The 57,671-nt window shown below is 36.8% G+C and carries 56 protein-coding genes and 1 pseudogene (1 of these 57 running past the window's edge); 13 read left to right on the top strand and 44 right to left on the bottom strand.

Annotated elements, in window-relative coordinates; translation table 11 throughout:
• Positions 1–5: the start of a deoxynucleoside kinase gene (locus ACQV2Q_RS02290; RefSeq protein WP_428873385.1), read on the bottom strand. 673 nt of this gene lie to the left of the window's left edge; the window shows 5 of its 678 coding nt (coding positions 1–5); its start codon is at positions 3–5; its stop codon lies off the left edge, out of view.
• Positions 6–180: 175 nt separating this feature from the next.
• Between ACQV2Q_RS02290 and nth the strand changes: the two genes are divergently transcribed.
• On the top strand, positions 181–813 hold the full coding sequence (gene nth / locus ACQV2Q_RS02285; protein ID WP_428875221.1) for an endonuclease III: 633 nt from the start codon (positions 181–183) through the stop codon (positions 811–813).
• On the opposite strand, the gene ACQV2Q_RS02280 is transcribed toward nth, so the two are convergent.
• The 5 genes and pseudogenes from ACQV2Q_RS02280 to lspA all read right to left on the bottom strand — a co-directional run bounded on the left by ACQV2Q_RS02280 (position 791) and on the right by lspA (position 3,811).
• On the bottom strand, positions 791–1,141 hold the full coding sequence (locus tag ACQV2Q_RS02280; RefSeq protein WP_428875187.1) for a pyruvate kinase: 351 nt from the start codon (positions 1,139–1,141) through the stop codon (positions 791–793). The genes nth and ACQV2Q_RS02280 overlap by 23 nt on opposite strands.
• A pseudogene (locus ACQV2Q_RS02275) lies at positions 1,141–1,353 on the bottom strand (hypothetical protein); the annotation flags it as partial. The gene ACQV2Q_RS02280 and the pseudogene ACQV2Q_RS02275, both read right to left, overlap by 1 nt.
• 313 nt (positions 1,354–1,666) lie before the next feature.
• A complete protein-coding gene (locus tag ACQV2Q_RS02270) occupies positions 1,667–2,395 on the bottom strand; it encodes a DUF2786 domain-containing protein (RefSeq protein ID WP_428873387.1) in 729 nt (242 codons plus the stop codon).
• A 22-nt stretch (positions 2,396–2,417) separates the two neighbouring features.
• Positions 2,418–3,356: an RluA family pseudouridine synthase gene (locus ACQV2Q_RS02265; RefSeq protein ID WP_428875189.1), complete on the bottom strand. Its 939-nt coding sequence runs from the start codon at positions 3,354–3,356 to the stop codon at positions 2,418–2,420.
• Positions 3,353–3,811: a signal peptidase II gene (lspA, locus tag ACQV2Q_RS02260; RefSeq protein ID WP_428881779.1), complete on the bottom strand. Its 459-nt coding sequence runs from the start codon at positions 3,809–3,811 to the stop codon at positions 3,353–3,355. The genes ACQV2Q_RS02265 and lspA overlap by 4 nt, the downstream gene beginning before the upstream one ends.
• Positions 3,812–3,939: 128 nt before the next feature.
• Here lspA and ACQV2Q_RS02255 point away from each other — a divergent pair, with 128 nt between their 5' ends.
• Complete coding sequence (locus ACQV2Q_RS02255) at positions 3,940–4,572, top strand: YkyA family protein (RefSeq protein WP_428873392.1); 633 nt, start codon at positions 3,940–3,942, stop codon at positions 4,570–4,572.
• Between the two features lie 19 nt (positions 4,573–4,591).
• Entirely contained in the window at positions 4,592–5,947 is a 1,356-nt protein-coding gene (locus tag ACQV2Q_RS02250; protein WP_428873393.1) for a putative glycoside hydrolase, read from the top strand.
• Positions 5,948–5,990: 43 nt separating this feature from the next.
• Here the strand turns inward: ACQV2Q_RS02250 and ACQV2Q_RS02245 are convergent, their stop codons facing one another.
• A complete protein-coding gene (locus tag ACQV2Q_RS02245) occupies positions 5,991–6,440 on the bottom strand; it encodes a hypothetical protein (RefSeq protein ID WP_428873394.1) in 450 nt (149 codons plus the stop codon).
• A gap of 210 nt (positions 6,441–6,650) precedes the next feature.
• On the opposite strand from ACQV2Q_RS02245, the gene ACQV2Q_RS02240 reads away from it, so the two are divergent.
• Complete coding sequence (locus tag ACQV2Q_RS02240) at positions 6,651–6,956, top strand: N-acetyltransferase family protein (RefSeq protein ID WP_428881778.1); 306 nt, start codon at positions 6,651–6,653, stop codon at positions 6,954–6,956.
• Between the two features lie 143 nt (positions 6,957–7,099).
• Here the strand turns inward: ACQV2Q_RS02240 and ACQV2Q_RS02235 are convergent, their stop codons facing one another.
• The 4 genes from ACQV2Q_RS02235 to ACQV2Q_RS02220 all read right to left on the bottom strand — a co-directional run bounded on the left by ACQV2Q_RS02235 (position 7,100) and on the right by ACQV2Q_RS02220 (position 11,053).
• Positions 7,100–7,726: a hypothetical protein gene (locus ACQV2Q_RS02235; RefSeq protein WP_428881777.1), complete on the bottom strand. Its 627-nt coding sequence runs from the start codon at positions 7,724–7,726 to the stop codon at positions 7,100–7,102.
• Positions 7,727–7,750: 24 nt separating this feature from the next.
• Complete coding sequence (locus ACQV2Q_RS02230) at positions 7,751–8,107, bottom strand: thiol reductase thioredoxin (protein ID WP_428873397.1); 357 nt, start codon at positions 8,105–8,107, stop codon at positions 7,751–7,753.
• 55 nt (positions 8,108–8,162) lie between these two features.
• The gene (locus ACQV2Q_RS02225) at positions 8,163–9,827 is read right to left on the bottom strand and encodes an LPXTG cell wall anchor domain-containing protein (protein ID WP_428881776.1); all 1,665 of its coding nucleotides are present in this window, start codon (positions 9,825–9,827) and stop codon (positions 8,163–8,165) included.
• Positions 9,828–9,907: 80 nt separating this feature from the next.
• The gene (locus ACQV2Q_RS02220; protein ID WP_428881775.1) at positions 9,908–11,053 is read right to left on the bottom strand and encodes a CapA family protein; all 1,146 of its coding nucleotides are present in this window, start codon (positions 11,051–11,053) and stop codon (positions 9,908–9,910) included.
• Positions 11,054–11,253: 200 nt separating this feature from the next.
• On the opposite strand from ACQV2Q_RS02220, the gene ACQV2Q_RS02215 reads away from it, so the two are divergent.
• Together ACQV2Q_RS02215 and ACQV2Q_RS02210 are read left to right on the top strand one after the other, a co-directional pair.
• The gene (locus ACQV2Q_RS02215; protein ID WP_428873400.1) at positions 11,254–12,423 is read left to right on the top strand and encodes a helix-turn-helix domain-containing protein; all 1,170 of its coding nucleotides are present in this window, start codon (positions 11,254–11,256) and stop codon (positions 12,421–12,423) included.
• 99 nt (positions 12,424–12,522) lie between these two features.
• Positions 12,523–14,235, top strand: a complete 1,713-nt coding sequence (locus tag ACQV2Q_RS02210; RefSeq protein WP_428873401.1) for an Rqc2 family fibronectin-binding protein — start codon at positions 12,523–12,525, stop codon at positions 14,233–14,235.
• 49 nt (positions 14,236–14,284) lie between these two features.
• Here ACQV2Q_RS02210 and ACQV2Q_RS02205 read toward each other — a convergent pair whose 3' ends face one another.
• Positions 14,285–15,214, bottom strand: a complete 930-nt coding sequence (locus ACQV2Q_RS02205) for a manganese-dependent inorganic pyrophosphatase (RefSeq protein ID WP_428873403.1) — start codon at positions 15,212–15,214, stop codon at positions 14,285–14,287.
• Positions 15,215–15,990: 776 nt separating this feature from the next.
• On the opposite strand from ACQV2Q_RS02205, the gene ACQV2Q_RS02200 reads away from it, so the two are divergent.
• Positions 15,991–16,116 (top strand): hypothetical protein, encoded by a 126-nt coding sequence (locus ACQV2Q_RS02200; protein ID WP_428881774.1) that lies wholly within the window; start codon positions 15,991–15,993, stop codon positions 16,114–16,116.
• Between the two features lie 253 nt (positions 16,117–16,369).
• Positions 16,370–16,615, top strand: coding sequence for a DUF819 family protein (locus ACQV2Q_RS02195; RefSeq protein ID WP_428881773.1), 246 nt, complete (start codon positions 16,370–16,372; stop codon positions 16,613–16,615).
• Positions 16,616–16,698: 83 nt separating this feature from the next.
• On the opposite strand, the gene pflA is transcribed toward ACQV2Q_RS02195, so the two are convergent.
• From pflA to parE, 4 genes are all read right to left on the bottom strand, one after another.
• Positions 16,699–17,469: a pyruvate formate-lyase-activating protein gene (pflA, locus tag ACQV2Q_RS02190; RefSeq protein ID WP_428873406.1), complete on the bottom strand. Its 771-nt coding sequence runs from the start codon at positions 17,467–17,469 to the stop codon at positions 16,699–16,701.
• Between the two features lie 87 nt (positions 17,470–17,556).
• Positions 17,557–19,812, bottom strand: coding sequence for a formate C-acetyltransferase (gene pflB, locus ACQV2Q_RS02185; RefSeq protein ID WP_428873407.1), 2,256 nt, complete (start codon positions 19,810–19,812; stop codon positions 17,557–17,559).
• Positions 19,813–20,096: 284 nt separating this feature from the next.
• On the bottom strand, positions 20,097–22,571 hold the full coding sequence (gene parC, locus ACQV2Q_RS02180) for a DNA topoisomerase IV subunit A (RefSeq protein WP_428876251.1): 2,475 nt from the start codon (positions 22,569–22,571) through the stop codon (positions 20,097–20,099).
• Complete coding sequence (gene parE, locus ACQV2Q_RS02175) at positions 22,571–24,724, bottom strand: DNA topoisomerase IV subunit B (RefSeq protein ID WP_428881772.1); 2,154 nt, start codon at positions 24,722–24,724, stop codon at positions 22,571–22,573. Before parE ends, parC begins: the two co-directional genes overlap by 1 nt.
• Before the next feature lie 267 nt (positions 24,725–24,991).
• Here parE and plsY point away from each other — a divergent pair, with 267 nt between their 5' ends.
• Complete coding sequence (gene plsY, locus ACQV2Q_RS02170; RefSeq protein WP_428873410.1) at positions 24,992–25,600, top strand: glycerol-3-phosphate 1-O-acyltransferase PlsY; 609 nt, start codon at positions 24,992–24,994, stop codon at positions 25,598–25,600.
• A 48-nt stretch (positions 25,601–25,648) separates the two neighbouring features.
• On the opposite strand, the gene ACQV2Q_RS02165 is transcribed toward plsY, so the two are convergent.
• The 12 genes from ACQV2Q_RS02165 to ACQV2Q_RS02110 all read right to left on the bottom strand — a co-directional run bounded on the left by ACQV2Q_RS02165 (position 25,649) and on the right by ACQV2Q_RS02110 (position 37,501).
• Positions 25,649–26,542, bottom strand: a complete 894-nt coding sequence (locus ACQV2Q_RS02165; protein ID WP_428873411.1) for an aldose 1-epimerase family protein — start codon at positions 26,540–26,542, stop codon at positions 25,649–25,651.
• Between the two features lie 17 nt (positions 26,543–26,559).
• On the bottom strand, positions 26,560–27,966 hold the full coding sequence (hslU, locus tag ACQV2Q_RS02160) for an ATP-dependent protease ATPase subunit HslU (RefSeq protein ID WP_428876253.1): 1,407 nt from the start codon (positions 27,964–27,966) through the stop codon (positions 26,560–26,562).
• 20 nt (positions 27,967–27,986) lie between these two features.
• The gene (gene hslV, locus ACQV2Q_RS02155) at positions 27,987–28,517 is read right to left on the bottom strand and encodes an ATP-dependent protease subunit HslV (protein ID WP_428873413.1); all 531 of its coding nucleotides are present in this window, start codon (positions 28,515–28,517) and stop codon (positions 27,987–27,989) included.
• Complete coding sequence (gene xerC / locus ACQV2Q_RS02150; RefSeq protein ID WP_428873414.1) at positions 28,518–29,450, bottom strand: tyrosine recombinase XerC; 933 nt, start codon at positions 29,448–29,450, stop codon at positions 28,518–28,520.
• Between the two features lie 209 nt (positions 29,451–29,659).
• The gene (topA, locus tag ACQV2Q_RS02145) at positions 29,660–31,720 is read right to left on the bottom strand and encodes a type I DNA topoisomerase (RefSeq protein WP_428873415.1); all 2,061 of its coding nucleotides are present in this window, start codon (positions 31,718–31,720) and stop codon (positions 29,660–29,662) included.
• Between the two features lie 90 nt (positions 31,721–31,810).
• Positions 31,811–32,677: a DNA-processing protein DprA gene (gene dprA / locus ACQV2Q_RS02140; protein WP_428876254.1), complete on the bottom strand. Its 867-nt coding sequence runs from the start codon at positions 32,675–32,677 to the stop codon at positions 31,811–31,813.
• Positions 32,678–32,815: 138 nt separating this feature from the next.
• Positions 32,816–33,601 (bottom strand): ribonuclease HII, encoded by a 786-nt coding sequence (locus tag ACQV2Q_RS02135; protein ID WP_428873417.1) that lies wholly within the window; start codon positions 33,599–33,601, stop codon positions 32,816–32,818.
• Positions 33,585–34,451 carry a ribosome biogenesis GTPase YlqF gene (ylqF, locus tag ACQV2Q_RS02130; protein ID WP_428873418.1) on the bottom strand — a complete coding sequence of 289 codons (867 nt, stop codon included), beginning with the start codon at positions 34,449–34,451 and terminating at the stop codon, positions 33,585–33,587. Before ylqF ends, ACQV2Q_RS02135 begins: the two co-directional genes overlap by 17 nt.
• A 26-nt stretch (positions 34,452–34,477) precedes the next feature.
• The gene (gene lepB / locus ACQV2Q_RS02125) at positions 34,478–35,050 is read right to left on the bottom strand and encodes a signal peptidase I (protein ID WP_428881771.1); all 573 of its coding nucleotides are present in this window, start codon (positions 35,048–35,050) and stop codon (positions 34,478–34,480) included.
• Between the two features lies 1 nt (position 35,051).
• Positions 35,052–36,425 (bottom strand): S41 family peptidase, encoded by a 1,374-nt coding sequence (locus ACQV2Q_RS02120; RefSeq protein WP_428881770.1) that lies wholly within the window; start codon positions 36,423–36,425, stop codon positions 35,052–35,054.
• Positions 36,426–36,556: 131 nt separating this feature from the next.
• The gene (gene deoD / locus ACQV2Q_RS02115) at positions 36,557–37,270 is read right to left on the bottom strand and encodes a purine-nucleoside phosphorylase (protein WP_428873422.1); all 714 of its coding nucleotides are present in this window, start codon (positions 37,268–37,270) and stop codon (positions 36,557–36,559) included.
• Between the two features lie 12 nt (positions 37,271–37,282).
• Positions 37,283–37,501: a YozE family protein gene (locus tag ACQV2Q_RS02110; protein ID WP_428873423.1), complete on the bottom strand. Its 219-nt coding sequence runs from the start codon at positions 37,499–37,501 to the stop codon at positions 37,283–37,285.
• Positions 37,502–37,688: 187 nt separating this feature from the next.
• Here ACQV2Q_RS02110 and trhA point away from each other — a divergent pair, with 187 nt between their 5' ends.
• Positions 37,689–38,360, top strand: a complete 672-nt coding sequence (gene trhA, locus ACQV2Q_RS02105; RefSeq protein WP_428875208.1) for a PAQR family membrane homeostasis protein TrhA — start codon at positions 37,689–37,691, stop codon at positions 38,358–38,360.
• Positions 38,361–38,417: 57 nt separating this feature from the next.
• Here the strand turns inward: trhA and proC are convergent, their stop codons facing one another.
• Genes proC through ACQV2Q_RS02085 form a run of 4 tightly spaced genes read right to left on the bottom strand, consistent with a single transcriptional unit; the run spans position 38,418 to position 42,580 of the window.
• Complete coding sequence (gene proC, locus ACQV2Q_RS02100; RefSeq protein ID WP_428881769.1) at positions 38,418–39,230, bottom strand: pyrroline-5-carboxylate reductase; 813 nt, start codon at positions 39,228–39,230, stop codon at positions 38,418–38,420.
• Positions 39,231–39,722, bottom strand: a complete 492-nt coding sequence (locus ACQV2Q_RS02095; RefSeq protein WP_428873427.1) for a dihydrofolate reductase — start codon at positions 39,720–39,722, stop codon at positions 39,231–39,233. It lies immediately after the preceding gene.
• A 15-nt stretch (positions 39,723–39,737) separates the two neighbouring features.
• On the bottom strand, positions 39,738–40,676 hold the full coding sequence (locus ACQV2Q_RS02090) for a thymidylate synthase (RefSeq protein WP_428875212.1): 939 nt from the start codon (positions 40,674–40,676) through the stop codon (positions 39,738–39,740).
• An 11-nt stretch (positions 40,677–40,687) separates the two neighbouring features.
• Entirely contained in the window at positions 40,688–42,580 is a 1,893-nt protein-coding gene (locus ACQV2Q_RS02085) for an ABC-F family ATP-binding cassette domain-containing protein (protein ID WP_428875213.1), read from the bottom strand.
• A 145-nt stretch (positions 42,581–42,725) separates the two neighbouring features.
• Between ACQV2Q_RS02085 and ACQV2Q_RS02080 the strand changes: the two genes are divergently transcribed.
• Complete coding sequence (locus tag ACQV2Q_RS02080; RefSeq protein WP_428873432.1) at positions 42,726–43,385, top strand: lysostaphin resistance A-like protein; 660 nt, start codon at positions 42,726–42,728, stop codon at positions 43,383–43,385.
• A 12-nt stretch (positions 43,386–43,397) separates the two neighbouring features.
• Here the strand turns inward: ACQV2Q_RS02080 and ACQV2Q_RS02075 are convergent, their stop codons facing one another.
• Positions 43,398–44,075, bottom strand: a complete 678-nt coding sequence (locus tag ACQV2Q_RS02075; RefSeq protein ID WP_428881768.1) for a uracil-DNA glycosylase — start codon at positions 44,073–44,075, stop codon at positions 43,398–43,400.
• Between the two features lie 120 nt (positions 44,076–44,195).
• Between ACQV2Q_RS02075 and ACQV2Q_RS02070 the strand changes: the two genes are divergently transcribed.
• Together ACQV2Q_RS02070 and ACQV2Q_RS02065 are read left to right on the top strand one after the other, a co-directional pair.
• Positions 44,196–44,759, top strand: a complete 564-nt coding sequence (locus ACQV2Q_RS02070; protein ID WP_428881767.1) for a 5-formyltetrahydrofolate cyclo-ligase — start codon at positions 44,196–44,198, stop codon at positions 44,757–44,759.
• A 69-nt stretch (positions 44,760–44,828) separates the two neighbouring features.
• The gene (locus ACQV2Q_RS02065; protein WP_428873435.1) at positions 44,829–45,722 is read left to right on the top strand and encodes a fructose bisphosphate aldolase; all 894 of its coding nucleotides are present in this window, start codon (positions 44,829–44,831) and stop codon (positions 45,720–45,722) included.
• A gap of 62 nt (positions 45,723–45,784) precedes the next feature.
• Here ACQV2Q_RS02065 and ACQV2Q_RS02060 read toward each other — a convergent pair whose 3' ends face one another.
• The 11 genes from ACQV2Q_RS02060 to purE all read right to left on the bottom strand — a co-directional run bounded on the left by ACQV2Q_RS02060 (position 45,785) and on the right by purE (position 57,485).
• Positions 45,785–46,678 carry a mechanosensitive ion channel family protein gene (locus ACQV2Q_RS02060; RefSeq protein ID WP_428873436.1) on the bottom strand — a complete coding sequence of 298 codons (894 nt, stop codon included), beginning with the start codon at positions 46,676–46,678 and terminating at the stop codon, positions 45,785–45,787.
• A gap of 71 nt (positions 46,679–46,749) precedes the next feature.
• Entirely contained in the window at positions 46,750–48,003 is a 1,254-nt protein-coding gene (gene purD / locus ACQV2Q_RS02055; protein ID WP_428873437.1) for a phosphoribosylamine--glycine ligase, read from the bottom strand.
• Between the two features lie 15 nt (positions 48,004–48,018).
• Positions 48,019–49,584, bottom strand: coding sequence for a bifunctional phosphoribosylaminoimidazolecarboxamide formyltransferase/IMP cyclohydrolase (purH, locus tag ACQV2Q_RS02050; protein WP_428881765.1), 1,566 nt, complete (start codon positions 49,582–49,584; stop codon positions 48,019–48,021).
• Position 49,585: 1 nt separating this feature from the next.
• Entirely contained in the window at positions 49,586–50,152 is a 567-nt protein-coding gene (purN, locus tag ACQV2Q_RS02045; RefSeq protein WP_428873440.1) for a phosphoribosylglycinamide formyltransferase, read from the bottom strand.
• 14 nt (positions 50,153–50,166) lie between these two features.
• Entirely contained in the window at positions 50,167–51,207 is a 1,041-nt protein-coding gene (purM, locus tag ACQV2Q_RS02040) for a phosphoribosylformylglycinamidine cyclo-ligase (RefSeq protein ID WP_428873441.1), read from the bottom strand.
• Positions 51,208–51,225: 18 nt separating this feature from the next.
• Entirely contained in the window at positions 51,226–52,716 is a 1,491-nt protein-coding gene (purF, locus tag ACQV2Q_RS02035; protein WP_428873442.1) for an amidophosphoribosyltransferase, read from the bottom strand.
• Entirely contained in the window at positions 52,695–54,920 is a 2,226-nt protein-coding gene (gene purL / locus ACQV2Q_RS02030; protein ID WP_428873443.1) for a phosphoribosylformylglycinamidine synthase subunit PurL, read from the bottom strand. Before purL ends, purF begins: the two co-directional genes overlap by 22 nt.
• Positions 54,913–55,599 (bottom strand): phosphoribosylformylglycinamidine synthase subunit PurQ, encoded by a 687-nt coding sequence (gene purQ, locus ACQV2Q_RS02025; RefSeq protein WP_428873445.1) that lies wholly within the window; start codon positions 55,597–55,599, stop codon positions 54,913–54,915. The genes purL and purQ overlap by 8 nt, the downstream gene beginning before the upstream one ends.
• Before the next feature lies 1 nt (position 55,600).
• Positions 55,601–55,849, bottom strand: coding sequence for a phosphoribosylformylglycinamidine synthase subunit PurS (gene purS / locus ACQV2Q_RS02020; protein ID WP_428873447.1), 249 nt, complete (start codon positions 55,847–55,849; stop codon positions 55,601–55,603).
• Positions 55,850–55,876: 27 nt separating this feature from the next.
• On the bottom strand, positions 55,877–57,007 hold the full coding sequence (gene purK, locus ACQV2Q_RS02015) for a 5-(carboxyamino)imidazole ribonucleotide synthase (protein WP_428881764.1): 1,131 nt from the start codon (positions 57,005–57,007) through the stop codon (positions 55,877–55,879).
• Positions 57,000–57,485 carry a 5-(carboxyamino)imidazole ribonucleotide mutase gene (gene purE, locus ACQV2Q_RS02010; protein WP_428881762.1) on the bottom strand — a complete coding sequence of 162 codons (486 nt, stop codon included), beginning with the start codon at positions 57,483–57,485 and terminating at the stop codon, positions 57,000–57,002. Before purE ends, purK begins: the two co-directional genes overlap by 8 nt.
• Between the last annotated feature and the right edge of the window lie 186 nt (positions 57,486–57,671).

The raw sequence follows: 57,671 nt of genomic DNA, 5'->3' as shown, positions 1-57,671 counted from the left end.
GCCATGGTTTCCTCCTAAATTAAAAAATAACACAAGATGTAGTGTCGTTTTTTTAATACTAACACAAAATCTTGTGGATGACTATCTTTTTATCTGTAAAAAGATATTTGAGAAATTGACAGAGATTACTTATGATAGTCATTAAAGACTGATAATTGATTAATTTTTAGAAAGGGTTTTATTATGCTAACTAACCACTGTGCACGTCATGTATTAGAAGAAATCATTGCTCTATTTCCAGATGCTAAAGCAGAATTAAATTTCTCAAACCGCTATCAATTATTAGTAGCTGTATTATTGAGTGCTCAAACAACCGATGTAGCGGTTAATAAAGTGACGCCTGCCTTATTTGCCGCCTACCCTAGTCCTAAAGAACTTGCAAAAGCGAGCCCGCAAGAGATAATGCCTTATTTAAAAACAATCGGCTTGTATCGCAACAAGGCAAAATATCTCCACAAATGTGCCAATCAATTAATGGAACGCCATCAAGGTGAAATTCCTGGTAATCGTAAAGATCTTGAAGCCCTGGCCGGAGTTGGTCGTAAAACAACCAACGTGGTCTTGAGTGTCGGCTTTGGAATTCCTGCCTTTGCAGTGGATACGCATATCCATCGTATCTGCCTCCATCATCAGATTGTTGATCCTGGTGCGAGTGTTCGTCAAGTTGAAAATCGTGTAATGGAGGTCTTGGATAAAGACCAATGGACTCAAGCCCATCAATCTTTAATCCTATTCGGTAGGAGAATTTGTCATCCGCGCAATCCAGAGTGCCATAACTATCCTCAACTCTTTACTTGTCAAGAGGAGGAGTAGACCCTAGATTTGCACGATTTAGAACGCTAAGTTGTGGTGTCTTTTGGTCGAGGCGACCTTGCATTCTTTTAAAGATAGGATCAAGCATTTTAATCGTTGCCACTGCATAATCGCCTTTGTTTATCATGACACAATCTGAGCGAGCTCCCTCAGTAACATCTGTTACTTCAGAGCGACTCGGCACACCGGTTTTAATTAATTTATCGAAGACTTCTGTGCCCCAAACGACGGGGGCATCAGCTGCTTCAGCCATCCACATGATTGGCTGTGGAAGTTCGGCTAAGCGAATATAAACTCTTTCAACAGCTAAATCGCCACGCGCGATCATTAAAGCGAAAGGCTGCTAGCTCGCAGTTGTAAGATAATTTCAGCTAGCTTCGTAATGGCTTGGACGGTTTCTATTTTAACCATAATTGGCATATAACTCGCAGCCTTACCTAATTCAATTTGAAGTTGTTTTTGAATTTCTTTAATATCCTGAGCAGTTCTAATGCATGAGCAAGCAATTACATCGGCACATTGACAAGCAAAAGCGATACCTTGCTTGTCTTTTTAATTTAAAATATCTGTTTCAAAAATTGTTTGAGGAAAGTGAAGTCCCTTTTTCAGCTTTTTGGCGCTTGGATCTTCTCTTTACTTTTTTATCCCTAATACAGCATACTTATCATTTGCTTTACTCACTTTTGTAGTAATTACCCCATCATCAATTAAAACCGAATCTCCAATTTTTAAAGCAGAATAAATCGTCGGAATTTGACTTGCTCATATAAAAAGATCCATTCTACAATTAATCATTTGGCTAAGAGACGCCGATTGGCTTCAATCATAGTAAATATCCAATTATAAAATTGTTTTAATGATTGGACTCTGCTTGGTGATTTATCTGAGCTTGGGTGAGATTGACATTTTTTCCTTTTTGAAAGCCATCTTGATAGGCATGGTTAGATCGCGAAAAGGAAGGTTGATTAAATGTGAGTGAACCCGTTATTTCTCGGTTAAATTTTTCTTTGACAGCTTCTGGCGTTTGAATAATCAGGGCATACTTTTCATTTTCATTCATCATGGCTTGACGTTGGATATCAAACTTTTCCTTAAGTCCGTCCATAAATCCTTGATAATAGGATTTTCTCAACTGAGATAGAGGATTGCTGCTTAAATCTTCTTCACTTAATTCAGCTAGATGAATTTTAGAATAATACTTCATTGTATCCGCTGCTAAATTAAACATTTGAAAAGCAAGATCCACATCTTCTGGAAAACCCATTAAAACAATTTTGCGTTGAACCGAATGCTGATGAGGTAATCGGTTACTTTGGATATAAAACATGCAACGAAAATTATCGGCGATAATCCTAACTAAAACTTTTTCCCACCAATACAAGCGTTTATAGACTGATAAGGAGCGTAAAATGATTTCTGGACTTTTTTTATCAGAAACTTCTTGCTGAGAGATTTTATGTTTTAACATCAGTTTTTGAGCCATCAGCAAAGCAGTTTGGCTCTCTTCATCATTTCCGCCATCTTCAGCTAAAGTCAATAAATTTCGGATCTTAGCTAAAATCTTTTGATTAGTCTCAGACATCTCTACTTCCCTCCTTTTCTAACTATTTTAGACTATTTATAATTTTTTGCATCTTTAAGGGCAATGGACATTCAAAATGTAAGGGCTCATCTGTAACAGGATGTAATAAATCAATGGCCTTTGCATGTAATAGTTGCCCGTCTTTTTGATTAGCTAATTCCCCCGGTAAATTTTGAAGATTTCTGCGATAAAGTGGATCGGCTATAATTGGATGACCTATAGCTTCCATATGGATGCGAATTTGGTGAGTCCGACCAGTCTGTAACTTTAATTGCATTAATGTGGCGTATTGAAAACGTTCCAGCACTTGAAAATCAGTAATAGCTTCTTTACCCGAGGGATCCACATGCCATCTTAAGCGATTGGATGGGTCACGTTTAACAGGCATTTCAATATGTCCGGAGTCGCTTTCAACTTGCCCATTAACTAAAGCGACATAAGTCCTCCCCATGGTGTGATCCACCAATTGTTGACTTAAGTGACGATGGGCTTGATCATTTTTTGCTACTACTAATAAACCAGAGGTATCTTTATCAATTCGATGAACAATTCCTGGTCGGTAAGATTGAAAGCCTTGGGATAGCGCTTTTCCTAAATAATGATAGAGGCCATTCACTAGAGTTCCGTTAGTGTGTCCTTTAGCAGGATGGACAACCATCCCAGCTGGTTTATTAACAAGCAAAAAACTGTCATCTTCAAAGATAATCTCTAACTCCATCACTTCAGCAATCAATTCGAATTCTTCAGGGCTGGCTTCTTTTTCAGGAAAATCAATCGTAATCATCTCATCCCCTTTTAAAATGGCGTTAGCTTTTAAAAATTGATTGTTAACTTTTACTCTTTTTTCTTTAATTAATTTTTGTAATTGCGATCTACTAAAATTTGGATAATAATTAGTCAAAACTTTATCTAAACGGTCTTGATCTGCTTCATTATTGGAGAGCTTTAATGCTTCTGTCAAATTAAATCACTTCCTTCTTCGGTCCATATAACCATTATAATCAATAAAATAACGCCTAGAGTAAGCGCCACATCTGCCAAATTAAAAATTGGAAAATCAAACAGACGAATCTGTAACATATCTACTACATAGCCTCTCACTAAACGATCAATTAAGTTGCCAACTGCCCCTCCTAATAAAAGTGCATAAGCAAGTTTAGTCCAAGGGCTATGGTAGCGATTTTTCCAAATTAAATAAACTAAATAGAAAATCACTAAAAAAGTTACCCCTATTAAGAAAAAACGTTGGCCGGCAAATAAGCCCCAACCCGCTCCTGTATTATGAATATAGTTTAACTGAAAAAAATCAGGAATAATTTCTAGCGTTTGATTTAGCGTTAAATGATTTTGGGTCCATATTTTTAAAGTTTGATCCAGTATTACGATTATAGCCGTTATGATAAAAGTGGTCGTCATTTAATCCTCCTTGTCCAAATTAATTCTAATTTGTTATAATATTTGTGTTTACAATACCTATTATTATATACTAGATGTATTAAAAAGTTCAATTTAGATAAACTATAAATGAATGACAAGGAGAAACGATGAAAACAAAAAAAATATTAATCCTCCTAAGCCTATCTATTCTCATTATTGCTTGTGGAAACTCATTAGAAAGAGCTAAACGAACTGTTGGTCTCATCCAAGACAATGTTACTCTAATTATTGGAAATATTAGTGAAATTCAAAACCGTGAATTGGATCTTCAACAAGATTTTGAAGCGACCATTAATTTAAGTGAAGATTTATCCGGCTTTGGACAGAGTGATAATCCTCTTAACAAAAACATCGCAAAGCGCAAAGATTTATTAGCTGAAATGGAAGAAAGCCGTCAGCAATTACTTGAATTATGCCAAGAGCTTAAAGACATACCAGAAAACGATCAACTTCCCAAAGATCAAATAACAAAAGTTATTGAATATACGACCAATCTATGTGATAAAACAGATATCTATATTTCTAATTATCTTGAAAACATTGAAATAGAAGATCAGTCTTATCAATCTATCACTAGTGAAGAAATTGATCATGAGAGTTTCTTCGCTGTTTTTGATAATGTTAATCTTTTATATACGGAAAATAATATGAACTTAGATCAAATTCTCGAATACTTTGAACCTTTAAATACACTCTTAGTTAATTTAAAAGTCTACCTTGTTAATCTTACAGGCAAATAATTAGAAAGCGGTGATTTAAATGAATAAAAAACGCATTTTACAATTGACTTTACTTTCCTTTTTAATGCTTTTGCTAGTAGCATGTAAACCAAAAGTAGAAGATAAAAAAGAAGCCAAAAAAGTCCAACTTCCAGAAGTAGTCTTAGCCTATTCAGATGAAGAAGTAGTGGCATTCAACAACCGCATTAATCAAGGAGAAAATAATACTTATGAGGGCTTATCGCCTCACAATAATCCTATTCTTACCGCACCTGAGAAACTACCTTCTGTCCTCTTTTATGATTCAGGCATCGATATTACCTATCCTGAAGAAGGTGTTAAAGGCATTTATCTTGCTCCTTCTGTTTTTTCTGATCCTGAACGACTAAACTACCTATTAGATTATGTTGAAACCACCGCCTTAAATGCAGTGGTTATTGATTTTAAGGATGATGAGGGGGTTATTCAAACAAAATTAGAAACAGACAATCCTTTAGTTAATCAAAATTCTTATAACAATGTAGATATTAAAGAACTTTTGAAAGAATTAGAAAAACGTCAAATTTATCCAATCGCTCGCATTGTAACTTTCAAAGATCGACTAGTGGCTGAAGCCAAACCTGAATATTCCTTTAAAGATAGTGAAACAGGAGAAATTTGGCAGGATGGTAATGGTGCTAAATTTATTAATCCATTCCTTCCAGAAATTTGGGACTACAACATTACTATTGCTATCGAAGCTGCTAAATTAGGTTTTAAAGATATTCAATTTGACTATGTTCGTTTCCCTGAAGGTTTCCAAACTTTCTCAGATCAACTAGATTATAATATTGGTAACTATCAAACCTATGTAACCGATGACCCTGAAAAATTTGGACAAGAAAGGGTTTATGCCATTAATGATTTCTTAGAAGAAGCCAATGATAAATTAGCCCCATATGGCGCAGATGTTTCAGCTGATATCTTTGGATATACTGCAATTGCTGGGGACGCTCCTGATGTACGTGGAATCGGTCAAAATTTTGAACAAATTGCTGAAAGAGTCGATACGATTTCTTCTATGATCTACCCTTCTCACTGGGGTTTAGGATTTTTTGGTATACCGGCTCCTGACTTAGAACCTTATAACTTAGTTGATCAATATATGTATTCTGAAAACCTCATCCTAAAAAATATTACCAATGCGGCAAATAGTCGTCCATGGTTACAAGACTTTACTGACTGGAATCTGGCACCTGGTACCTATCAAGAATATGGACCTCTTCAAGTTCAACAACAAATTGTTGCTTTGGAAGAAAATGGAATTACTGAATTTCTTCTTTGGAATCCATCTGGTATCTTTAACGAAGGCGTAGATTACGCTCCTGAGTCTTCAGGTAATGAATACTATTACTAAACCATACAAAAAAGAAGCTGGATATTCAGCTTCTTTTATTTTATTATTTATCAACTTTTAGAGGACGTATCATGCGACCTTGCAGGTCGTATATGTAATCTTGAACTTTTTTACCGTCTCCCATAGCCTCGACTAAACGGTCGCGATAAGGCTCGGCTAATTCATCAAATAAAACTTGCTCATCTTCTAATAAATATTTCTTCCTTAAGGATTCAATTTCTCCTTGACTCCTTAATTTTACTTTCAATGAAGGAAGTTCCTCATCCATCTCCCTTTCAACAATACGATAATAATAATTATTATCCCCGTAAGTGATTTCTAAAGCTCCTGAATTGGTTCGTCTTTCCACAACATCTTTGTAATTATCTTTTTGTAATTCCCACCAAGCTTTTATCCCTCTGAGAGCTTCTGACTCTGTAGCGTAAGATCCATGTTCTTTCACAACATTATCACGACGATTCATCCAATAATTGGTATAAACTTTATGACTCATCTGATCATCCTTTCTAACTTAATTGACACTTTCATTATAACTATAAAGGTAAACGCTTTCAATGATTTTTGATTTTAAGCTCAAATATTTATTATAGAATATCAAAAGGAGGTGTCTTATGCCACTTATAAGCATCAAGGATGCTAGACCTTGTGATATTGACGATATTCAAACAATTTATAAGACTTTATTCAAAACAGTCAGCTAACTTTGGAAAGTCCTGTTCCTTCTAACCAAAAATTTGAAGAAAAAGTCACTCGCTATCAAGAAAGTCATGCCGTTCTTCTAATTCTTATGGATCAAGAGATAATTGGCTTCGCCTATGCCTACCCTTTTTCGCCTCGCAGAGCATATCAACATTCAGCAAATATTGCTATGTATTTATTAGCAGAGCATGATGAATGGACACTTAAAAATTTACTCTATCAAGAACTAGAAAGTCGATTAAAAGCCAAAGGAATCATCAACTTGCTTACATGTCTACCGATTCATCAACAAAATCAGATCGATTTTTAAAAACCTAAAGTTTTATAATCAGAGGAAATTTTCCTAAATTTGAACGCAAATTCGATCAAATTGGGGAATGGGTTTGGCTAAGTAAAGAATTATGATTTAAAAAGCTCGATAAGGACACTTAAATCCGTACCGAGCTTTTTGACTTAATATTTAGTAACTTTCTTTCCACGATAATCAAAGCGGTAATACCCTCGTTCTATTAATTGATCAGCGTATTTTTCCTCTAGATGCAAAATATAGATATTATCGTCCAATGTTGGATCGATAGTTAATTGATAATCTACAGCAGAGAAAAATTTATCTTCATCAATGAGACGTTGAATCATCACTTCAAAAGCACGTTTTACAAATCGGTCTTGAATTTCATTGTTTTTAAATTGAAAAATAGAATAAGTTTTAGCTGGTGGTAATTGAGTATAGGCTTGTTCAAAACTTTCACTGGATTCAATTTTTTCTATCGTTTCGATAGTTGTTGAGATTCTGATTTGATCAGATTCTTGAGATGAAGTAGAACTTTCTTCAACCGTTGTTTGACTAGTTTGGTCAGGCTTGGTCTTAGTGCTTGACTCAGTTATTTCTGTTGTTGAAAGTGCTAAGGAATCAGATGATTCCTTAGCAACTTGAGATTGTATTCCAAAACTTTGACCTGCTTCTTGAATAGAGTCACTTTTTAGCCGTAACAACATGGTAGCTGAGAATAGAATAATCATAATGAAAAACCAGACAATTGGGCTTTTAGGAGTTTTTACTTGTTTTTGTTTGTCTTGCAATGTTACTCTCCTCTGTTAACTAAGCTAGTATGCTCTAGCAAAATCAATAATCTCTTCTACTTTCATAGAAGAATCGCAAACTGTTTCTGTACGATTCGAATCAGCATAAACTAATCCAGGAACTGTGACAACGTTATATTTTTCACGGAACATTTGTGTTCCTTCTAGGTCATTTTGAGTTTGTGAATGTAAGAAATAAACATTTAAATCACTTGTAATCGCAGCTTCCGCTAACTTACTAACAAACAAACGGCAATATGGGCAAGTCTCACGACCTACAAAAATAAGATTCCCTTCTTTTGCTTCTATTAATTCAAAAGCTTCATGACTATCTATTTGCTTAAAGTGCTTAACTGCTTCATTAAAATCATTTATATCCATATAAAACGCCCCTTTCGATTAGGTTTATTATATCGAAAGTTTTTAAATAGTGAAACTAAAATAGATCCTCCTCATTGAAAAGATGATCTTGTATTCGCTTTTTATGCTGAAGCTGTTTAAAGTAGCGGTTAATTAATAAGGCGATTAAGCCAATTATCAATAGAGACCATGCGATATTGAGATAGAACTTTTGCTCACCAGTAGTTGGTAAAAGTTGTGATTTTTTATCATTTGATTGCGTCTTGTCTTTGATATTTTTATCTTTATCAGAGGGTTTAGCTAAATTACTGGCTTTTTTGCCTTTAGTCTTATTGGCTAGTTTGTCTTTTAAGAAGGCTAAATTATCCTGTTTATCCGTTTCATTTGCTATTTGCTTATCTTCTAGTTTAAGTAACCCTCTATCATTTAGGTTCTTTTTGACCTGATCTACTGGCTGATCATGCTTTACATCTTCTTTAGCCATATCTGTTGATTCATTATTAGGCGTTTGAGTTTGAAGTAAGTCTTTTGCCTGATATTCTAATAAATAGCCCGAATCAGCCCCTAAATTAGCTGACCAAGTCTGATTATTCTCATTATATAAAACTAATTTCATTTGATAACGGTCATGAAGTGTTTTAATTTGTTGGATGTTTTCATCACTAATTAATTGATGCTGGTTAAGATAATTTGCAAGATAATGCTTAAGATTTTCAAATAATTCACTATTAATTAGATAAAAGTAATGTAATTGGCTTTCTTTTAGATTTAATAAATTACTATAAACAGCGTGATAAACTTCAGCCTTATTATTTATATAATAATTATTCAAGGCTTGGTAAGCCATCACTTCGATATCAAATAAGCTCAATTCTTTTGCATATTGGTAAGAGGTAAAAGTAAAATCATCTAATACAATCACTTCCTTGTCAGTAAGCTTATTATTTAGTTCTTCAACAGTCATCTTTTTATTAAAAAGATCATAAATTTGTTGAAAAGTAACTTTAGCATAGGCTTTGGGGACAATCTTTTGTAAATAATTATCGATTGAGACGATTAAAGTCGCTAGATCAGAAGCGTCTAATTGCATATTTTCTTGATTGATAAGGTAAGCAGTTGTTGAATAAGGATAAAGCTGGCATTGACTAAGTTGGGCCATTGTTTCCTTACTACTTTGAATTTGATCCCCTAAAGTTTCGTTATCATAGAGTAATTGTTGATATTCTGCTTCTAATTCGGCTTGTTCACTAATATATTGATCCAAAATTTGATTCAACTCTTCAATGTAAGCTTGCCATTCTATAACTGTTTCATCTTGACTGATTAAGGCTAATTGCTCTTGAGCAGATAGGGAAACAAAATCTTGCTGCTCAATTGATAAATTTTGGTAAAGAGTTTCAATGACCTCTTCCAATGCAAGATTTGCCTCGTTCAAGGAATTGCTAGGCCCTTCTTGAATAGAAATAATTTCTTGGTTCAAAATTTGATAGCGTTCATTAATGGCTGTCATGCGCACTTGATTGGCTTCAAATTGATTTTGTAACTCTTTATCTGAGATTATTTCTTGACTATTTGAAGAAGTCAGTGGGGTCTCTCTTAAAAGTATTTGACAAGCTTCTAAAGATACCATATTTTTATCGGTTTGGCTTTTGAGATAAGTCATTTCACCTTTTTGAGCATGAACATTCGGTAAACTGAAACTTTGAGTAAAGAGCATTAAAACAACTATTATCCTTTTCATAATTCACCCAATCCTCTATTTTGTAAGTAACTAGTTGTAAATACAGAATAGAGAGCAAAAAGATGCTATCCTTTATAGAGTTAATCTAAATAAGGTACAAAATCAAGGTCTTTTTCATAGTTAGTGAATCGTTGCTCTACTTCTTCATATAAACGATCACCGTTCCACAGACCAAAGTCTTGAGCCTTTGCTAATGGAATTACTTGATAAAAAGACCATTCTGGATAGCCAACATTATAAGTTGGCATCAATCGCATAGAATCTAAAGTAACTTTTCCATCAACATCCATCTTAAAGGTATACTCTCCAATTCCACCGACTTTTTCATATGCTCTTACTTGGCCGGACAAAAAATTACCATGAGAATACCAAGCACCTTGATGATCGTTAAAACGTTTCATGGGTTGCATAATGTGAGAATGTCCTCCTAGAACAAAGTTTGCTCCTGCATCAATAGCCAATTGAGTTAATCTAATTTGAGAATCAACTGGTAAAAAAGCATCTTCGCCAAATTGATAAATAACGATAGCTACATCACATTGTCTTTTTAAATGTTGAATTTCTAATGGGATAAGTTCTTCATCAATCAGAGTCACTAAGTATCTTTCTTCTTGAGGAATTGGGTTACCATTCGTACCATAAGTATAATTTAAAAATCCTACTCGAATGCCATTTTTTTCAATGATCCGTAGACGGTTGTAATCGTCCCAAGATGAATAGGATCCGACATATTCCATTTTCTTATTTTTAAGAATTTCTAATGAAAGATGCGCCCCCTTAGCTCCGAAATCCATGGTATGGTTAGTGGCGGTTGAAACAATATTTACATCCATCGCTAATAGACTATCGACAATTTGATCTGGAACATTGAAGAAAGGATAAGAAGATACTCCCATTTGATTTCCGGCCACCAAGGTCTCCATATTGGCTGTCGTGATATCAGCATTAGCGACATATTTTGCCACTTCTTTAAACATTGGATCAAATTGATAACTCGTTGAACCAGTTTGGGCACTCCAATAAACACTATCATGTAATAAAATATCGCCAATTGATCGAATGGTTACATATTTTACTTTAGTATCTTCTTTGACTGCTTGAGTTTCTTCAGCCCTAACCTCTTCTTCTGCATAAACTCTCGTAAAAAATGGCTTAGAAATAAAGAGAATCATCCCAAAGAAGTTAATAGCGAACACATACTTCAAAATTCGATTTATTCTTTTCATCACATTACCTACTTTATCTGAAATTTTAAATATATTATAACAAACAAAACCTTCTTACTCTAGCTTCATTGAATTAAAAGAACTTATTTAAATATAAGTTAATTTAGATAATTTTTAGAACAATTTTAACTTCTAAAGATTAATAGTGCTTTTATCCTAATTAAGATATAATAGACATAAGAAGCAGAAAGGAGTTTACCATGTATAAGCAATCGACCAAGAACGCCACTTCGAAATATTTTACCTCCGTCAAGACTAACCACCAACAAATTAAACCCTTTAATCGTTTAGTAACCATTAAAAGGGATCGATCACAAGCTCTACTACGTTTTAATAAGCCAGTTATCCTAACTGAACATAAAGGATTAGCTCTATTAGTGATGACGGATACTCCAGATAAAAAAGAATCCTTTCAATTTTTTATCTTACAAAATGCGGTTCAGCTTAATGCGGGTGTATACTTTAATACACTCTCTCTAACTGCAGAATGTAAACTTTATTTGGAACCCAGCCAAAATGAAGAACCACAAATTATTACTTTAAAAGAAGCTATAAAGGTAGAAAAAGAAATAAAACGCCTTAAAATTGAAAATGTCTTCGGTCTTGATTACCAAGTCTACTCAAGCGGTGAACGGATACTCAACCATCCACAAAATTACTATGAGTTAATTATCGTCGATCAAGGACAAGCTTCGATAGAAGTAAGCTATAATAAGCAGATTCTTTTATCAAAAAATTCCGCCTGGTTAATTTTTCCAGGACAAAAAAATCAAATTGCCTTTAAAGAAGAAGGGATGACTACACTGATTTCCATTTTATTTTCTGGTCAAGGCTTAGCCGAATCGATCGCTCAAAGGCCAATTCATCTTGGTCATCGTCAAATTCAACTTGTAAGTCGCTTGGTCAATTTAGCGGCTATTTCTGAGGATAAATGTCCTTTCTATTATGATGAAATGGTCACAAGTCTCCAATTAATACTTACACAAATTCACAACGGTGAGAATAAAACAGAAACTGAAAGGTCTACCTCCATGCGAGAAAATTATGAAAATGACTTGTTCCAATCAATCATTGATTTTCTCCAAGAGAATGTCGGTCAGCTTCATCAAGTAAATGATCTGGTAGAAGTCTTCAATATTTCTCGCTCCAGCCTCCAAAGCTTATTTAATAAATATACAGGACAAACCCCTAAACAATACATTAACAGCTTACGTTTAAAACAAAGTAAGCTATTAATTCATGAATCTAAAATGACTCTTTCTGAAATCGCTAATGAATTAGGATATGGTTCCATCCAATATTTTTCAAGAGCTTTTTCGAAAGAATTTGGTATTAGTCCTTCTAACTATGCCAAATCAATAGTGAAATAGTTCATTTCTATATAAAGAAATCACTTCAATAGGCCCTTACTAGCTTAAAGGGCCTATTTGTTTTATAATAAATAACAGACATTTTTGAGGAGTGAGACGATGACATTTGACGGATTTTTTACACGAGCTTTAGTAGAAGAGTTACGATCACAATTAAAAGCAGGACGTGTACATAAAATTTACCAACCCTTTGAACAAGAATTACAAATAGTTATACGTGCTAACCGAACCAATCATCGCCTAGCCGCCTCGGTTCACCCGAATTATTTTTCTTTATACTTAACTCAAGAGAAATCAGCCAATCCACAACAGGCCCCTATGTTTTGCATGTTATTAAGAAAATACTTGGAATCTGCCTTCATTATTGATATCAAGCAATATGAGAACGATCGGATTATTGATTTCTATTTTACCGGTCGTGATGAAATAGGTGTTGACCAAGAATACCTGCTAACCTTTGAATTGATGGGGCGACACTCAAATATCCTTCTAGTCGACCAGAATAAACAAACCATTATTGATTGTATTAAGCATGTTCCAGATAGTCAAAACGCTTATCGTTCACTCACTCCAGGAGCAGAATTCAAGCGACCTCCCCGCAACAGACAACAAGTAAACTTATTTGAATTGAATGATTCTCAATTGTTTGAATTTAGTCATCAGAATGAAGCGATTCTAAGAGAAGGGAGAGCCTTCCAATGCGTACAAGGAATGGGAAAACTTCTTGCACAAGAGATTGCTTTTTGGATGTCTGATGAAGGTGGGAATCTATCTAGTTTGGCCAGTTTAGAAAGAGTTAAATCAGCCATTGAATTCCCCTCTCCTACTCTTTATCAAACGGAAAAAAATGTTTATTTCTATGCTTTTAAATTGGCAAATTTACCAGGAACAGAAGTGGCCTTCGATTCTCTTTCCGAATTAATTTATGCATATTCTCACCAAAAGGTTCATTTAGATAGGGTCAAGCAATTATCGGGTAATATTATTCATAAATTAAAGCAAGTGATTGATAAAAATCAAAAAAAATTGAAAAAACTTTCAATTGACCGACATGTTGCAGCAAGTGCTGATGACTATCGCATTAAAGGTGAACTTTTAAATGCCTTTGCCTATCAAATTAATGATAAGGAATACCAGGTGACCTTGGCTAATTTTTATAATAATGACGAGCCAATGGATATCCAATTAAATCCTCGATTAAATGCTGTTGAAAATGCTCAAGTTTACTTTAAAAAGTATCAAAAATATCGGGATGCTCTCAAATATATTAATCGTGAAGAAAGCTTAACCCGCGCTGAGATTGATTATTTAGAAGGTATTTTAGTCCAACTTAAGCAAGCTGATCTTGAAGATGTTGAATCGATTAAGCAAGAATTAATTAATGAAGGCTATGTGGGACAGAAGCCTTCTTCAAGTAAAAAGCGAGCAAAAAACCAATCTAAACCCCGTCGCTTTAAATCTAGTGATGGTGTCATGATTTATGTCGGTAGAAACAATCAACAAAATGACGACTTATCCCTCAAAAAAGCATCTAAAAACCATTGGTGGCTTCATGCAAAGGACATCCCTGGTGCCCACGTTATTATCGAAAGTGATAAACCTAGTGAAGAAACCTTTGTAGAAGCTGCTCAATTAGCGGCCTATTATTCTAAATTTTCACAATCTGCTAATGTGCCTGTTGATTACGTCCAAGTTAAACATTTAAAGAAACCTAACGGTTCTAAACCTGGCTTCGTTATTTATGAAGGCCAAAAAACACTTTATGTGACACCTCAGGCATCTGTTATTAAACGTCTTTCATTAAAAGAATAATGAATTCCAGCCCCCAACTTTAATATAAAGTTGAGGGCTGGAATTCATTTTATTTGTTAAATGCTGCTGTTAATGGAGGAACCACTTGTTTCTTACGTGAAACTACTCCTGGTAAATCAAATTGATGATCTTCAACTTTAGTATTGAAAGCTGCCTCTACAACACTAATATCCGCCCCTACCACCAAACCAATAGAATCGGATTCTAAGACATCCGTAATCACTAGCACATAGAGTTTAAGATTCATTTCTTTTCGCTTATCTTCCATTACTTTTAAAAGATTTTCTTTACGACTTAAAATCTCGTCAAAGCCGATAATGTTTGTCTGACCAATACGAATATTTTGATCGTTCATGACAAAGTTTTTAGCATCCCCATCAACAATTTCCTCATCCGATTGCTTACTAAGATCAGCTCCAGCCTTTAAAAATTCTAAACCATATGATTGAATATCAACTTGGGCTATTTCAGCCAATTTTTCAGCGATTTCCTTGTCTTTTTCGGTTGTTGTTGGAGATTTGAATAACAAGGTATCTGAAATAATAGCAGATAACATCATGCCGGCAATATCTGCTGGAATTTCATAGCCATATTCTTGAAACATCTTATAAAGAATACTGGCTGTTGACCCTAGGGGCTCCGCACGGTAATAAAGAGGCTGAGCTGTATTAAAGCCTGAAATGCGGTGGTGGTCAATGACATAATCAATTTGAACTTGATCAATATCGTCTATTGATTGTTGTGGCTCATTGTGGTCCACTAGAGCAACTTGGCTCACTTCATTAGCAGCTGTATTAATAATTCTTGGTGGTTGGATACCAAATTTTTCTAAAGCAAAAGCTGGCTCACTTGATATTTCACCCAGTGCGACTGCTTCTGCTTGGTGTCCTTCTTGCTTTAAGAAATAGGCAAAAGCGATGGCTGAAGCAATAGTATCTGTATCTGGCTTTTTATGCCCAAAAACTAAGTATTTTGTCATATTTATCCTCCTAAATTAAATTACAGTCTAAGTTTATCACTTTTTAATAAATTTTTGAATCCTTATTGACATAGGATAATTAAAGTAAGTTTTTAAAAAGATAAAAATAATAAATATTTTCAAAAATTTTTACATGATTATTTAGTTAGATTATAGGCTTTTGCTTTAATATAGATTAGCTATATTGATAATACAATTTAATATTATGTTTTTCTACTTATGGTAGAATTATAAAAGAAATAATAAAGGCATGATTGTGTGGATGCGTTTTAACTAGACCTAATGGTCTTATTTTCATTGTTTTATCCATGATCGCAGTTGCGTTATTCTTGCAAAGATACAAAGTTTTTAAATCGTTAGGACCGGTCCTGACTGTTGTTGTAATTGGAATTATTTTTTCTAATACAGGAGTCGTGCCTATCAGTCATAAAGTGTATAGTGCTATAAGTTCACTTCTAGTTCCCGTCCGTATTATTATTTGCATGCTAAGTATGGATTTAGTTGAGTTAAAAAAGTAAAAATCCGGTGATTGCTTTAAGTTCAGGCATTTTATCTCTTATGGTGATTGCAACTATCTTAGCCTTCATTTTTCCCCTTATATGGATGAAGGATAAAAGATCGCTGGGACGTTTGTTGCGACCTACACTGGTGGTACTCCTAACTTAACGACTATTGCAACAGTTTTAGATGCTAGTCATCAAACCATTGCGGCTGCTAACGCGTCAGATTACGTTATTGCTACCCCTTTAATAATCTTTATGCTCGCCGCGCCACCTATGCTTAAAGCTTCAAAAGCTTGGGAAAAGTTTTGGCCTTATCATTTAAGTGAAGAAGAACCTTCAACTAGTGACACGAAAGCATTGATGTCAGATAAAGAGTGGTCCATTAGAGAAACTGCTTAGCTATTAACCATTGGTTTTGGTATAAATATTTTGACTACAGCATTTTCAAAAGCTTACATGCCGGAGACTATTTGGAAGGCTGTTCGTTTAATCTTGTTAACGACCGTTTTATCGGTCTAGCTCAATAATAAACTATGTGCTAATTTAGATTTAGGACTCTTCTTATCCTTAATGTTTTTTCAACTATTAGTTTTGCAGTTGACTGGCAGCAATTTGTAGGTTCTACCTTAACCATGACATTTTAGTTTTTCGAATGTTAGTTGGAGGTTTGACTTTACACTTGTTGATCTGTCGTCTATTTAAGATAGAATATGGATACATGATTCTTTCAATTGTTGGTTGTATCGTCGGTGGTCCAACAGCTTCTCTAACAGCAGCAGCAGCTAATTGGAAGTCTCTTATTGATAGTGGTTTAATTTTAGGAGTTTTAGCAGGAGCTGTAGGTAACTATGTAGGTATTGCTGTCGCTTATTTTACAAAATTCTTAGTTGGCGGTTAATTGATCTAATTACTAATTAGAAAAAATTGCTAAAAAAAATTCTGTAGCCACCCATTAAATTTGAATGGTTACAGATTTTTTTATTATGATTTTAGGTAGCCGGTATATTCTGCACAGCGCAGTATACGGTTGGCATTTTCGACTCTTTCTTTAGTTGGAGGTTCTACACCTTCTAATTTGTATCGATAGCCTAATGCAGTGTATTTATAAACACCCATCATATGGTAAGGTAAAACTTCAAACTTTAAGACGTTATTTAAACTGGCTACATAATCGGATAAACGGTATAAATATTCATCAAAATCCGTTCTTGTTGGAACCAATACATGACGGATCCAGACGGCTTTATTAATATCTGATAAATAGCGTGACATTTCAAGAATATTATCATTTGGATGGCCGGTTAGTTTAATATGGCCTTGACGATCGATATGTTTTATATCAAACAAAAGCAGATCCGTATACATCATCAGTTCTTGAAATTTACTAAAAAAAGGCTCTTCATAAGTGAAAGGCTGGCCACAAGTATCTATGGTTGTATGTACTCCATTGGCCTTACATATTTTGAAATATTCGATTAAAAAATCCATCTGTAATAAGGGTTCCCCACCTGATACAGTGACTCCCCCTTCATTTCCCCAGAAAGCACGATACTGAATGGCTTCATTAAATAAGTCTTGTGGGCTGTATTCCTTGCCACCCGTCATCTTCCAAGTATCTGGGTTATGGCAAAATTCACATCGCATTCGACAACCTTGCATAAAAGATATAAAGCGAATACCCGGTCCATCAACTGAACCAAAACTTTCTGTGGAGTGAACATAGCCTTTAATTGCTTGTGCTACTTCTGACATTTCAATTCCTCCATCTAACTTTTAGAAAAAGGAACTGAAATAAAATTCAGTCCCTTTTTCTGAAGTTTTTAATTAATTGTTTAAAGTTTACATTGAAGCGTGCATTGTACGGTTAATAACGTCTAATTGTTGTTCGCGTGTTAGCTTGATAAAGTTTACAGCATAACCTGATACACGGATTGTTAATTGTGGATACTCTTCAGGATGTTCCATCGCATCTAATAAGGTGTCACGGTTAAAGACGTTGACATTTAAGTGATGTCCACCACTTGTCGAGTAACCATCTAACATATTAGCTAGGTTAGCTTTTTGAGTGGCTTCTTCTTTACCAAGCGCTTTAGGAATAATTGAGAAGGTATTGGAAATACCATCTAAAGCGTACTCATAAGGTACTTTAGCCACAGAAAGTAAAGAAGCTAAAGCACCATGGGTATCGCGACCATGCATTGGGTTAGCCCCTGGTGCAAATGGTTCTCCTGCACGACGTCCGTCCGGTGTATTACCAGTTTTCTTTCCATAAACAACGTTTGAAGTAATAGTTAAAATTGAAGTTGTTTGTAATGAATCACGGTAAGTTTTATGTTTACGAACTTTTGTCATAAAGTTCTTCAATAATTCTACAGCAATTTGATCCGCACGATCATCATTATTTCCATATTTAGGAAAATCTCCATCAATTTCGTAGTCAATCACTAAACCATTTTCATCACGAATTGTTTTAACTTTAGCATACTTAATTGCAGATAGAGAATCTACTGCAACTGAGAAGCCTGCAATACCAGTTGCCATTGTACGAAGAACTTTTGTATCGTGTAAAGCCATTTCTAATGATTCGTAAGAATACTTATCATGCATATAGTGGATGATATTTAAAGTATTTACATATAACTCAACAATCCATTCCATCATATCATCATATTTAGCCAAAACTTCATCGTAATCTAAATATTCAGATGTAATTGGCGCATATTGAGGGCCAACTTGCGCTTTAGATTTTTCATCTACCCCACCATTAATGGCATAAAGTAATGTCTTAGCAAGGTTAGCACGCGCTCCAAAGAATTGCATTTGTTTACCTACACGCATAGCAGACACACAACACGCGATCGCATAATCATCACCATATTCTGGACGCATGATCTCATCGTTTTCATACTGAATAGCAGAAGATATAATCGACATTTTAGCTGCATATTCTTTAAAGGCTTGAGGTAATGATGGTGACCAAAGAATTGTTAGGTTTGGTTCCGGAGCCGGACCTAAGTTTGTTAAGGTATGTAAGAAACGGAAAGAGTTCTTAGTAACAAGTGGGCGTCCATCTAAACCTATACCAGCGATTGATTCTGTTACCCAAGTTGGGTCACCAGAGAATAATTCATTGTATTCTGGTGTACGTGCAAATTTAACCAAACGTAATTTCATCACGAAATGATCAACTAACTCTTGTGCTTCGACTTCAGTCAATGTGCCCTTAGCTAGGTCACGTTCGATATAAATATCTAAGAAAGTAGAAGTACGTCCTAATGACATAGCCGCTCCATTTTGTTGCTTAACGGCAGCTAAATAGCCTAAGTATAACCATTGGAAAGCTTCTTTTGCATTCTCAGCTGGACGTGAAATATCAAAGCCATAAATTTCGCCTAATTCTTTTAATTCTTGTAAAGCACGGTATTGTTCAGTAACTTCTTCACGTAATTGAATCACATCGTTATCCATTGTACCATTTCCGATGTTAGCAAAATCTTTTTGCTTTTCTTCCATCAAACGCTCTACCCCGTATAAGGCTACACGACGGTAGTCACCAATAATACGACCACGGCCATATGCATCAGGAAGACCGGTAATAACACCAGAGCGGCGAGCAGCGCGCATTTCTGGGGTATAGACATCAAAAACACCTTGGTTATGAGTTTTACGATATTGTGTAAAGATATGTTCTGTTTCTGGATCTAACTCATAGCCATAAGCTTCTAAGGAATTCTTAGACATACGAATTCCACCGTAAGGTTGTAAGCTACGTTTAAAAGGAGCATCTGTTTGGAAACCAACGACTGCTTCTTTGTCTTTATCTAAATAACCTGCTTGATGAGAAGTGATAGAAGAAACCACTTTAGTATCCATATCAAGAACGCCACCTGCTTCCCGTTCTTTTTTATTAAGATCCATCACTTGGTCCCAAAGATCTTTTGTATTTTGTGTAGCATCTGCTAGGAAACTTTCATCCCCTTCATATAAAGCATAGTTTTCTTGAATAAAATCACGAACATCGATTTCTTTTTGCCATTTGCTTCCTTGAAAGCCATCCCATGCTTTATTTAATTCGGTTTTATTTGCAATTTCCATTTTAATTCTCCTTTTTTAAAATGATCCGACAATTTCTACACCCATAATATAACACAATAAAAGTTCAATGTAAACAGTTATTGTGAATTATATAATTAGTGTTAAGCTTTACATATCAGTGTTTTGTTAGAAAAAACAAAATAATAGAGTGTATTCTGTGCTCATTGTAGCAATAAGATTATAACAGTTGTTTGCTTTCTGTTTTTTGTTTTAGTACACAGAGTTTTAGTTGTTGATTTTGCAAATAAAAAACAAGCATCTGGTTCAGATACTTGTTTTTTATCTTATTCTTCATCTAACATTTTCAAGCGTGCAGGATGGATGTCTATCACCTTACCTAGTTGATCAAGCTCAACAATCTGACTGCCATTATTCTGGCGTTTACTAATATTGATATCAAAAGCCATCATCTCTAATGATTTACCGGTATCCCCTTGAATAATAATCGGTATATTCCCTTTTTGTAAGGCTAAAGCTTTTAAAATCCGATGGGGGTTTGATTTTATTTCTTTTAGAATGAGCGTTCCAACACTGGCGCGATTAGCACTAGCCAGTTCTTCACTATCCATTCGTTTAAGATTTCCTCGATTGGTTAATAAGAAGACTTGTGGTCTTGAAGCTGCTTGATCGATTAAGAGCATCGATACAAGATAATCATCCTTTTTCAGTTTCATACCTACGACCCCTTGTGCTTTTAGTCCTTGAATTGAAACTTGTTCTAAATCAAACCGTAAACCGTAGGAGCGGTGGGTCATACTGGCGATTTGATAGTTCTTGTCTGCTTTAGCTAATCGAGCTGCTACTAATTGATCGTGGTCATCTTGCAATTTAATTGCAGTCATTGTCCGAGTTTTATAGGATCGATAAGTTGAGAATTCTGATAAGAGGGTTTGTTTAATGCGACCTGCTTGTGTCATCATGACAATTCGGTCTTCACTCGGATTGTCCGAAGCTTTTTGCGCAAACACCGCAATGATGGACTCCTCTTTATCTAATTGATATTGCTGAGACCAATGTAAACCCAGATCTTTCCAACGAATGTCTGGTAATTCGTGAACAGGTAAATGAATATAATTACCTTTAGATGTGATAATCACAATCGCATCATGAGTCGAGAGTTCTTGAACAAATAATGGATAGTCTAAATCTCTAGATCCTAAATCAGTGGAATCGGAAGCCGTAAATGACCTAACCGAAGTACGTTTCAAGTATCCTTCCTTAGTCACAGACACATAGACTTGCTCTTGTGGGATTAAAAGAGTCTTTTCCAAGGTAATTTCTTCCACTTCCTCTTCTAATTGACTCATTCTCAAACTATTAAACTTTTTCTTAATTTCCTTTAATTCCTTAACCAAAACCTTGTCTAAAGTACTGGCATTAGAAAGGATATTCTCGTACATATGGATTCTTTCGTTAAGTTCAAATTTTTCTTGTTGTAGGCCTACAATATCCGTATTAGTTAAACGGTATAACTGTAAGGAAACAATTGCTTCAGCCTGTGCCATTGAAAAATTATATTGTTGGTGTAAATTATCTTTAGCATTGGCCTTGTTTTCAGATTGGCGAATAGTGGTAATTACTTCATCTAAAATAGAAATAACTCGGATTAAGCCATCAACAATATGAAGACGGTCTTGATCTTTCTTAAGAAGAAATTGAGTTCTTCGACGAATAATGTCTTTTTGATGGTCAAGGTAAGCTTGTAACATTTTTTCTAAGGAACAAAGGACTGGTCGACGATCGTGAATGGCTATCATATTGAAGTGATAATTTACTTGTAAATCGGTGTTTTTATAGAGGTAAGCAAGAATTGGTTCGACCTCTACATCTCTTTTTAGTTCAATGACTAATGAAACACCATTAATATCTGAATCATCGCGAACATCAGCAATCCCTTCTAGCTTTTTAGAAAGACGTATTTCATCTAATTTTTGAATAAGTTTGCCTTTATTAACGTCATAGGGTACTTCACTCACAACAATTTGAGACTTACCACCCTTTAATTTTTCAACTTCTAATTTAGATCGAATAACAACTTTACCTTGACCCGTTTGATAGGCTTCTTTAATGCCCGCTTTACCTTGGATAATACCACCCGTTGGAAAATCTGGTCCTGGTAAATACTTCATTAACTGGTCGACACTGATTTTATCGGGATGCTTAATCATATAAATTAAAGCGTCAATGACTTCCCCTAAGTTGTGTGGAGGAATATCGGTTGCATAACCTGCTGAAATACCGGTTGCGCCATTCACTAGTAGATTAGGAAAGCGAGCGGGTAAAACACGAGGTTCTTCAATGGTATCATCAAAGTTCAGAATCCAATCGACTGTTTGAGAATGGATATCTCTTAAGAGTTCCATGGCGATACTTGAAAGCCTAGCTTCTGTATAACGCATTGCTGCAGCTGGGTCGCCATCCATGGAACCATTATTACCGTGCATGTCGATCAAAGGTTGGCGGTTTTTCCAACTTTGAGACATACGAACCATGGCCTCATAAACCGATGAATCTCCATGTGGATGATAATTACCGATCACATTCCCCACTGTTTTGGCTGATTTGCGATAAGCTTTTTCAGCAGTATTTCCTTCGGCAAACATAGCATATAAAATACGTCTTTGAACGGGTTTTAAACCATCGCGAATATCGGGTAACGCTCTATCTTGAATAATATACTTGGAATAGCGACCAAATCGATCACCGATAACCGATGAAAAATTTAATTCTTGGACTCCTTTATTTTCTAGTTCAGTCATTATAAATCACCTCCAAATAAATCAATTTGTCCATTTTCATCCACTAAATCCTTACTTGGATTTTCATTAAGGTCAGTAGACGGCTCTTTTTTTGATAGCTTATTTTTTGTTTTCGCAGATGCTTTTGAAGCTGGGTTTTTAGCCACTAACAAGGCTTCCTTGTCTTCTTGTGCTAGAGAGTGGTTGGTTTGGGTGTTTTCTTTTAATAGAGAATCTTCTTCATCCATGGTAAATTGAACATTTTTTTCAATCCATTTACGGCGAGGATCTACTTTACTACCCATTAAAGTCGATAAACGCTTTTCGGATAACGAATCATCGTCAAGAGTTACTCTTATCAATAAGCGTGAGGAAGGATTCATAGTCGTATGCCATAATTGATCCGCATTCATCTCTCCGAGCCCCTTATAACGTTGTAAGATGTAGCCTGGTCCCACTGCTTTAATTTTTGCTTGTAGTTCTTCATCTGTCCAAGCGTATTCGATTCTTTCATTCTTACCTTTTCCCTTTGATACCTTATATAGAGGCGGCATGGCCAAATAGACCTTGCCTGCTTCAATCAATGGCTTCATATAGCGGTAGAAGAAAGTTAAAAGCAGTACTTGAATGTGAGCACCATCCGTATCCGCATCCGTCATAATGACAACTTTATCATAGTTAGCAGCTTTAATATCAAAATCAGCCCCTACCCCTGCACCAATTGTGTAGATGAGGGTATTAATTTCTTCATTTTTCATAATATCGCTTAAAGATGCTTTTTCAGTGTTGATGACCTTACCTCTTAAAGGCAATATGGCTTGAAATTTACGATCACGCCCTAATTTAGCTGAGCCACCGGCCGAATCTCCCTCCACGATATAAAGTTCATTCTTTGAAGCATCTTTTGACTGGGCCTTAGTAAGCTTACCTGAAATTAAGCGTTCTTGTTGTTTATTAGAGTTAGAAGAACGTGAAGCCTCACGCGCTTTGCGAGCAGCTTCTCGTGTTTGTCTAGCCTTTAAAGCTTTTCTTAAAATAGTTTGCGCCCAATTACCGTTTTCTGCTAAATAATAACCTAAGTGCTCTGTTACAAAAGATTCAACAATGGTACGTGCCTTTGGACTTCCTAATTTGTCCTTCGTCTGTCCTTCAAATTGTAGATATTGCTCAGGAATACGAACCGATACAATGGCTGCCAGTCCTTCCCGGATATCGGACCCTTCTAAATTTTTATCCTTTTCTTTAATCAAACTCATTTTACGACCGTAGTCATTAAATACCTTGGTAATAGCTGTCTTCATGGCCGTTTCATGCGTGCCTCCACCATTGGTACGAACATTATTAGCAAAAGAAAGAATGGTTTCTGAATAACCATCATTATACTGCATGGCAAAATCAATCTCAAAATCTTCTGATTGGCTTGAAAAAGCCACCACATTTCCCATGACTTCTTTATCTTCATTAAGATATTGAATAAAATCTTGTAAACCATCTTCATAATGAAAAGTCTCTGAAATGTCTTTTCTTTGATCATGAATTTCAATGGTAATTCCTTTTAAAAGGAAGGCTGACTCTCTCAGCCTTTCGGAAATGGTTTCATAGTTAATGGCAGAAGATCCAAATATTTTTTCATCCGGCATAAAATGAACACTTGTACCAGTGTCTGATTGATTATTGTGCTTAGTCTTTTTTAAAGAGCTGGCAGGACGTCCGCCCTCTTCAAACCGCATATGGTATTGGTATCCCTCTCGAATAACCGTCACTTCCAACCATGAAGATAAAGCATTTACGACCGAGGCTCCTACTCCATGAAGCCCTCCAGCGGATTTATATCCACCTTGGCCAAACTTTCCACCAGCATGTAATACAGTGAAAATAACTTGAACCGTAGGAACCCCTGAAGCATGCCTACCAATCGGCATGCCCCGGCCATTATCAGTAATGCGAATCGAGCCATCTGCTTCTAAAGACACAACAATTCGATTTGCAAAACCTGATAGAGCTTCATCTACAGAATTATCAACAATTTCATAAATAAGATGGTGAAGGCCCTTTTGATCAGTCGATCCGATATACATACCCGGTCTTTTTCTTACGGCTTCTAGACCTTCTAATATCTGAATGGCATCATCATTATAATTGCTTAAATTCACTTTAGAATTTTTGTTTGCCATTTTCTCACCCTTTTAATGTTATTTAATAAGAAATAGTCATGCGTTTTTTGAATAATCTTTTAACGATAGTATCTATTCAGTATAAAGGCTCTATTTCCCAACTCTATTATCATAGCAGAATAAATCCCGCTTTGACACTTTTGATTTACTTAAAGTTGTTTTGATGCCTAAAAGTCAAAAATATTGCATTTTTATAATTAAGAAATTCGCTTGGTGAAAATTATTCAATCATGTTAGAATGAAGAGAGTAAACTAGGAGGTTAATAAATGTTAGCTATCTTAATGATTATTGTCGGATACTTGGCGGGATCGATTCCCTCAGGTGTCTGGTATTCAAAATATATCCACAATATCGATGTTCGGACCCTCGGTTCAGGCAATTCTGGTGGTACGAATATCGGCAGAAATTTTGGACCGATTGCAGCCATTGTGGTTATTATTGTGGATATTTTAAAGGGCTATCTTCCAGTTTTAATGGCCCAACAGCTCTTAGGCTCGGATAGTGATTTAGCTATTATGCTAACGGCTATTGCTGCTGTTCTGGGACATGCCTATCCAATTTTCAGTCAATTCCGTGGCGGAAAAATCGTTGCGACATCGGTAGGTGTACTATTGGCATTTAACTTTTATATTGCTTTAGCCATGGTCGCTCTCTTTATAACCATTCTCTTATTGACATCAATTGTGAGTATTGCTGCCATGACCTCTTTTTTGCTGGTCGCTATTTGGATTATTCTACGAGAACCTTTAGTATATTCTTGGGGCTTTGCCTTTATGGCTGTTTTGATGGTCTATCGTCATCGAGAGAATATTCAAAGACTGCTTAAAGGAGAAGAAAGTCGAGTGACCTTCGGTTTAAATCCTAGAAAAAAATAAATTAAAATAGCTAAGGCATTTTCCTTAGCTATTTTTATCTTTTTAATTTTATTCACCCTTGAAAAATTCCATCGTCAAATCATGAGTACTGATGGATTGGGGGGCTAAACTATGAATTCCCCGTTTATGCTTAAATAGCTCAGGCTCATTGGCAATATCCGGTAAGCCAGACCATGCTTCTACGGCTAAGAAAGGAGCTCGCTTAGGATAAGGAGACCATAAAGCAACATAGTCAAAGCCAATAGAACGAAATTTAATTTCAACATCATTGATAGCATCCATTAAGATAAGTTCAGCTTTTTCACTCACTTGATAGATTAAGGCATCATTTCTAAATTGTTTGTGACGCAGCTTTTGATTAATCACTTCTGTATACTTAGCTCTTTCTAAGTTGACTAGGCCATCATTATTAGTTTGTAAGAGATAATAATACCCTTCTGGATTTAATTGGTAACTTACTTGATTGAATTCCGGATAATTTCTTCCTACTGTATGTGGGAGATTAAAGGCCGGATGATAACCCACTGAATAATATAAAGGTTTTTCAAGTGAAGGATTATAAACTTCAAAAGTAATTGTTAACTTATGATCATATAAAACATAATTAACCTGAAGCGAAAATTCAAAGGGATAGGATTCTAGCGTGTTTTTATTGTTTTTTAAGTAAAAGCTTGCAGAAGATTCGGTTTGACTTTGAACAGTAAAGGTATAATCTCTAGCAAACCCATGGCGACTCATTTGGTAGAATTTTCCACCATAAAGATACTGATCATCCTGTAGGCGCCCAACGATGGGAAAAAGGATGGGGGCACTGCGAGACCAATAGAAAGGGTCTGCTTGCCAGAGAAATTCATAGTCTGTCTTTAGATCAGTAATTGACTGGACTTCTGCCCCATTCTCAGTTATCTCCACTTTTAAAAAACTATTTTGAATGGTTACCATAGGCTTCACCCATTTCTTTATAAGATATAGTGGCTAAGATCTTGATTCTCAACCTTATCTGCTAATTTATCATCGACGTATTTTTCAGTAATTTCAATTACCATTGGTGTGTCTGCTGCTTCAAATAATAAATCTTCTAAAACTGTCTCAATAATCGTATGTAGGCGTCTTGCTCCAATATTATCTGTATTGCGGTTTAAGGTTTCCGCATAGTAGGCCATTTTCTGAACTGCTTCATCGCTAAAGTTAACGGTCACCTCTTCAGTAGCTAAAAGGGCCTGATATTGGATAAGTAAGGCATTTTTAGGTTCGGTTAGAATTTTAACAAAATCGTCAGCGGTTAAGTCCTGAAGATTGACTCGAATGGGAAAGCGTCCTTGTAACTCTGGAATTAAATCAGAAGGTTTAGCAACATGGAAAGCACCTGATCCCACAAAGAGAATATGATCAGACTTTATAATACCGTATTTGGTTTGAATTTGACTACCTTCAACGATTGGTAAAATATCACGCTGAACACCCTGTCTTGAAACTTCTCCCGATTGATTACTTGAAGAGGCAATTTTATCTAACTCATCAATAAAAATAATACCGTTTTTCTCAGCTAGTTTTAAGCCTTTTTGATGAATATCCTCTTCGTTTACCAATTTGTCTGCTTCGTCTACTGTTAATAACTTAAGCGCTTCTTTGACAGTCACTGTACGCTGAATCATTTTCTTAGGTCTTAAAGCGTTGAGGGATTCTTGCATATCCATCATTTGCTCCATAGCAGGATTAAGTGAGTTTAACTGTAGTTTCTTTTCTTCCATTTCAATAGTCACTTCTTGTTTATCCAACACACCCTCACGAATTTGCTGGCGAATATGACGACGGTTGGAAGCCACTTCTTCCGTCACTTCTTCTTTTTCTGCTTCTACTTCACCACGCATTTGGCGCATAAAAGCTTCCATATCTGGCAAGACGAAGCCACCGGCATTGTTAGGATCTTTTTTTACTTCCTTCTTTTTCTTCTTACCAGGGACTAGTGCTTTAGCAATTCGATCAATTGCTTTTTCACGTGCTTCATCTTCAACCTCTTGGCGCATTTCATCACGAACGATACGAATTGCTTGCTCTACCAAGTCTCTGACCATTGATTCTACATCACGACCAACATAACCAACTTCGGTATACTTAGTGGCCTCCACCTTTAAAAAAGGGGCCTTAATAATCTTGGCTAGACGTCTAGCAATTTCTGTTTTTCCAACTCCGGTTGGACCAATCATTAATAAATTTTTAGGTTTTACTTCATCTTGCATTTCAGCTTCAAGGCGTAACCGTCTTTGTCTATTTCGAATAGCAACGGCTATTGAACGTTTGGCTTCTGCTTGACCAATGATATATTTATCTAATTCTGCAACTAATTGTCTGGGACTTAATTCCATTCTTACATTCTCCTTTAAATCTAGGATTCAAAACTTTCGACCATGATTTGTTTATTAGTATAAACATCAATTTCAGCAGCAATTTCTAGGGCTTGAGAAACGATCTCTTTTGCACTTAATTGCTCACTTGTTCTAAGCATGGCTCTAGCTGCTGCCAAGGCATAATTGCCCCCCGAACCGATGGTTAAAATACCGTCATCCGGTTCGATAACTTCTCCCGTGCCGGATACTAATAAGAGACTTTCTTTATTCATAACGATTAAAAGGGCTTCTAACTTTTGTAAAGAGCGATCTGTCCGCCATTGTTTGGCTACTTCTACAGCTGCTCGAGTTAATTGGCCTTGATGGGCTTGTAACTTCGTTTCAAACATTTCTGACAAGGTAATAGCATCAGCAACTCCTCCGGCAAATCCAATAACCACTTGATCGTTAAAAATTCTACGAAGCTTGCGGGCACCACCTTTCATAATGACCGTTTCTCCCATTGTGACTTGACCATCTCCCGCCATTGCTAATTTATTATCTTTTTTAACTGCACATATTGTTGTCATTTATTCTTCCTCCTGCTTCTTTCTACGAGCTCTCGGATGAGCTTTTAAGTATTCTGATCGCATTTTATCGCCGGTTATATGGGTATATATTTGTGTAGAAGATAAATTCTCATGGCCTAGGAGTTCTTGAACGGAACGTAAATCTGCCCCACGATTTAATAGATGGGTCGCATAAGAATGTCTCAATTTATGGGGATTAATCTTTAAATTAAGCTGACTTTCTTCTACTATTTTTTGCAAAATATGGCGCACTTGATCAGGGTTAATTGCTTTCCCTTTTTCCGATAAGAATAATATATCATTATTTCTTTGATTCTGCATGGACCATTTACTTAATAACTCTTTACGCTCCGTTTCAATATAATCTTTTAAAGCTCGCATAGCTGGATCTCCAAAAGGGACAATTCGTTCCTTATTCCCCTTGCCGAACACACGTAGAATTTGCAAGGAAAAATCAAGTTGGTCTAGTCTTATCTGACAGCATTCTGAAACGCGGATACCCGTTGCATACATCAATTCAAGGATAGCGAGATTTCGCTTGGGATAATCTAAAAGACTAGTTTTAGCTACTTTAATGAGACTTTCAATTTCATTTTCATAGAAAAAAGAGGGTAAATGAGTCTCTTTTGCTTTATAAGTAATTAACTCCATTGGATCTTGGTCAATCCAATGCCGACGCAAACAATAATTAAAAAAAGAACGTAAAGAGGATAATTTTCTGGCAATCGTTTTGGGATTAAGCGAGCGTTCGTTTAGATAGGCTAAATAAAGCCTTAAATCTTGATAGGAAATTTGCTCTAAGCTAACTTCTCCTGAACTTTTAATAAAAAGCCAGAATTGGTTCAGATCTCTTTGGTAGGCGATGACTGTATGTTGAGAATAACGACGTTCGTTCAATAAATAATTCAAAAAATTAATAATCTTATCCTGCATCATTTATCACCTCAATTTCCTCTTTTTTTATTATACCTTTTCTTTGAATTCATAGCCAATTAAGCGCCATATTCAAAATGCAGGCTAAAAGTAAATTTTATAGTTCAGTTAATATTGCTAAATAGATAAAAAACCGAACACTCACAAAACTGTGAAGCATTCGGTTTTAGCTAAATTGATTGAATTAAAGAAGTTTTTTTAAAATTCGCTTAGCTTTCTATGGCTTCAGTATAATCACAAGAAGAACATTGAACTTGCTTGCCTTTACGAGATTTCTTTTCGATAAGATACTCATTACATTTTGGACAATTACGACCGATTGGTTTGTCCCAAGAAACGAATTCACATTCTGGATATCTTGAACACCCATAAAATATCCGGTTCTTCTTCGATTTTCTTTCGATAATTTCGCCCTCTTTGCATGTAGGACATTTTACACCAATTTCTTTGACGATGGCTTCAGTATGACGGCATTCTGGAAAATTGGAGCAGGCATAAAACTTACCATAGCGACCAATTTTGATGACCATTGGATTGCCACACTCTGGGCAGTCAAAACCAGCTGGTTCATTTTTTATCTCAATTTTTTCCATCTCTTCTTCTGCCTTGTCTAAATCTTTAGCGAAAATCTGATAAAAGTCATTCAGAACTTTCTGCCATTCTACTTTATTTTCCTCGATTTGGTCAAGTTTATTTTCCATCCCAGCTGTAAATTCAGAATCAACAATATCTGGAAAGTAAATTTCCATCATGTCATTGACAATTTCTCCTAGTTCTGTCGGCGTAAAACGTTTAGCTTCCATTTTAACATAGTAGCGTTTACGCAAAGTTTCTAAGGTTGGTGCGTAAGTGGAAGGTCGCCCAATCCCCAACTCTTCAAGCATTTTAACTAGGCTGGCTTCATTATAGCGTGCTGGTGGTTGAGTAAAATGCTGACTTGGATCAATCTTTTCAGCTGTAACTGCATCTCCTTCTTTCAAAGCTGGCAGATAGTTATCTTTATCTGATTTACTTGGATAAACTTTCAAGAAGCCTTCAAATTTAATGCGTGAACCATTCGCACGAAAGAGAACATCATTTTGAATGATATCTGCTTTAATTGTATCATAGACGGCATTTGACATTTGTGAAGCCACAAAGCGTGCCCATATTAAAGCATAGAGACGGAATTGGTCCTTAGTTAATGAATCTTTAATCGATTCGGGTGTTAAACTGACATTTGAGGGACGTATAGCTTCATGAGCATCCTGAGCCCCTGCTTTATTATTGACCTTATGTCCTGCTCCCAAATACTGCTCACCATAGGTATCTTTAATAAAATCTCCTGCCATCTTTTTGGCTGTTGGTGAAATTCGAGTCGAATCGGTACGCATATAAGTAATCAAGCCGATGGTATTACGACGAATAGATATGCCTTCATAAAGCTGCTGAGCAATCATCATGGTTTTGCCGGTACGGAAATTCAAACGATTGGCAGCATCTTGCTGCAAGGTAGAGGTAGTAAACGGTGCATTGGGCTTACGAAAACGTTCTTTTTCAGTAATTGATTGAATATTAAATTCACCTTTAAGGTCAAGACGTTTCATAACTTGATCAACTTGCTCTTTATTCTTGAGCTCAGTTTTTTTACCGTCTAGTCCATAGAATTCTGCTTCAAATTTCGACCGTCCTTTTTTAAAGTTCGCTGGAATTTTCCAATATTCTTCTGGTTTAAATTGGCGGATTTTCTTTTCACGGTCAATAATTAGTTTTAAAGTGGTCGATTGAACACGCCCTGCTGATAAACCACCTTTAATCTTCTTCCATAATAAAGGTGAGATAGAATAACCCACTATTCGGTCTAAAATTCTTCTTGCTTGTTGAGAATCCACTAAGTCTTGATCGATTTGTCGTGGTTGCTTAAATGCTTCTTTAACCGATTCTTTAGTAATCTCATTAAATACTACACGGTTAGCCGCTTGCGGATCTAATTTTAATAGATAGGAAAGATGCCAAGCAATTGCTTCTCCTTCACGGTCCGGGTCACTTGCTAAATAGACTTTTTCAGCCTTATTGGCTAATTTTCTAAGCTCCTTAATGGTATCGCCTCTGCCCCTAATTGAAATATAATGCGGTTCAAAATTATTTTCTAAGTCAATGCCCATTCGTGATTTCGGTAGATCTCTGAGATGACCTTTTGAAGCAACGACTTTATAATTTTTGCCTAAATATTTATCAATGGTTTTGGCTTTGGTTGGTGATTCGACTATGACGAGATATTTATAGGCCAAGTAACAATCACTCCCTTTCTTATTCCTTTGCTCACATGCAAAATCGTAACAATCTTATGCTAAACTTTCAATTATGTCAATGAATACTCTTTATTTTATCTTTTGCCGTTGATAATCTAGAGCTATCTCTTCTATTAATTGGTCCAAATCGACAATCGGTCTTGCCCCTGCTTGTATTAAGTGATTGCATCCATAAGATTGCGGGTCATCGATGGGTCCAGGTAAAGCATAAATTTGACTATTATATTCCAAGGCATAATTAGCAGTAATTAATGAGCCCGATTTCTTGGCTGCTTGAATGACAATCACTACGGGGCATAGTCCAGCCACCAAACGATTTCTTGCAATAAATTGATACTTTCGAATAGCTTGATGGGGTAGGTACTCACTTAATAACAAATGACTGCTTGCTATTTGTTCTTGGAGCTGATGATGTTCTTTGGGATAATAATGCTCAAAGCCATTGGCAACAATAGCGATGGTTCTCCCTTCTTTTTCACTCATACAAGCCTTATGCGAAATAAAATCCGCTCCTTTAGCCAAACCTGAAACAATCACAAAGCTCGCTTTAGTTAGTGCCTTGCTAATTTTTTGTGCGCTTTTTTTTCCATAAGCCGATAGTTTTCTAGATCCAACAATCGCAACTAAAGGTCGATTTAAAAGGTTAAGATCTCCTCTATAAAAAAACAAAATAGGTGGTTGGGGAAGCTGAAGCCAGCGATAGGGATAGGATTTTTCACCAAAGAGAATCGCTTGCTTTTCTAAATTAGTTAGAATCTCTTGACAACTTTCCCAATCCTTGAAGAGTGCCTCTTCCTTAAATGACCACATGTTATTAATAAGTAAATAATGAACACTTGCTTGACGAGAGAGATTTTGTCTAACTTTAAAATAATGCCACAAATGACGGTATTTAACGCCTTTCATCTGTAAATAGATTAACTCTCTTTTTATCATGGCCTACACTCCTTAAGCTTTTACCCTTAAGATACAAAGTAATTAGGCCATAAGTGCTCTGCGATCCTCATTAAAAGCTTTAAGACATACAAAAGAGCAAATATTTTTCAATACTTGCTCTTTAAAATTTTGGCCAACTTACGAACCATAGAATTTATTAATTTTTTGAACAGGACTAAAGGATTGTCTATGAATAGCCGTGTAGCCGTATTGTTCTAACGCAACCAGATGTTTCTTAGTTGGATAGCCCATGTGCTGGTCAAAACCATATTCTGGATACCATCTTGCATAATCCACCATCAGCTGGTCACGATGGACCTTGGCAATAATAGAAGCAGCAGCTATGGAAAGTGAGCGTTGATCACCTTTCACCACTGCTTTTTGTTGAATCTGTAAATCTAATTTCATGGCGTCTACGACAACAAAATCCACTGCTTTGTTGAGCTTTAGAACAGCTTCTTTCATGGCCATACGACTGGCCTCATAAATATTAATGCGATCAATCGCTTGAGGAGATACGCTTGTGATGGCATAAGCTTTAGCTTGTTGTTTTATCATTTCAGCTAAGTCTGAACGCTTTTGATGCGTTAAGGTTTTCGAATCATTGACGTCCACCCAATCACTGGTATCTTGAGGTAAAATAACTGCCGCTGCTACTACTGGACCAGCTATCGGACCTCTCCCCACTTCATCAACTCCTGCAAGCACAAAAGACTGGTTAGCATCCAATAATTGGCGATCAAAGTCTAGGCGTTTTTGATAAGCTTGATAACGTTGGTTATAAGCAATTAACACTCGTTTATGACGTCTTACTAGCTCTTGAACTCCTTTTCTAGGATCTTCTTTTAATTGATTGAGGTAAACATCTTCAAGGTCTTCAATTGTTTTTAGCTGCGCTTTGATTTCTTTAATGGTTTGTTTCAATGTTAACCCTCTCAATCGGACGATCGAGTGTAATCGAACCCAATTTATGTTGACGAAAATCAAATATTAATCGCTCAGCTGCTTGGGTATAGTCTTGATCCAGTTTTAATGTCTGTGTCAAACTAGTTAAAATTTCAGCCGCAGCCATCTCTTGATGATAGTCTTCTAAATGATAAAATTCTTTTAATAAACCAGGGTAAAATTGTTCTAAATGACCGATCAACACTAAAGATAGCTCCTGCATTTCGACTAATTGGTCTTTAATGGCTCCGGTTAAGGCTAAGTGATAACCCGTCAAGGGATCTTCAAACTTAGGCCATAAGATACCAGGCGTATCTAGTAATTCAAACTCTTTCCCAATTTTTAGCCACCGCTGCGCTTTAGTAACCCCTGGTTTATTGCCAGTTTGTGCTTGATTTTTTCCGACAAAGCGGTTAATGAGCGTTGACTTGCCGACATTGGGGATGCCTAAAATCATCAGACGAATCGCTCTAGGTTTTACCCCTTTAGCTTTTTGTTTGGCAAAAAAATCTACCATTAAGTCTTTGCAGGCCTTCTTAAGTTCATTCAAACCCAATTGATGCTGAGCATCAATTGCTAAAGCAATTTGACCTTGTTCTTGATAGTGTTGAATCCAATGTTTAGTTAAATTGGGGTCAGCTAAATCTGCTTTATTTAAAGCCAGAATTGAAGGTTTCTGATTAATAATTTCTGTAATCACAGGATTACGGCTGGATTCAGGTATGCGAGCATCTGCCAATTCAATTACTAAATCCACTAAATTAAGTTTTTCCTTTGCTTCCCTTTTAGCCTTTGCCATATGGCCTGGAAACCACTGAATCTGATTCAATTTATCCCTCCTTTTTAATAGACTCTTTATTCTATAGCTTGCAGTTTACCTACTTTTCCTATTCGATCAAGAGGATAATAAATAAAGTTAGCTTCTCCTTCAATTTCATCAATATCGACATAACCAAATTGGCGACTGTCTCCTGAACCAGGTCGGTTATCACCCATCACAAAAACTTTACCTTCTGGAATAAGCGAATCACCTGTTATTTCCCACAGAGTGAAGTCTTCAGTATAATTTGTCTCCATATTAGATTTGGCCGGCTCCAAATAAGGTTCTTCAATCAACTGATCATTGATGAATAACTGATCTTCTCTTACTACAATCGAATCTCCTGGAAGGCCAATTAAACGCTTCACATAGGTTCTGCCAGAACCCATAGGATCAGGAAAGACAATAATGTCAAAACGGTCTAAATCAAATTGTTTCCACATTATCAAATGGTCTGCTTGATAAAGAGTGGGATTCATTGATTTACCTTCAACTTGAAAGGGCTGTGCAAGATAGTTACGTACAGCTAAAAAGAGAAACAAAGCAGCAAGAATCACAAAAATGATATTTACGAACTCTATTAGAATTGTTTTAAAAAATTTCCCCATCTTATTCTCCTAATAAGACCTCGATAGCTGCTTGATATTGTGGGTCTTCTGCTTCTAAATAAGCTCGCGTTTCTTCAACCAATTTGTCACTGGTTGCTGAGTCAATAACACCGTTTACTTCTAGCTTAAAGTCCTTTTGAAAGTTCCTTACAGCTTCTTCCATTTCAGGACTAAAATAAGCCGTTTTTTCCTCTTGATAACCCAATGCTTGTAACATTAAACTAGCTGATTGAACGTATTCGGAAGCATCGCCTATTTTTAAATCTTCTTCTTGATTTAACACAATCGTATTAGCGACTTCTGGTGCTTCTACCACTTGATCAGGTTCGATTCCTTTCTCATGAATCCACCCCCCACTAGGTGTAAGCCATTTTGCTACGGTTAATTTTAATTCCCCATATGAGGATTCTGAAATCATTCTTTGAACCGTCCCTTTTCCGAAAGAAGTCACCCCGATCACAGGGGCATCCGTATTTTCTTTAATGGCAGCAGCTAATATTTCACTAGCTGAAGCCGAGCCTTCATCGATTAATAATACATAAGGCTCTGTAATTTGAAAATCACCATAGCGCTCGTCAGAAGCCACATACTCAAACGGCTCACTCAGACGATCATCTGTTTGCATAATGACTTGATCATCATCTAAGAACATATTACTAACTTGTAAAGCTGTTTCCAACATTCCTCCAGGATTATAGCGGAAATCAAAAATAAAGCGATCGACACCTTTTGACCGTAAGTCTTTAACGGCCGATACCATTTCCTCATAAGTTGATGAAGCAAATTGGCTCACTTTAACGACTCCCACTTGGTCATATTTATCATCTTGTTCATAGTCGACCGTAGTAAGAGGAATTTCTTCTCGAATCATAGTTACTTCAAAGGTTGATTGACCTCTCTTGATCTTTAAAGTAATCTCAGACCCCAAGGGTCCACGAATCTTTTGCACGATTTCACTGGTGTCTAATCCCTGAAGATCCACATCATCGGCTTTTAGAATAATATCATTGGCTTTGATACCTGCTTTTGCAGCGGGAGTTCCGTCAATCGGAGCTATAACCGTAGGCAAACTATCTTTTAACATAAATTGAACCCCTATACCGGTGAAGGATCCTTCCAGAGAATCATCAAAAGGCGTTATTTCAGTAGGGTTTAAAAATTCAGAATAGGGATCATCCACCGCATCCACCATGCCTTTTAGAGCTCCTTCTAAAAGCTTTTCTTTATCTAATTCCTCAATATAATTGATTTGTAAAGAATTATAAACTTCTTGGATAATCGCTAAATCTTCTTTGGTTAATTGATCTTCTTTTTCAACTGAAGGACTGCCAAATAGCTTTCCCATAGCTGAAATCGGTAGCGCTTTATAATTCATAACCAAAGCAAAAAGCGAAAAGATTAAAAAAAGGCAAAGCCATTTATCTTGAGTCCACTGAAGAAGGTTGTTTTTTTGCTTCTTGATAAATTTGCATTTAAAAATCATTTCATCTCCCTTCTTTCTATTGTTTAATCCAATTTTAAAGCTGTTTCTAAAGCTATTTCCATCATGTCTGTAAAGGTTTGTTCACGCTCTTGAGCGGTTGTCTCTTCACCAGTTAATAGATGGTCAGAAATCGTACAAATAGCTAAAGCTCTGCGCTGATATTTTGCTGCCACGGCATAAAGTCCGGCTGCTTCCATTTCAACTGCTAGAACACCATATTGAGCTAATTTTTCTTTATCTAACTCATCATTATAAAAACGATCGCTAGAAAGTACATTCCCTACATGAACCCGGTCTCCTACTTTTGTTTGTGCCAAATGATAAGCGTGATCAAGACTTTGAAAATCAGCAAGTGCAGCATAGGAAACTTGTCCTTTAAAAATATTACTTAAAGCTGAAGAATCGGTTGTAGCTCCTTGGGCTAAGACTATGTCTCTAACTTTAACATTTTCTTGCATACCACCGGCAGATCCTACCCGAATAATTGTTTGCACATCATAGTCACGGTAAAGTTCCTCTGCATAGATCATAGCTGATGGCATCCCCATTCCAGATCCTTGAACCGATACTTTTATACCGTGGTAATCTCCTGTGTAGCCAAACATATTGCGCACTTCGTTATATTGAATAACATTTTCTAAAAATTGGTCAGCAATATATTTTGCTCTTAAGGGATCACCGGGAAACAGAACTATCGGGGCTATTTGCCCATAGTGGGCTTGAATATGTGTACTCATTAAATCTCTCCTTTAAATTGCATATTGATATTGGTGCCAGGCATCATCAAAAATACTTAATAGTCTTGAATAGTGACTATTTTTTTCTAAATAATCAGATATTTCTTGAAAATCATGACTTTGCTTGGGAAAAGCAATGTCGTTACTGACTGCATTAGCTAAGCGACTCATGGGATCATTGGCCGCTTCATCAGCATATCGCATTATAAATTCATAAAAACTAGGTCCCATCCTAGACCTCCTATTCTTTAAAGATCATTCTTTGATAAAGTTAAATACTCTGGGTTTCGTGGAATTATTTTTATTATAGCATTTGTAATCCTAATAAATAAATCAATTATTCCATAAACCGACTTTTCTTTCATCTAAACCCTAACTTAAGTATAATTGAATTAGTATAAAAGAAGGAGCCGATTAAATGTTTAATTCATCTTCGTCCAATCCGACAATGACACCATCTAGAAGTAGTCATTCATTCAAACAAGTCGAAACTTGGAATGCTATCACTCATGGAATCGCTGCTGCTTTATCTTTGCTTGGGACTTATATACTCATTAAAAAAGGATTAGCTCAAAGATCCAGCATCGATATGATTGCCTATATCGTTTATGGCTTTTCTTTGGTGGCCCTTTTTACTAATTCAACCCTCTACCATTCTTTTTCCCACAGTAAATATCGACGTGTTTTACAAAAACTGGACCATTCAGCGATCTATTTATTAATTGCCGGAACTTATACTCCCTATCTCATGATAGCTCTTAATAATCACTTGGCTTATCTCTTTCTTGCTCTCATCTGGATGTTGGCAATAGCAGGGATTGTATTTGAAGTCTTTGCTATCGACTGTTTTCCAAAGTTATCGACCTATCTTTATTTAGCATTAGGATGGCTGTGCCTATTAATTATTTATCCCCTCTTTAAATCAATAGACCTTTGGGGAATAATTTATCTGGCTCTAGGTGGGATCGCCTATTCTCTTGGTACGATATTTTATTCTATGAAATCTAATCGCTGGATGCACGTTGTTTGGCACCTCTTTGTTATTTTAGGAGCAGGTTTAATGTTTTACTCAATTTTTCAATACCTATAAACTTCAATCAATAAAATCCATCTCTCATTCTAAAAAGAATAGGAGATGGATTTATTCTTATGTTCTCTCTACGGTTGCTGAAACAGCTTCAAATATAGCCGATCGAAATCCATTCGCTTCTAAACTTCTAACACCGGCAATGGTCGTACCCTTAGGACTGGTCACAGCGTCTTTTAATTGAGCAGGATGTTGATGACTTTCCAGGACCATCTGACCGGCACCAGCCACTGTTTTAGCCGCCATATCGATGGCTTGCTGACGGTTCAAGCCATAATAAACGCCGGCATCACTGATAGCTTCAATCAACTGGTAGATAAAGGCAGGACCTGATCCTGGAATAGCAGAAGCAACATCAAATAAGCTTTCTTCGATCAACTGAAGATGTCCCAAGGGTTGTAATAAGTTCTTAAATTCATTAATTACTTGGTCATTGAAATTTTCTTTCTGGTAACAATAAGAAACATAACCTTGTCCGATGGCAACAGGGGTATTAGGCATTATGCGGATAAGATGATGCCCTTGAGGAAGTAGCTTTTGAATACTACTTAATGACCTACCCACTACCATCGATATCCATAATTTAGAATCAAGTAATTCAATAGAATTAAGGGAGTCCAACAAGATATTTAAGTCTTTCGGTTTGACTCCGATAAAAAAGATTTGAGCAGAAGCTAAAAGTTTTTCAAGACTATTTACTGCTTCAACACTCTCACCACAGTCCTTAGCCAAGCTTTGACTTTTATAATTGTCTTTATCATATAAGTAAAAGGCTAAATTGGAAAAGTTAGTCGAAAGAGACTTTATAATCGCTGATCCCATATTGCCACAACCAATGCAGCCAATTGCTTTAAAAGTGGTAAAATCAGTCATTTATTTTCTCACCCACCACTCAAAACGATGAGGGTATTCATTATCTGCATCTGCAGGAACTTCAACCAGCTTATCCAAACGGAACTTTTCTTGATCAATATCTGCCATATAGGTATCTGCAGGAAACTCTCCTTCGATGACGGTACGCACAATCTTATCGACGTGGTCCATCAAAGTTTTGAAAACACCTGCTCCTCCAATAACCATTAATTCTTGATCTTTTGCTAGCTCTAAGACATCTTCTACACTATGTACCAAGTTCAGCTGTGCAATATCTTGACCATAATCTTCTTGACTGGTTAATACAACCGTCTTGCGACCTGGTAAAACTCTACGGTCCATTGATTCGAAAGTCGTTCTCCCCATCAACATAGTATGTCCCATGGTAACTTCTTTAAAAAAATTGAGGTCGTTAGGTAAATGCCATGGTAAGTCCTTTTGATAACCAATTGCGCCTTTTAAATCTTGGGCATAAACATATGTAATCATCATTTCTCCTCCTATTTACTAAACTGAGATAGCTGCTTTAATTGTTGGATGTGGATGGTAGTTTTCAATCTGAATCTGATTCAAATTCAATTGATCGATGGATTGAAAATCTGAAATGTTAAGCTGGGGAAGCGAACGTGGAGAACGCTCTAAAAGTGTCCGTGCTGCCTTTAAATGGGTTAAATACAAATGGGCATCCCCTAAAACATGAACAAATTCACCCGGCTGTAAATGAGTTTCTTTGGCGATTAAATGGGTTAATAAAGCATAAGAAGCAATATTAAAAGGAACGCCTAAGAACACATCTGCTGAGCGTTGATAAAGCTGACAGGATAAACGGCCTTTACTAACATAGAATTGAAAGAAGCAATGACAGGGTGGTAAGACCGCTTTATCAATAGCTGCAGGGTTCCATGCCGTTACGATATGCCTTCTAGAATCTGGATTATCTTTAAGAGATTCAATGACCTGCTGAATTTGATCAATGGTTTCACCATTCGCCTCCCAAGATCGCCATTGTTTGCCATAGATAGGACCTAAGTCACCATGCTTAGCCGCAAACTGATTGCTAGCTATAATATTAGCTTGAAAACTAGACATCTCCATCTGGTAGTTTTCTGCAAATTCTTTATCTTCTAGGATACGTCGACCAAAATCAGTCATGTCCACTCCTTTGTAGTCAGCTGATTGCGTATAGTTTTCAAAGGCCCATTCATCCCAAATATGATTGTTATGGATTAATAAATATTTAATATTGGTATCCCCCTTTAAAAACCACATTAATTCCGATTTAACTAGACCAAAAGGCACCCGTTTAGTAGTCAAAAGAGGAAAGTCTTTACTGAGATCAAATCGCATTTGATAACCGAAAGTTGATAGCGTACCAGTTCCTGTGCGATCGGACTTTTTGTCACCATGGTCTAGAATATGACTGATCAGTTCTTGATATTGTTTCATCCGTCTACCTCCTATTGGTCCAAATCACTTAAATAGTCATAGCGTTCATAAAGTTCTAGTAAGTTAGCTTCTAGAAACTCAATTTCAGTATGAAGATCCATTAGCTTACCAGCATCTTCTGAATGTTCTTCCATCAGTTTTTGCTTTTGCTCTATTTGGCTTTCTAACTCGACTATCCGTTCTTCAAGACCTTGCCATTCTTGTTTTTCATGATAGGTCATTCGCTTTTTTTTATTTAATTGAGACTTTTGAGCGTTTTCTTTGTTGGCTTGCTTACTTGGTTTTGCTTCATTCTCAATATGATTATCCTTAGTTTCTAAGTATTCTGAAAAGCTTCCCCAGTATAAGTCAAACTTCCCTTCTCCTTTTAAGACCAGTAATTGATCGACTGTCTTATCTAAAAAATAACGATCATGAGAAACAATAATCACTACGCCTTCAAAAGATTCTATATAGTCTTCTAAAGTATTTAAAGTCTCAATATCTAAGTCATTGGTTGGCTCATCCAATAAAAGAACATTGGGTTCTTGGATTAAGAGGGTTAATAAGTAAAGTCTTCTTTTTTCTCCACCAGAAAGTGACTGTATCAGTGAACCATGACTCTCTTTGGGAAAATTGAAACGCTCTAACATTTGCGCAGCCGAAACTCTTGAACCGTCTGGACGTTTGAACTGATCCGCTACTTGGGTTAAATAGCTTAAGATACGCATAGCTTGTGGCAAATCTTCATCTAATTGACGATAATAAGCGATATTGACTGTTTGTCCTAACCGACATATACCCTTTTTAAGTGGATGCAAGCCTGCCAAGCAATTTAAGAAAGTTGATTTCCCCACTCCGTTAGGACCCACAACTCCCAAACGATCGCCCTTAACAAATGTCTTAGTTAGACCGTTAATGATAATCTTATCAGCAATTTCGACTGTAAGGTCTTCTAATTCAATAATTTGATTACCCATCCGCTGTTGTGAAAAATTAAAATCAATAGCATCTTGAGATTGGTCTCTTAGGCCGATCGAATCCTTCAATTGGTTAAAACGATCAATCCTAGCTTGTTGTTTGGTTGATCTGGCCTGAGCGCCTTGACGCATCCAGGCGAGTTCTTGTAAGTAGAGCCGATCTTGTTTTTGGGCTTGTTTGGCTTGCATTTCGATCAATTCAGCCTTTTTAGTTAAATAAGTCTGATAATTGCCTTCAAACTCAGTAATGCGTCCATATTGTAATTCAATAATTTTATTGACCGAGCGTTCTAAGAAGTAGCGATCATGAGTGACTAGTAATAAAGCACCTTTGTAAGAAGCTAAATATTTTTCCAACCATTGGATTGACTCTACGTCTAAATGATTGGTCGGCTCATCTAAAATTAAAAGATCCGGTTCAGCAATTAAGACTTGAGCGATCCCAATCCGTTTTTGCTGGCCCCCTGAACATTCTCCAACCCTTTTATTTAGATTATAGATTTTTAATTGGGTCAGAATAGACTTAGCCGATATCTCAACTTCCCAAGCAGATTTCAAGGTCATTTCATCTGATAATTTGGTGAATTGATCTTGTAAGAAATGATTGGTTGGGTCAGCCTCTAACTCCATGCGACATTTTTCATAAGTTAATAACAATTGAATATCCGCTGCTTTTGAATCATAAACCGTTTCTAGGATGGTTTTATCTGGATCTAAACGAGGGTTTTGCTCCAGATAGGCAATTTCGTATTGATTAGGGGCTTTAATTTGACCATTATCATAACTATCGATTCCTGCAATTACTCTTAAAAAAGAAGATTTTCCAGTTCCATTCGGTCCAATAAGCCCCACTCGATCACCTGTTCGGATTGAAAAATCGACTTGGTCGATCAATTGCTTCACACCATATGATTTTGATAGATTTTGTATACTTAGTTCTTTCATAGTCTCTACCCCTTTTTTACAATCAACTTATTATAGCATACAAGCAACTTATCTTGAAAAATATCAAAATCATTCAGCATTAGATAGACTAGTCTTTTTAGTAGGATAAGATATAATAATATTATCAAAATTTTAGGAGGTTATTATGAAAAATAGAGCTTGGAAATTACTTTTTACTTATATCCTTTTCTATCTTATCACCCCCGCTATTGCTCTTGCCTTAGGTGTGGCAGAAGAGTCGATACCATGGGTTTTACTAGTCAGTATGCTAATTATTTGCTTTGTTGCTTGGTACTTGTATGGAAAATATACAATGGATCAATGGCAGCGATTACTCCAGCAAACTAGTTGGAAGAGTCTTTTAGGTAAAACTATCCTTTGCTTCTTAATTATTGGCATTGTACGTATTATCCTACTTAGTCTAATTGAGCCTTATATAGACTTGGAGGGTATGGGGGCTAATCAACAAGCCATCCAGGATTTAATTGGGAACGTTCCTAGTTATTTCACTTTCTTTATGTTAGTTATTTTTGCTCCTTTTGTGGAAGAACTAATCTTTCGTCAAGCCATCATCGGTCCCTCAGTCCACAAAGGCAAATCGTTCAAATGGTCAATGACAATCTTATCGATTTTACTATTTACAGGAGCGCACATGGCTACTTTAGCAGATGCTGTCATCTATCTTCCGTTGACTTTAGGTCTCACTTATTTTTATTGGAAGTATCAAGCCAATGTAGCGGCATCCATGAGTTTTCATTTTATCAATAATTTGATTGCTTGGATTACGCTTACTTTTTTCACCTAGTTATAGTTTTAGCTAAGGTGCCCACTTGATAGGCTGATAGCCTTTTTCAATTAAAAAGGAATTGGTTTTCGAAAAAGGCTTGGATCCAAAAAAACCACGATAGGCTGCTAGGGGGCTCGGGTGACTGGACTTGATCACTCGATGCTTGGAACGATCTATCAACTTTTCAAGTGATTGTGCTTTTTTACCCCAGAGAATAAATATAAGAGAGTTTGGATGATGATTAAGGCATTGAATGATTTGGTTGGTGACGAATTCCCATCCGATTCCTTGGTGAGAGTTCGCTTCACCTGCTCTGACGGTTAACACGCGATTTAATAACAGCACTCCTTGTCTCGCCCAGTCTGACAGGTCTGTTTCTTTTCGGATAGGGACTTTGAGATCATCTGATAATTCTTTAAAAATATTTTTCAAAGAAGGAGGCACTGACTGGCCCTCATTCACTGAAAAAGCCAAGCCGTTGGCTTGTTTAGGACCATGGTAAGGATCTTGTCCAATAATAACTACCTTAGTATCAAAATATGGACACAGCTCTAAAGCTTTAAAAACTTCTACTGCTGGTGGATATATGACAGCCTCTTCCTGGTTTAAATAATTGTTTAATTGATTCAGGACAAGCGATTGTTCTACCTTGTCTAAACAAGCTGTCCAATCGGCTGCGTTTTCTTTTAAATCAGCTAATTGATACATAAAAACACCTCTTTCTTTTATTATCATTGTAATTTAAAAGTATACAAGTAAAAAGCAGTTGATTTATCTTTTATAGACTAATGGTATAATTATAATAAGTATTTTATTAGGAGGTTCAAAATGAAGAGTAAGACAGAATTAAGAAAAGAAATTTTTGCAAAAAGAGCCCAGCTTTCAAGTGAATATCGTCGCTTTGCCGAAGAAAAAATTTATCAACAGCTTTTCCAACTGGATGAATATAAAAAAGCAAAAAAGATGATGGTTTATTATTCTACTGATGAAGAAATGAACACTCATCCCATCATTCAAAGAGCATGGAAAGACGGAAAAACAGTGGGTATTCCTCGAGTTTTCCCTGGTCGTGTCATGGAAGCCTTAGTATATAAAGAAAATTCTCCTCTAGAAAGATCCGCTTTTGGAATCTTAGAGCCAGAAAAAATCAGTCAAAGACTTGAACCAGAAGACATCGACCTTATCATTATGCCATGCGTAACTTGCAATAACCGTGGCGAGCGCCTTGGTTATGGCGGAGGCTACTATGATCGTTACTTACTTAGAGCTAAAAATGCCTATTTAGTTCTACCTTATTATGCCCAATTACAATACGATGACATTCCTACAGAAGACCATGACAAACAAGTTGATATGGTGATGACTGAAGAAGGCACTTACCTTATCGATTAAAATGAAATAGATTGCATATTTTAAGATTTAAAGCTATCATAAGCATAGTAAACGTAAAGGAGTAATGGAATGAATTCACAACAATTTGAACAAATTAAAAACGGCAAAGGTTTTATCGCTGCGCTTGATCAATCTGGTGGATCCACACCAAAAGCTTTAAAGGCATACGGAGTAAACGAGGACCAATATTCAAATGAAGATGAAATGTTTGATAAAGTTCATGAAATGCGTAGACGTATCATGACTGCCCCTTCTTTTAGCAACGAAAAAATCTTAGGCGCTATTTTATTTGAACAAACAATCGATCGTGAAGTTGAAGGCAAAAAAACAGCTGACTATCTTTGGGAAGAGAAAAAAGTAGTTCCTTTCCTTAAAGTGGACTTAGGACTCATGGAAGAAGCAGATGGTGTTCAACTAATGAAACCTATTACCCTTCTTGATGAATTGTTAGAAAGAGCTAATGAGCGTCATATTTTTGGAACAAAAATGCGTTCTACTATTAATTCATATTCTGAAGTCGGAATCAAAGCAGTTGTTGATCAACAATTTGAAATTGCTAAACAAATTATTGCTGCAGGACTCGTTCCAATTATCGAACCTGAAGTAAATATTCATGCAGAAGATAAAGAAAAGATCGAAGCAAAATTAGCTGAAGAGATTCTGGCTCACTTAAACAAATTGGAAGAAAATGAATTAGTGATGCTCAAAATTACTATCCCTACTAAGCCTTCTACCTATGAAGAAATTGCCAACCATCCAAATATGGTAAGAGTCGTTGCTTTATCAGGTGGATATCCTACCGAGGAAGCTAATGCCCGCTTGAAGAAAACACCTAACTGCATCGCTTCATTCTCCCGTGCTCTTTCACAAGATTTAAGAGCCAGTCAAAGTGATGAAGAGTTCAATCAAACTATTAAAGAAGCCATCGATGGTATTTACGATGCTTCAGTTAACAAAGCTTAAATATTAGGTTTATACATAAAAAGCTAACCTCAAATGAGGTCAGCTTTTTATTTGGCTATTATTTATTCTGCTTCCATGAACTGTTCTTCATTTAATGCTACTTGAACTCGCTCTTGATTACCCATGGCTAATTTCACCTTAGCTTCAGATAAGCCTTGGATAAAAGCTTTATAGTATCTAGCTTGAACGACTAACATGTCATCAACACTCTTGGACCATATCCTTATTTTATAAATCAAACGTCCTTGTGAGTCACGAAAGACTCCTAAAAATTCTGGAGCACGTAAAATCAACTGATCATCTTGTGGCACTTTTAAATAAATTTCTTGAAGCCGAGCTTCAAGCTGATCTATATTTTGTTCAGGATAAATGAACAAATCAATATCCACACGGATACTATTGAGTGAGAGATTGGACATTTGAGTAATACTGCCGTTGGGAATGAAATGATGAATTCCATTGTAATCACGGACGACCGTATTTCTTAAACCAATGGAATAAACGGTTCCACTGTAGCCATTAATATCTACCGCATCCCCAACATCAAATTGGTGTTCCAAGAGAATGAAGAAACCATTAACAACATCTGAGACTAAATCTTTAGCACCCAAACCAATGGCTAAACTGACAATTCCAGCCCCAGCTACTAAAGTACCAACTGGAACACCCATGATACTTAAGACCGTGTAGGCTAAAAAGAAATAAAAAAGATATTGAACCAAGTTAGTCAATAAACGACTAATTGTATGATTGCGTGCTTTTTTAGCAAAGCGAATACGTGAAGACCTTTTACCCAGAAAGTAACTCTCAATCATTTTAATTAAAACTTTTTTTAAAGTGTAAAGTAGAATGACTGAGAAAATGATTTTAAATAAGCTAATCAAAATATCTTGTGATAGCTGAATAATATCAATTTCCGTTCGGAATTGTGTGACGATATCTGAAATAAAGTCCATAGCCAACCTCCTAATTTATATCCTTAAAATGAAAGTCGATTGAAAACCGATATTTTCATTCTAAAGGAATGCTATGGCTTAAGCAAGTTGACCCCTATGTCTTTACGGTAATAAATTTGATCGAGTGCTTGTTTTGATAGATACTCATAAATTTTGTCTTGTGCTAATTGCTTTGTGTCAGCTAAACAAGTAACCATGGCAATTCTTCCCCCGCTAGAAACAAGTGGCCGGTAAGAAGAAATCCCTGCATAGTAGATTTTCATAGTCTCATCCATAGAAGAATTTAATGAAAACTCAATCCCACGTGTAGGATTTTGTGGGTAACCTTCAGCAGCTAAGATAACTCCCATGCATGCTTTTTCTTCCCTCCACTCCACTTGGGTCTCACGACCATGCAGCAAGTCATTGATCAATTCTGCAAAATCTGTTTTCAATAAAGGCAAGACGACCTGGGTTTCTGGATCACCGAAACGTGCGTTAAACTCAATCACTTTTGGTCCTTCAGCTGTGTTCATTAGCCCTGTGTATAAAACACCATTAAAAGGAGTCCCCTCTTTATCCATAGCCACTAAAGTAGGCTCTACAATCGTTCGAAGGGTTTCTTGATATAGTTCTTCTGAGATATCTTCAACGGGGGCAAATGCTCCCATACCGCCTGTATTAGGCCCCAGATTACCATCTAATAAACGTTTATGATCTCTAGCTGGCAAAGAGTGGCAAACTTTACCTTTATAAACCATTGAAAAGATTGAAAACTCTGGTCCAAGCAAACATTCTTCAATTACGATTCTTTGCTTTGCTGGATCTTTTTCAAAAGCTAATTTAATCGCATTCTCTGCCTCTTCTTTACTTAAAGCAACGGTAACTCCTTTACCTGCAGCTGGCCCATCGACTTTAACTACAATCGGAGTCGACTGGTTATTCAAATAAGCGAGTGCAGCCTCTTGCTCAGTAAAACTAGCATACTGGGCAGTTGGAATCTTATATTTTTGCATTAATTTTTTGGCAAACAATTTAGAACCTTCGATTTGAGCAGCAGCTTTACTTGGCCCAAAAGCAATTTGACCTGCTTGGGTAAAATGGTCAACAATTCCTTCAAATAAAGGACCTTCCGGACCTACAAAAGTCCAATCAATTTGTTCTTGTTTGGCAAAATTGATTAAGTCTTCAAAAGCATTCTCAGCGATGTCTACACAATTTATGCCATCTACTTTCATACCTGGATTGCCAGGAGCACAAAAAACCGATTCGACTAGGGGACTTTTTAACAAATGATAGGCAATCGCATGTTCGCGCCCTCCACTACCAATAACTAATAATTTCATGATTACCTCTTTCTCTTAATGACGGAAATGACGGACTTTGGTCGCTAACATAGCAATACCGTATTCATCGGCTTTGGCAATTACTTCCTTATCACCAATGGAACCACCTGGTTGCACAATTGCCTGAACACCATATTGATGGGCTAACTCAATTGTATCTGTCATTGGTATAAAGGCATCTGAAGCTAATACCATCTTAGAAAAGTCGGCACCTAATTCTTTAGCATGATCCAAAGCAATTTTAGCAGCTCCTACACGGTTAGTCTGACCTGCACCTACACCATAAGTCTGCTGACCATCAGCCACAACAATGGCATTTGATTTAACATGCTTAACCACTCTCCAGGCAAATGATAAAGCCGCTCTTTTTTCATTAGAAGTTGAAACTGTCCCCATTTGCTGCCATTGTTCAGAATCTTCTACTAAACTATCAGCTTCTTGAACTAAAAGTCCTCCACTTATCGAAGTTATTTCTTCAGCATCCATTGAAAGGTCATCCATGTCTAATTGAAGTACACGCACATTCACTTTTTGCTTGAGGATTTCTAAAGCTCCCTCTTCAAAAGAAGGCGCAATAATAACATCAAGAAACATGGAATGAAGCGTTTCAGCTAATTTAATTGTTAAGGTTCGATTCACAACCACAATGCCTCCAAAAATAGAAATTGGATCTGCTTGACGGCATCGATTAAAAGCTATCTCTATTGTTTCAGCAACCGCTATACCACAAGGATTCATGTGTTTAACTGCCACTGCACATGCTTGATCTGGAAATTCGCGGATCATTTTGATAGCGGCATCTGCATCGCGTAGATTATTATAAGATAAAGGCTTACCATTTAAAACTTTGGCATGAGTAATAGCATAAGAAGATGTGATTGGTTTTTGGTAGACAGCTGCTTTTTGATGAGCATTCTCACCATATCTTAAATCATACATCCGATCATAAGTTAAGGTAAGTGATTCAACTGGTGCAATTTGACCTTCTTCTTCCACTTCAGCAATTTGATTAGCCAAATAACTGGCAATCAAAGCATCATAAGCTGCCGTGTGAGCAAACACTTTTTGAGCCAATTGTTGACGAGTAACAGCCTTAGTCTGACCTTGACTTTCTAATTCTTCAATGACAACAGCATAGTCTCTTGGATCTACAACAACGGTGACAGATTGATAATTTTTAGCTGCAGAACGGATCATACTCGGTCCTCCAATATCAATCTGTTCAATTGCTTCTGCTAAAGTCACTTCTGCTTTTTTAATTGTTTGCTTAAATGGATAAAGATTAACAATAACAAAATCGATGTACTCAATTTCGTGATTCTTAACCGCTAGTTGATGGTCTTTATTATCTCTTAAAGCCAGTAAAGCTCCGTGAATTTTTGGATGCAAGGTCTTCACTCTGCCATCCATCATTTCAGGAAAATTAGTCACTTCCTCAACAGCCGTTGTCTTAAGTCCAGCTTCATCAAGAAAACGTTTGGTCCCTCCTGTTGAGATAATCTCAACTCCTTGAGCAATTAAGGCTTTCGCCATTGGTAGCAGACCTGTTTTATCCGAAACACTTATTAATGCACGTGACAATTTACTCCACTCCTTTAAGAAATTCTTTTACAACTTGAGGATATAATTGATGTTCTACTTGATGGATTTTTTCCTCAAGATCCACTAATTTTTCGCCTTCTTCAATCAAAACTTTCTTCTGACCTAAAATTCTGCCTGTATCGATTCCTTGGTCCACTAAATGAACAGTCACTCCTGTTTCTTTAACCCCAGCTCGGTAGGCATCAGCGATGCCGTGCCGACCAGGAAAAGCAGGAAGCAGTGAAGGATGAATATTGAGTATTCGATCAGGATAAGCTTCTAATAAAGGTGGACCAATGACACGCATGTAACCTGCTAATAGAATGTAATCAATCTGATAATCCTGCATCTGTATTAATAGAAAATTTTCATAGTCTTCTCGAGTATTAAAGTCTTTTGGACTGGCCACTAAAGTAGTTATGCCCAATTTGTTTGCTCTTTCCAATGCATAAGCTTGATGATAGTCTGAAAATAATAAGACAAATTCAATGTCAGGTCGATCCTGGCATGATTCCACTAAAGCCTGAAAATTAGAACCTGACCCTGATGCAAATACTGCAACTTTCATCCTTCCCCTCCTTACTAGTTGAAAATAACTTCTTTATCTCTTTTCTCAACCACTTGACCAATTTCATAGGCGTTTTCTCCAAGTTGGTCTAATCTTTGTTTTACTTCCACTACTTTTTCAACATCTACTGCTAGGACCATACCAATCCCCATGTTAAAAATTTCATACATTTCTAAGGATTCAATTTTTCCTAAAGCTTGCATTTGATTAAAGATTGGTAACACTGGCCAAGAGCCTAAATTAATCTCACAAGCTAAATCCTCTTGCATCATCCGTGGTAAGTTTTCGACAAACCCTCCACCTGTAATATGGGCTATTCCGTTAATTAAACCGGCCTTAACCAATGGCATGACCGTTTTGACATAGATTTTTGTTGGAACTAATAAAGCTTCAGCTAAGCTTTGGTCAGCGCCTTCTAAAACTGGCTCCGATAATTGATAATCATGTTGATTGAAGAAGATGTCACGGACTAAAGAGAAACCATTGGAATGAATGCCTGATGAAGCTAAACCAATTAGAACATCTCCTGCCTTGACCTGATTACCCGTAAGCAATTCTTTTTTCTCGGCTATTCCGACAGTAAATCCTGCCACATCAAAATCTTTCTCATCATACATACCAGGCATTTCAGCTGTTTCTCCACCCACTAAAGCGGCTCCTGCTTGAACACAACCTTCAGCAACCCCTGCTACTATTTGCTCGACTACTTGCGGATCATTTTTACCCACCGCAATGTAGTCAAGGAAAAATAAAGGTTCTGCACCCTGAGCCACCACATCGTTGACGCACATGGCTACACAATCGATACCAATTGTATCGTATTTTCCTGCTTGAATAGCGACCATTAATTTGGTACCGACCCCGTCTGTTCCACTTACTAAAACCGGTTCTTGATATGAAAATTTTGAAAGATCAAACGCTCCACCAAAGCCACCTAAATGAGTTAACACTTCAGGACGTATGGTTCTTTCGACATGCTTTTTCATTCTTTTAACCGCTTCATATCCAGCGTGCACGTCTACTCCTGCACGACTATAAGCATTTTCCTTCGTCAACTTATTTCCTCCTAATCATTAATCTTCAACAATGCGTTCTAATTCTGCAAGATATTCTTTTTCAAAATCATGTAGAGCTGTCGGATAATCTCCATTAAAGTATGCCATACATAATCCTTTATAAGGAGCATCTGATTGAAGGTCAATAGCCGAAACTAAACCCTCTTCACTGAGATAGGCTAATGAATCAGCATCGATAATCTTTTCAATTTCTTTTAGTGTATGGTTGGCCGCAATTAAATCGCGCGTATTCGAAATATCAATACCGTAAAAACAAGGATGTTTAAGTGCGGGTGACGCAATGCGTACATGAACTTCCTTAGCACCTGCGGCTTTTAATAAGCCAACAATTCTTTTAGACGTTGTCCCTCGAACGATGGAATCATCTACCATCACAATACGTTTTCCTTCGACAACTTTGCGGACTGCTGAAAGCTTCATCCTTACACCCCGCTCTCTTAGTTCTTGGGTTGGTTGGATAAAAGTTCGTGCAATATACTGGTTCTTAATAAGACCCATTTCATAAGGAATACCAGCTTCCTCTGCATAACCTGAGGCAGCCGAAAGTGATGAATTGGGAACACCAATTACAATATCAGCTTCGACCGGCTGTTCTTGGGCTAGTTTTTTTCCTGAATTCTTGCGAGCTGTATGTACGTTGATACCATGTATGTTCGAATCCGGTCGAGCAAAATAGATAAACTCCATCGAGCAAATAGCTTGTTGACGGCTTTCTGTATAATATTCTTTTTGGATACCTTCATTATTAATGGAAACCACTTGACCTGGTTCCACATCAAATAGATAAGAAGCACCAATTTGGTCTAAAGCGCACGACTCAGAAGCCATTACATACCCACCATTAGGCATTCTTCCTACAATCAACGGTCTAAACCCATTGGGATCACACACTCCAATTAATTCTTCTTCAGTAAGGAACAGATAAGTAAAGCCTCCTACCACTTGCTTTAAAGATTCTTTTAACTTTTCAATGAAGCTTTCTTTTTGAGAGCGACGAATCAAATGCATAATTACTTCACTATCAGAAGTGGTATTAAAAATAGAGCCTTTTTTCTCAAGTTCCACTTTTAAAGTGTGAGCATTGACTAAGTTTCCGTTATGAGCCATGGCAACCGGTCCATCATTGAAATGAAAGACAAGGGGTTGGATATTATTAATATCATTAAGACCGGCAGTTGCATAACGTACATGACCTAAGGCAGCATCTCCAGGTAATTCTTCTAATTTTTGACGGCGATTAAAAACTTGATTCACTAAACCAAAGTCACGATGAGCTAGCATTTCATCGCCATTAAGGACAGCAATTCCCGCCCCTTCTTGACCACGATGTTGAAGGGCATGTAGACCATAGTAAGCATCAAATGCGGCATCTTTTTGATTCCATAAACCTATTAGACCACATTCTTCATAGGGTAAATCGAATATATCATCGGTGATTTCAGTAGAGACGACTTCTTGGCCTCGGATTACTTCCCTCTTAAAAGACATGGTATAGCTTCCTCCCATAGTTGTTGCAAGTCTGAGCGTTTGGCATCAATAAATTGGTCTTTGGCTTGAATTCGAATTCGATCTTTATCGGTTACTTGACCGATTAAAGTGAATTGGTCTTTAAATTCAGCTTCAAACGCTGCTTTTTGATCAGCTCTTACAGAAACAATAAAGCGTGAACCGTTCTCTGCGAATAAATGACTAGCTGGTAGGTCCACTTTTACTTCTAGACCTAAGTCCGTATTAAATGCTGATTCCGCTAAAGCAACAGCTAATCCACCTTCAGAAAGGTCATGCGCAGAAGCAAGATATCCTTTTTGGATAGCCGCGGCAACAGTCTCCTGGTTGGCCTTTTCAGCTGCTAAATCATAGTCAAATAAAGGACCTTCGATCTTACCTAGCATCATTTTTTGTAATTCAGATCCATTAAAGGCATCTGTCGTATGACCAATCATGTAAATAGCATCTCCAGCTGCTTTAAAGAATTGAGTAGTTACTTTTTCGATATCTTTTATTAGTCCAACCATACCAATCATTGGAGAAGGATAGATTGCTTGACCATTTGTCTCATTATAAAGTGATACGTTACCAGAAATAACTGGTGTATCTAATTGACGGCAGGCTGCTGCAATACCATCAGCTGATTTATCTAATTCATAAAAGACTTCTGGCTTTTCTGGGCTTCCAAAGTTTAAACAGTCAGTAATTGCTAAAGGTTTTCCACCTGAAGCTACGATATTTCTAGCTGCTTCTGCTACAGCCATTTGGCTACCAATTTCCGGATTGAGATAGATGTAACGTGAATTATAATCAGCAGTCATAGCAATCGCTTTTTTAGTGCCACGAATTCTAACCACTGCTGCGTCTGAGCCTGGCCAGACTAAAGTAGAGGTTCGAACTTGCGAGTCGAAAGTATCGTAAGCTACTTTTTTAGAAGCGACTGTTGGCTGTTGTAAGATATCTTTTAATGTTTGGGTCGCATTATCAATTTGTGGTTGGAATTGTCCCTTATCTGCCCATTCACGAATACGCTCTGGTACTTGACCTTGATTGTTATACACCGGTCCATCTCCTAGCGAATTAACTGGTAAGTTGGCTACTTCTTTACCTTGATGCATCAAGCGGTATTGACCATCCCCAGTAACTTCACCAATCACTACAGCGTCTAGATCATATTCTTTAAAGACATTGATAATTTCTTCTTCCATACCACGCTTGACACATAAAAGCATCCGTTCTTGCGATTCAGAAAGCATCATTTCATAAGGAATCATGCCCGTTTCTCTTTGAGGAACTAGGTCAAGGTTTAAAGTTACACCTGTGCCAGCTTTTTCAGCCATTTCTGAAGACGAAGAAACTAAACCAGCCGCACCCATATCTTGAATACCCACTAAAGCTTCTTTATGGTTGTAGATAACTTCTAAACAGGCTTCCATCAGGAGTTTTTCCATAAATGGATCTCCTACTTGAATAGCTGAGCGTTCAGATTCCACTTCATCGTCAAATTCTACTGAAGCAAAAGTTGCTCCATGAATACCATCGCGCCCTGTCTTTGCTCCTACGTAAACAATAGAGTTTCCAATTCCTTGGGCTTGACCTACTTGCATATCTGCATGGTCAATTAGACCTACAGACATCGCATTTACTAAAGGGTTTCCTTTATAACAATCATCAAAAGCAATTTCACCGCCTACTGTTGGAATCCCGATTGAATTTCCATATCCAGCAATTCCGGCGACTACTTCTTCGAATAAATAGCGCATACGGTCATTATCTAACTCCCCAAATCGTAAGGAGTTCAATGATGCGATGGGACGAGCTCCCATAGAGAAGATATCTCTTAAGATACCGCCGACACCAGTTGCTGCTCCTTCATAAGGTTCAATAGCAGACGGGTGATTATGACTCTCAGCCTTAAAAACAACAGCTTGTTGGTCACCAATATCGACAATACCTGCCCCTTCACCGGGTCCTTGAAGAACTTGTGGACCATCTATTGGAAACTTCTTAAGTACTTGCTTAGAGTTTTTATAAGAACAGTGTTCAGACCACATCACGGCATAAAGGCCTGTTTCAGTAAAATTTGGTTGACGTCCTAAAATATCTTCTTTGATATGTAAGTATTCTTCATCCTTTAATCCCCAATCACGGTAAATTTTACTTGTTTCTACTTCTTGAGGAGAAAGTTCCTTTAATTTAGCCATGTTGCACCGCCTTTGTTTGATAGTGATTAATCATTGATTGAAAGACTCCAATACCATCTGTACCATTAATTATTTCTTCAACTGCCCGTTCTGGGTGTGGCATCATGGCCATCACATTGCCTTCTTTATTAGAAATCCCAGCAATATTTGCAATCGAGCCATTCGGGTTTTCTCCTGCATAACGGAAAAGAATTTGGTTGTTTTCTTCTAATAATTTAAGTTCATCTTCTGAAACGACATAATTCCCCTCACCATGAGCGATTGGAACGGTAATAATCTGTCCTTCTTCATAGGCATTTGTAAAGGCAGAACCTGCATTTACAACCTCTAGAGGCTGTTTTTTTGACACAAATTTTAAAGAAGTGTTACGAATCAAAGCACCTGGCAGAAGTCCTGCTTCTGTTAATATTTGAAACCCATTACAGATACCAATGACTAATTTGCCTTCATTAGCAAACGCTTTAACAGCTTGCATCACGTTAGAATGAGAAGCAATCGCACCACAGCGTAAATAATCACCAAATGAGAACCCGCCAGGTACTAGGACTGCATCAAAACCTTCTAAGGAATCAGCCTTATGACTAACATATTCTACTTCTTGCCCCATGACATCTTTGATAGCATGAAAGGCATCTAAATCACAGTTAGAGCCTGGGAATTGAATGACTGCAAACTTCATCCTATTCCACCTCCGTAATTGTGTAACGATAAGATTCCATTACCGGATTAGCTAAAATTTTATCACAGATTTCCTCAACTAAAGTCTCAATTTTTTCTTGTCCTTTTTCAATTTTTAATTCAAAGTATTTTCCTTGACGAATTTCTTTAACCTGGTTAACTCCCATACGATGAACAGAACCTTTAATTGCTTCACCTTGAGGGTCTAAAATTGATTCCTTATAAGTTACGAATACCTCTACTTTATACATAAGAACAACTCCTTAAATTTTAGATTTTTATGATTTATAAGACCAATTGTCAATCTTTTTTAATGTTTTTAAAATACTCTCAGGATTTTGAGCAAGCTGAGTGATGTGTCCCATCTTACGATCTTGACGCGCTTCCCCCTTACTATATAGATGGAGGTGCCAATCGGGATGATTTGGCCATTGGTCAATCACCATCTCTTGATCTTGTCCTAAAATATTTGTCATTACAACAGGAGATAATAGTTTATTTTGTGGAAGTGTCATACCGCAAATTGAGCGAATATGTAAATCAAATTGTGAATACTGACATGCTTCAATGGTATAGTGACCTGAATTATGTGGTCGAGGTGCCAATTCATTCACTAGAATTTTATTGTCGGCTAGAAACATTTCAATACAAATAATTCCAATTAAGTTCAGTTTATGGGCAATCGTTTTTGCCAGCTTAAAGGCTTGATTGGCCACTGCTTCACAAACACGAGCGGGTACAATCGACTGATGAAGAATATGATTATAGTGAATATTTTCAGACAAAGGAAAAATACGCGTTTGACCTTGTTTATTCCTTACGACCATATGGGATAACTCCATATCGAAAGGAACAAAAGCTTCTAATATACAAGGAGCTGAGTCAATAAGCTGTTTGGCTTCTTCTATATCGTCTTCGCTCTTTAACATGATTTGTCCTTTACCATCATAACCAAAGCGTCTTGTCTTCAAGACGGCTGGGTAATCTAATTGCTCAAGACCTTGCTTAAGTTCTTCATAACTACTAACTGGATAATAATCTGCAACGGGTACACCACTAGTTCTTAAAAACTCTTTTTCTGTTAAACGATCTTGAGTAAGTCTTAAAATTGAAGAACCTTGAGGAAGATATGCTCCCTCTTCTACAATTCTATTAAGCGACTCCAAAGAAATATTCTCAAATTCAAAAGTTAATACATCGACTTGATGGGCGAATTCAGCTAGACTTTTTTGATCATCGAAAGCTGCTTGACAATGAAAGTCAGCAACTTGAGAGGCTGAACAATTTTGTCCTGGATCAAAAATTCCTACGCGATATCCCATCCGCTTTGCAGATTGGGACAACATTTTGCCCAGTTGTCCGCCGCCGATAATGCCGATAGTAGAACCAGGTTTAATGTAATTATTCAAGTTCTTGCCCACTTTCTATGGACATTTGACGCATCTGTCGGTGATATTGCTCTAATTTCTGCACTAAAGAAGTATCTTGTAGACTTAAAATTCGGATAGCTAATAGGCCCGCATTTTTTGCCCCTGCCTTACCAATAGCTGTTGTTGCTACCGGAACACCACCTGGCATTTGAACAATGGATAGTAATGAGTCCAATCCATTTAAAGTAGAGCTCTTAATAGGCACACCGATAACCGGCAAGGTAGTTTGACTTGCAACCATTCCCGGTAGATGAGCAGCTCCCCCTGCACCTGCTATAATAACTTGTAGACCTCGCTTGTGAGCATCTTTAGCATAAGCAAACATTTCATCAGGCATACGATGTGCTGACACAACTTTCTTTTCAAATTCGATTCCAAATTCAGTTAGCATTTCTGTGGCTATTTTCATTGTAGGCCAGTCTGATTTTGACCCCATAATGACTCCAACCGATACCATTTCATCGCCTCCTCAAAAGCATAGTAGCACATTAAAAGTGCTTAATAAACCTCGATTCAAACAAACAAAGGCTTAATTATCTTAATGTTCGTGTTTGAATCAGAATTAAAAACTATGCTTAAGTATTTTAATGATGTGAACCTCAAAAGTTGGAGTTTGTATTTAAACGGTTAATTGAATGGTATA

The organism is Facklamia sp. P12950 (genome assembly GCF_050409465.1).
Lineage (GTDB): Bacteria > Bacillota > Bacilli > Lactobacillales > Aerococcaceae > Facklamia.
The sequence above is the reverse complement of the archived record's forward strand: the minus strand, read 5'-3'. Positions and strand labels throughout refer to the sequence as shown.

Coding starts and splice junctions, on each gene's coding strand:
- deoD (WP_428873422.1), bottom strand. CDS start 37,270: ATGAGTACACATATTCAAGCCCACTATGGGCAAATAGCCCCGATAGTT.
- ACQV2Q_RS02195 (WP_428881773.1), top strand. CDS start 16,370: ATGTTAGTTGGAGGTTTGACTTTACACTTGTTGATCTGTCGTCTATTT.
- dprA (WP_428876254.1), bottom strand. CDS start 32,677: ATGATAAAAAGAGAGTTAATCTATTTACAGATGAAAGGCGTTAAATAC.
- ACQV2Q_RS02120 (WP_428881770.1), bottom strand. CDS start 36,425: ATGAATTATAAAGCGCTACCGATTTCAGCTATGGGAAAGCTATTTGGC.
- xerC (WP_428873414.1), bottom strand. CDS start 29,450: ATGCAGGATAAGATTATTAATTTTTTGAATTATTTATTGAACGAACGT.
- ACQV2Q_RS02280 (WP_428875187.1), bottom strand. CDS start 1,141: ATGATCGCGCGTGGCGATTTAGCTGTTGAAAGAGTTTATATTCGCTTA.
- ACQV2Q_RS02225 (WP_428881776.1), bottom strand. CDS start 9,827: ATGAAAAGGATAATAGTTGTTTTAATGCTCTTTACTCAAAGTTTCAGT.
- ACQV2Q_RS02095 (WP_428873427.1), bottom strand. CDS start 39,722: ATGATGATTACATATGTTTATGCCCAAGATTTAAAAGGCGCAATTGGT.
- ACQV2Q_RS02075 (WP_428881768.1), bottom strand. CDS start 44,075: ATGTATCAATTAGCTGATTTAAAAGAAAACGCAGCCGATTGGACAGCT.
- ACQV2Q_RS02070 (WP_428881767.1), top strand. CDS start 44,196: ATGAAGAGTAAGACAGAATTAAGAAAAGAAATTTTTGCAAAAAGAGCC.
- ACQV2Q_RS02250 (WP_428873393.1), top strand. CDS start 4,592: ATGAATAAAAAACGCATTTTACAATTGACTTTACTTTCCTTTTTAATG.
- ACQV2Q_RS02245 (WP_428873394.1), bottom strand. CDS start 6,440: ATGAGTCATAAAGTTTATACCAATTATTGGATGAATCGTCGTGATAAT.
- purF (WP_428873442.1), bottom strand. CDS start 52,716: ATGTCTTTTAAGAGGGAAGTAATCCGAGGCCAAGAAGTCGTCTCTACT.
- ACQV2Q_RS02205 (WP_428873403.1), bottom strand. CDS start 15,214: ATGACAAAATACTTAGTTTTTGGGCATAAAAAGCCAGATACAGATACT.
- purN (WP_428873440.1), bottom strand. CDS start 50,152: ATGAAAGTTGCAGTATTTGCATCAGGGTCAGGTTCTAATTTTCAGGCT.
- ACQV2Q_RS02110 (WP_428873423.1), bottom strand. CDS start 37,501: ATGGGACCTAGTTTTTATGAATTTATAATGCGATATGCTGATGAAGCG.
- ACQV2Q_RS02080 (WP_428873432.1), top strand. CDS start 42,726: ATGAAAAATAGAGCTTGGAAATTACTTTTTACTTATATCCTTTTCTAT.
- parC (WP_428876251.1), bottom strand. CDS start 22,571: ATGACTGAACTAGAAAATAAAGGAGTCCAAGAATTAAATTTTTCATCG.
- ACQV2Q_RS02165 (WP_428873411.1), bottom strand. CDS start 26,542: ATGGTAACCATTCAAAATAGTTTTTTAAAAGTGGAGATAACTGAGAAT.
- pflA (WP_428873406.1), bottom strand. CDS start 17,469: ATGTCAGAAGTAGCACAAGCAATTAAAGGCTATGTTCACTCCACAGAA.
- purS (WP_428873447.1), bottom strand. CDS start 55,849: ATGTATAAAGTAGAGGTATTCGTAACTTATAAGGAATCAATTTTAGAC.
- ACQV2Q_RS02085 (WP_428875213.1), bottom strand. CDS start 42,580: ATGAAAGAACTAAGTATACAAAATCTATCAAAATCATATGGTGTGAAG.
- ACQV2Q_RS02220 (WP_428881775.1), bottom strand. CDS start 11,053: ATGAAAAGAATAAATCGAATTTTGAAGTATGTGTTCGCTATTAACTTC.
- trhA (WP_428875208.1), top strand. CDS start 37,689: ATGTTTAATTCATCTTCGTCCAATCCGACAATGACACCATCTAGAAGT.
- ACQV2Q_RS02200 (WP_428881774.1), top strand. CDS start 15,991: ATGCTTAAAGCTTCAAAAGCTTGGGAAAAGTTTTGGCCTTATCATTTA.
- lspA (WP_428881779.1), bottom strand. CDS start 3,811: ATGACGACCACTTTTATCATAACGGCTATAATCGTAATACTGGATCAA.
- ACQV2Q_RS02255 (WP_428873392.1), top strand. CDS start 3,940: ATGAAAACAAAAAAAATATTAATCCTCCTAAGCCTATCTATTCTCATT.
- lepB (WP_428881771.1), bottom strand. CDS start 35,050: ATGGGGAAATTTTTTAAAACAATTCTAATAGAGTTCGTAAATATCATT.
- ACQV2Q_RS02215 (WP_428873400.1), top strand. CDS start 11,254: ATGTATAAGCAATCGACCAAGAACGCCACTTCGAAATATTTTACCTCC.
- ACQV2Q_RS02065 (WP_428873435.1), top strand. CDS start 44,829: ATGAATTCACAACAATTTGAACAAATTAAAAACGGCAAAGGTTTTATC.
- ACQV2Q_RS02060 (WP_428873436.1), bottom strand. CDS start 46,678: ATGGACTTTATTTCAGATATCGTCACACAATTCCGAACGGAAATTGAT.
- hslV (WP_428873413.1), bottom strand. CDS start 28,517: ATGACAACAATATGTGCAGTTAAAAAAGATAATAAATTAGCAATGGCG.
- purE (WP_428881762.1), bottom strand. CDS start 57,485: ATGGTATCGGTTGGAGTCATTATGGGGTCAAAATCAGACTGGCCTACA.
- ACQV2Q_RS02270 (WP_428873387.1), bottom strand. CDS start 2,395: ATGTCTGAGACTAATCAAAAGATTTTAGCTAAGATCCGAAATTTATTG.
- pflB (WP_428873407.1), bottom strand. CDS start 19,812: ATGGAAATTGCAAATAAAACCGAATTAAATAAAGCATGGGATGGCTTT.
- parE (WP_428881772.1), bottom strand. CDS start 24,724: ATGGCAAACAAAAATTCTAAAGTGAATTTAAGCAATTATAATGATGAT.
- purQ (WP_428873445.1), bottom strand. CDS start 55,599: ATGAAGTTTGCAGTCATTCAATTCCCAGGCTCTAACTGTGATTTAGAT.
- proC (WP_428881769.1), bottom strand. CDS start 39,230: ATGACTGATTTTACCACTTTTAAAGCAATTGGCTGCATTGGTTGTGGC.
- hslU (WP_428876253.1), bottom strand. CDS start 27,966: ATGGAATTAAGTCCCAGACAATTAGTTGCAGAATTAGATAAATATATC.
- ACQV2Q_RS02210 (WP_428873401.1), top strand. CDS start 12,523: ATGACATTTGACGGATTTTTTACACGAGCTTTAGTAGAAGAGTTACGA.
- purL (WP_428873443.1), bottom strand. CDS start 54,920: ATGGCTAAATTAAAGGAACTTTCTCCTCAAGAAGTAGAAACAAGTAAA.
- ACQV2Q_RS02090 (WP_428875212.1), bottom strand. CDS start 40,676: ATGAAACAATATCAAGAACTGATCAGTCATATTCTAGACCATGGTGAC.
- plsY (WP_428873410.1), top strand. CDS start 24,992: ATGTTAGCTATCTTAATGATTATTGTCGGATACTTGGCGGGATCGATT.
- purD (WP_428873437.1), bottom strand. CDS start 48,003: ATGAAATTATTAGTTATTGGTAGTGGAGGGCGCGAACATGCGATTGCC.
- ACQV2Q_RS02230 (WP_428873397.1), bottom strand. CDS start 8,107: ATGGATATAAATGATTTTAATGAAGCAGTTAAGCACTTTAAGCAAATA.